We start from the raw sequence: 55,059 nt of genomic DNA, 5'->3' as shown, positions 1-55,059 counted from the left end.
CGCCCTGAGCGCGTGCGTCGGACGGTGCACAGCCCTGCCGTCGGAAAGCACTCGTGTGTAGGCTCGGCGCCGTGACTGATCAGACGCATGACGATGCCCAGCTCGACGCCGTCCGCTCCGGCTACGCCTTCTCCGGACCAGCCCTGAACCTGGGGGCCGCGGTCTCCGGCGGCACCCCGGTCCCGGACGCGCAGGTCGGCCTGCCCCTGGGTTCCATGAACCGCCACGGGCTGATCGCGGGAGCCACCGGCACCGGCAAGACCAAGACCCTGCAGGCCATGGCGGAGCAGCTCTCGGAAGCCGGGGTCCCCGTCTTCCTCTCGGACATGAAGGGCGATCTCTCCGGGCTGGCGGCGGAGGGCCAGCCCAGCGACAAGATCACGGAGCGCGCCCGCAGCATCGGCCAGGAGTGGATTCCCACGGCCTCCCCGGTCGAGTTCCTGGCCCTTGGCGGCGAGGGCAGGGGCGTTCCGATCCGCACCACGGTGACGTCGTTCGGCCCGGTCCTGCTGTCCAAGGTCCTGGGTCTCAACGACACCCAGGAGTCCGCCCTGGGGCTGATCTTCCACTACGCCGACCAGGCCGGTCTGGCGCTGCTGGACCTCAAGGACCTGCGCGAGGTCATCATGTTCCTCACCTCGGAGGAGGGGAAGGACGAGCTGGACGGCATCGGCGGCGTCTCCAAGCAGACCGCCGGTGTGATCCTGCGCCAGCTGACCACGTTCGCCAACGGAGGCGCAGAGGTCTTCTTCGGCGAGCCCGAGTTCGACACCCGCGACCTGCTGCGCAGGGCAGAGGACGGCCGCGGCGTCATCTCCTGCCTCGAGCTGCCGGGGGTGGCCAGCCGCCCCGAGCTGTTCTCCACGTTCCTGATGTGGCTGCTGGCGGACCTCTTCCAGGACCTGCCGGAGCTCGGCGATCCCGAGAAGCCGGAGCTGGTGTTCTTCCTCGACGAGGCCCACCTGCTCTTCGACAACGCCTCCAAGGCATTCCTGAGCGCGATCGAGCAGACGGTGCGCCTGATCCGCTCCAAGGGCGTGGGCATCTTCTTCGTGACCCAGACCCCCAAGGACGTGCCCGGCGACGTCCTGGGGCAGCTCGGCAACCGCGTCCAGCACGCGCTGCGCGCGTTCACCCCGGACGACGCCAAGGCCCTCAAGGCCACGGCTCGCACCTACCCCAAGTCCGAGTACGACCTCGAGGAGCTGCTGACCCAGCTGGGCACCGGCGAAGCGATCGTGACCGTGCTCTCCGAGACCGGCGCGCCCACCCCCGTGGCCTGGACCCGGATCCGCACGCCTCGCAGCCTCATGGCCACCGCCCCGGAGCAGGTCTTCGACTCGGTGATCTCGTCCTCACAGCTGGCGCCGAAGTACTCGGAGGCCGTGGACCGCGAGTCCGCCTACGAGATCCTCACGGCCCGCCTGCAGAAGGGCCAGGACCAGGAGGCGCCTTCGTCTGTGGACGACGACCGTCCCGCCCGCGAGGCGAGGCCGCAGACGGAGCGCCGCGACGACGACCGTCACGACCGCGGCGACGGCGGCGGCTTCCTGGACAACCCCGCCGTCCGCTCGATGATGCGCTCGGCCGGCACCGTCCTGGGCCGGGAGATCACGCGCACGCTGTTCGGCACCGCGCGGCGGCGCCGCTGATCAGGGGGAGCCGTCGGCCTGCCCGGGCGTCGTGAGCTCTCCGTCGCTCACGCCGAACCGGCAGCTGGCGGCTCGCTGGGCGATGCCCGGGGCGTCCGCATCCTCCTCGAGCAGGATCAGCGTGTGAGTGCCATCGGCGACCTCGCCCAGGCGGGCTCTGCCGTCGTCGTCGACCCGTCCGCTGCCCTGCTGCCCCGGGCCTTCGAGCCACCACTGCGCCGGGCCCGGTGCACCCTCCTGCTCGGCGAGCACTGCCACCGCGCTGCCCTCATCGATCTCGAGCTCCTCGAGTGACAGCCCTCTCGACTGATCGAGCGCCGGATCGCTGATCACGCCGCCGCTCTCGCCGACGACGACCCGCGAGCTCGCCAGCCCGGAGATGCGGCCGGAGGAGTCCACGGACACCAGTCCGACCGCGTACTCGCCCTCCTCGAGAGCCTCGGTGTGCGCGATCCCGCCGGTGAGCACCTCGGTGCGCACGATCTCACCGTCGTCCAGATCGGCGATGCGCACATGCACGCCAGGCGGCAGCTCGCGGAGAGGGATGTCGCCGTCGGGCGCGTCCTGCGCCTCGTCGGAGGGTTCGGTGCGCAGCACCGAGCCCCCGATGCCAGCGGTCGTGATCGTGAGCTGATCGCTGCCCGAATCGGCCGTGACCTGGACGTCCATGGCTGCGGGCGACGAGCACTGCGCGCCCTGCCCGCCCGACGGCGAGCTGCTGACCGCCGAGCATCCGCTCAGCATCATCGCGGCCGCCCCCGTGAGCGCCAGCACCGCTTGCCGCCCCGACCTTGTCACCGGACTGCCCCCCGCTGCTCCTGCCATGTCCCCCTACCGTCCTGCCGCGAAGTCCCGCAGTCTCTGTGAGCTGCTCAGCTGCAGCACGTGCTCGGACTCCTGGCCCTCGTAGAAGATGATGTCCATCTTCGCGACCCCCGGAGCAGCGATGGCAGCCACCAGGTCCCGCCGGGCCCTCTCGCCTTCGTCGCTGTAGATCCACTCCCAGACATCGGAGTACATCCGCGACGGCGCGGCGCCGGGCACGGAGAGCTCGATCCGCGATCTCGGCCCTCCTGGCCCGGGGATCGGCCGCACCAGCACCTGATCTGCCGGGGCATCGAGCTGCATGACCTGCCCCCGCAGAACCGCGATCAGCTCCTTCGACGCGCTGCCGAGCAGCGTGTCGACGGTCTCGACCCACACCGAGGCATGGGTGAGCAGGCGGGAGAACCGGCTGCGCTCGTCGAGGGCGTCGAACCACAGGCCGATGCTGCCGGGCCCCAGCTCCCTGTGCTCGACCTGCAGGCGCAGGCCCCTGACCGTGCGCTCGGCCTGCTGTGCATGGACCACGGCGTCGAAGGCTGCGGCGAAGATCCGGGCGATCCCGGCCCGGGAGCGCTCGATCGTGGCGGGCTCCACGTGCGCCGGCTGCCCCTGCTGATCGAGCACGCGGATGCGCACTCGCCAGGCGGTGGGACTGTCGGTGAGGTAGGGGTCATCTGCACGCTGACCGGGAGTCATGGGCCGGGCCCTCCGGGTCTGGGACGACGGGGCCGCCGTCTGCGGCAGCTCATGAAGGGGTCCAGTCAGGGTATCCACCGGCCGCTGCAACAGGCTGCCCGGAGCCCTCGAAGGCCGTCCCCGCTAATGGCGACAGACGATCTCTGCCTTCTGTGTCCGCCCAATGGAGCCCAGATGAGAAGAGAGCCGCTCGGCGCCAGGCTCTGGCGTCGAACGGCTCTCTGTCTGTCCCCCTCCCGCACCGATTCGCTCCAGTTGGACGACGCACCACCACCGTCCTCCCGGTGCAGGAAGCTCCAGCGGCGCGAACCCTCCAGTCGACGCCGCTGCCCTCGTTGCCGAGGTGATGACTACTCAACACCGCGCACCTGAAGCAGTCCTGGACTCGACTTGCACCCCGGCGGGGGAAGCACTGGGGATTGCCTGAACACCGCATTCGGCTCCGATGTGATCGGCGGCACGGCCTCATCGCCGAATCGGAGGTGAATTCTTGCCCTCGGCCCTCCGCACCGTGTCCGACTCGTGTACCGTCGATACTAGTTGTCGTACGACCCCCGCTTTTGACGGGACCACTGCCGCGCACCCAGCGGTCGACGTAGTCCACTCGGATGTAGTCATGTGGAGCACGACGGCACGCGAGCACCGAGAGTCGGTGCTTCGCCACCGTTCCGGAAGGATCGACCAGAACAATGCAGACCGGCACCGTCAAGTGGTTCAACGCCGACAAGGGCTTCGGCTTCATCAGCCCCGATGACTCCCAGCAGGACGTCTTCGCTCACTTCTCCGCCATCAACGGCAACGGCTACCGTTCGCTCGAGGAGAACCAGCGCGTGGAGTTCGAGGTCCAGGAGGGCCCCAAGGGCCTCCAGGCCGCGAACATCACCGTGATCAACTGATCACCTGATACTTCGCTGAAGGCGCCCGGTGCGATCGCACCGGGCGCCTTCAGCATTCCCGGATCGCGCAGTGCGCGCTCGACGGCCGCGTCCCGCGACCGGACCAGCCGCAAGCCGGGTGACGCGGGATACGCTGGGACCAGAAGCCGGGCGGCGACGCCCCGGCCCACACGTCAGCCCCACGAGCACAGAGGAGTCCCACGTGCCGCACAACTCCATCCCCGGACACGGCGAGTTCCACGAGACCCCCGCAGCCGGCACCCCCACGGCCATCGCCGCTCAGCACGCCGGCACCACCCCCGACGCCTTCGCGGCCGAGCACGGCCAGCCCGCGATCTCGGATCCGAATGCCGCAGCCCGCGGCCCCCTGGGTGATGACCGCTCCGACGCAGGCTCCGCCGACCGCCGCCGCGGGCGCCGCCGTGCCGGCCGCAGCCCCTGGTACGACGACGACCGCTTCGGCCTGGCCGTCTCGGGCCTCGTGATCATCGGCGGGCTCGTGGCTGCCTGGTACGTCCACCGCGCCGACGAGGACTGAGGCCGCAGACGCGCTGCTCGCAGCAGCGCACGAAGGGGGCGCCGGCAGATGCCGGCGCCCCCTTCGTCGTCCCCGCCCCCCCCTCCAGCCCGCAGGCTCAGGCAGATCTCAGAGCAGCGGTCGCAGGGGAGCCAGCGCCCACTCCCCCATCCAGGCCAGCGGATGACGCTCGTCCCACTCCTGCTTGGTGATCCGCCAGCAGTTCTCGCTGTCGAACTCGAAGATCCGCTCCATCACGGCCGCGAGGTCGTGGTCGACGATCTCGATGTTGACCTCGTAGTTGAAGCTCAGGGACAGGCGGTCGATGTTCGCGGTGCCGATCGTGGACCAGACGCCGTCGATGGTGGCGGTCTTGGCGTGGATCATGGCGTCCTTGTAGAGCAGGACGGTGATGCCCTCGCGCAGCAGCTGCGCGTAGAACCCGCGCGAGGCCCAGTCGGCCAGGACGTGGTTCGAGTCCATGGGGAACATCAGACGGACGTCCACGCCGCGGTTCCGGGCGCGGATCAGGGCATCGAGGATCTGCTGGTCCGGGATGAAGTAGGCCGTGGAGATGTAGATGGACTTGGCCGCCTGGTCGATGGCCTGCAGGTACATGTTGCGGATGGGGTAGACGCGGCGCACGGGCATGTTGGTCAGCACCCGGATCCGGGACTCCCACTCCACCGGATCCAGACGGGCGATGGGCTCGCAGCCCCCGCGCCGCACCGCGATCGAGTTCCAGGAGGACACGAACGCCTGACGCAGCAGCCACGAGTCCGCGCCGCTGATCTTGAGGTGGGTGTCCCGCCACTCGGTGGCGTACGTGGAGCCCAGGTTGTAGCCGCCGACGTACGAGTACTCGTCGTCCACGATGAGCAGCTTGCGGTGGGTGAGGCCGCTGGAGCGCAGGGGGGTCACGAGCAGCTGAGGGCGCACCACGGGGAAGCGGTAGTGCTCGACTCCCGGTCCGAACCGGTAGAACCGCGGGTCCACGACCATGTTGCCGACGCCGTCGTACATCACCTTCACGTCCACACCGCGAGCGCCTGCTCGGTTGAGGGCATCCAGGAAACGCTTGCCGTAGTCATCGCTCTTCCAGAGGTAGGTCTCCAGGTACACCGTGCGCTCGGCGGCATCGATCGCGGCGATCATGTCGTCGTAGAGCTCCGCGCCGAAGGTGAAGACGTCCATGTCCGAGCCGGCGACGTCGGCGGCGTAGTGCCCAGGCTTGGGGAAGCCAGAGCGAGTCTTGCGGCCGCGCTTCTTCACCGCGTCGTAGCCGACCAGGGTCGCGATGGTGGCGAACTGGACGCCCACCACCCCGACAGCGGCTCGCGTGGCAGTCGTGGTGATGGCCCGTCGCAGCGGCTGGGGGATTCGTCGGAGCATGCCTCAGAGCCTACGCGAGCCGCAATGGGAGGATCGTGGGAGGATGGCCCCCGTCCTCCCCGCCCCTTGTGAGCGGGCACTCGAGCCCTAGGGAACCGCCAGCGTGACCCGTTCCGTGACCCTCCAGCAGCCCCGCCTCACGGTGCTGCACGTCATCCGGCGAGCGGTCATGAAGCTCATCTACATCCAGGTGTGGGACCAGGCGGCGTCCATGACGTTCTTCCTGCTGCTGTCGATCGCCCCGCTGCTGATCTCGCTGGTCTCGATCATCAATCTGCTGGGACTCGAGGAGTCCGTGCTGCGCGGGATCGTCGACCTGGTGAGCGTGCTCTTCCCGCCCGTGGACCCCGGCGCCCTGACCGACGCGCTGCACTCCCTGAACCCCGACGGCGGCACCGTGGCCGGAGCCGTCCTGGGATTCATCGGCACGCTGATCGCGGCGTCGAACTCCGTGGCGGCCTTCCACCGCTCCATGCACCGCATCTACGACACCCGCGAAGGCCGGCAGTTCCTGCCGTTCCGTACGATCGTGTTCTTCGAGACCATCGCGCTGCTGGTGGCCGTGGCGGCCGCGGCTCTGCTGATCACGGTCGGCGGGGACATGGCGGCGGCGCTCGGCGAGGCGCTGGGCTTCGACGAGACCGTGGTGGCCGCCTGGAACCTCCTGCGCTGGCCGCTGCTGCTGTTCGTGCTCGTGGTCTACGTCAACGTCGCCTACCACATGGGCCCCAACGTGGAGCTGCCGCGGTTCGGGATCATGAGCGCCGGGTCGCTGGTGAGCGTGGGCGCCCTGTTCGCGATGGCCGTGCTGCTGGGCTGGCTGAGCTCGCTGGCCGGAACCGTGGACGCGCTGCTGGGCACCCTCAACGGCGTGACGATCCTGCTCGTGCTCGCCTGGTTCGCAAGCATCGTGCTGATCGCCGGGGCCGCCCTGGATGCAGAGCTGCTGCGCGCCCGCCAGCTGGCGATCGGGCTGCGCGCCTGGGATCGCATCGACCTGCGCCCCCGCAACCGCTGGACCCTGGACTTCCTGCGCGAGGACCGCCGGATGGCCGGCAAGCTCGGGCGAATCGTGGCCGACAGCGCCCTGGACGATCTGCCGCGGCGGCTGCCCCGCTCGCTGTGGCTCACCGAGGCCGACAGCCCCTTCGCCGTCACCGGCACCCCGGCCATGCAGGAGAGGCTCCGGGAAGCCGCCGACGAGGAGCGGGCCCGGGAGGAGTCTCCCGAGGCCGACGAGAGCTCAGCCCAGGCCTTCCGCGTGGCGCTCGTGCACAGCTGGGACGAGCTGCGCGGGGCCACATCCCGCGCCGTGCACCGCGGCGGGTCCACGGCCGTAGGGGCGCTGCAACACCAGCTCGATCGACGCCGTCGCGGCGCAGAGGCCGGCTCCGCTGCGGAGGCTTCGCCCCGGGAGCAGCCGTCCGGGGGCTCGTCGTCGGCCGCGGAGCCGGAAGACGACGACGCCCCGGCCGCTGCCGAGGGGCAGGGACCGGGGCGTCGGGGCTGATCGCTCAGCCTGCGGGGATCAGCGTGCGGCCGGCTTGGCCTTGATCGCCTGGATGATCCACATGACGTTCACGGCGATGAACGCGATGCCCACGAGGATCACCAGGATGGCGACCCAGCCGTAGTTGAAGGCGCTGATGAACGCGCCCAGTGCCCCCAGGGAGCCCAGGATCGCCAGGATGATGCCCACGATCCGTCCGGCACCCGGCTTGCTGTTGAGCAGGAACAGCACCAAGGCGTAGAGCCCCAGGGTGATGATCCAGCTGATGATGTTGAACACGCCGATCGCGAGTCCGCCGGCGGTCTGACCGCCCAGGTCGATCCCGAACTGCTCGGCCGCGTCTGCAGCCTCCTGCAGGGAGAGCGCATAGGCCATGGTGGTGCGGCCGAGCACCTGCACGATGCCCAGCAGCAGGAACAGCCCCGCCGAGGCGAAGAGCAGGGTGCGCAGGCGACCCGCGTTGGCGAACGCCGCGCCCGAGGCCGCTCCGCCCGCTGCAGCGCCACCGGCCCACTGGTTCCCGCCGCTCGGCTGGTACTGCGGCGCCTGGCTGCCGCCGCCTGCTGGCTGATACTGCGGGGCCTGGCTGCCGGGCTGCCCGCCGTACTGCTGGCCGCCGTACTGAGGCGCCGAGGGCTGCTGGGCGCCGCCGTACTGCGGAGCCGACGGCTGCTGGCCGTAGGGGCTGGACGGCTGAGCGGAGCCGTAGGACGGCTGCTCCCCATAGGGCGAGGGCTGCTGCTGGTCACCGTAGGCGGGCTGCTGCGAGCTGTAGGAGGGCGTCTGCTGGCCGTACGACGGCTGCTCAGCCGACTGGCCGTAGGACGGCGCCTGCTGCGTGCCGGACTGGTCGTAGCCCTGCTGCCCCTGGGCGGAATAGGAGGACTGCTGCTGAGCGGAGGCGTCGTAGGTCGGCTGGGAGTACGAAGGCGCTGCGCCCTCGCCCGCGGCCGGGACGGCCGTGGAGCCGGAGCGCTGCGCGTCTGCGGCCCCGGCCTGGCCCTCAGCCGGCTGCTGCGAGCCGTAGGCGGGAGCGCTGTAGGCGCCCTGCGGGGCGGAGGTCTCGGCGGAGTCTGCGGTCTGCGCGGAATCCGCGGCGGCCTCCCGGTTCACGGCCTCGGGCTCGGACGGGGTCTGCTCCGCCGGGGCGCCGTACTGCGGCGCCTGGTAGCTGGGGGCCTCGTACCGGGGCTGCTCGCCCTCGGGGCGGGCGTCGTCGTGGGGGTTCTGCGACACGTCGTGCTCCTTCTCTGGAATGCTGGATGGACCGGCGAGGCATCGCGCCGTTCCCGAGTTCTGGCGCCAGCCTACTGAGATGAGCGGTCCCCCGCGCCCAAGACGACGACGTGGCCGTCATGAGCGCGAGGGACCGCGACTCGGGAGCCCGCTGAGCTCAGCGGGCGGCCTTGAACCAGTCGGCCACGCGGCCGTTGAAGGCCAGCACGAGCCAGTAGATGTTCACGACGAGGAACAGGACGTTGAGGATCAGCCCGACGATGGACATGGCCCCGCCGATCTGCAGGCTCATCCCGGAGGTCGCCAGGCCGTAGATCGTGAAGAGCACGGCGATGATGGCGAAGACGATGCCCAGGATGCGAGCCCAGTTCTTGCCCTTGGGCACGCCGACGAGCACCAGGATGTAGGGAACCAGCGCCACGACGGCCATCACGACGGTCGTGATGACGCCGATGGTCCCGGCGGAAGCCGCTGTCTGAGACGCCATCTCCTCGCCCATGCCGCCGTCGATATAGGCCTGCCGCATCTGCTCCTCGAACTCGGGCGACAGCGACATGATGATGCCCGGGATGATGGAGAGCAGCCAGATCACCAGCGAGGCGATCGTCATCTTGTGCAGGGTGGCGACCTTGGCGGGCCGGCCCTGCTCGAAGGACTGCTGGGGGTTGTAGGCGGCGGTGCCGTACTTGCTGCCCTGGCCGTAGTCGGGGCCCGGAGCGTTCTGAGGGGTGTTCGTCATGACATCTCTCCTTGTGGTGCGGACTTCTCGGATGGGAACCAGGAGCCGGCGGCCGAGCGGGGAGCCCGGCCGCCGGCGTCATCACTCGTAGCGCAGCGCCTCGATCGGGTCCTTCTTGGCGGCGCGAGCCGCCGGGAGGGTGCCCGCCAGGAAGGCGATCAGCATGATCACCAGGACGATGACCAGCAGCTGCAGCGGGGCGATCGCGTAGAGCGACAGCCCGGAGACCTCGGCCAGAGCGCCGCCCTCGCCGGTGAGCAGCGCGTTGGCGATCGAGCCGACGGCCACGCCGCCGATCACGCCGGCCACGGAGCCGAAGACGCCGATCAGCACGGCCTCGGCGGAGAACAGGCCGAAGATCTTGCCGCCGGACATGCCCATGGCCTTCATCAGGCCGATCTCCCGGGTGCGCTCCTGCACGGACATCAGCAGCGTGTTCACGATGCCGAAGCTGGCGGCCAGCAGCGCGATCAGCGCGAAGCCGTTGAGCACCCAGGTCACCGCGTTGATGATGCCCTTGAGCGCGCCGATCTGGTCCTCGACCGTCATGCCGATCATGTTCTCGTCCATCAGGGCGGACTTCACGGCCCCCTGCTGCTCGGTGTCCGGGACGCTGGCCACGGCCTGGATGTAGCCCTCAGGCTGCTCCTCGACCATGCCGGAGGTCTGGTAGTCGTACAGCTTCTGGTTCAGCTCATCCGACGGGGTCGGGGATCCGCCCTGGCCGGAGGCGAGCTCCTCGGTCACGCCGGTGATCTCGGCCTCGAAGGTCTTCTCCTCGCCCACCGCGTTCGACAGCCCGATCTGGACGGTTCCGCCCACGGCGTCGTCGTCCGAGTCGTAGCCCAGGGGCTCGACCCACGACTGCGGGATCGTGATCTCGTCGGCGTCGGAGGCGGGAGCCTCACCGGCCATGTACGAGTAGGCCTCCACATCCGTGGGGAAGCCCATGGTGAGCTGGTACTGGGAGCCGTCCTCGGCCTCCAGGAACGACGGCTGCACGAAGACCACCGGCTCCACGGACTCCACGCCGTCGATGCCCTCGACCTTCTCGATGTCCTTCTCGGTGAGCATCTCCGAGCCGCCGAACATGCTCGAGGCCTGCGCCGCCTCGGGGTCGTACTCCTGCGGGCCCTCCTGCGAGGTGCCGGAGGCCTGATCCGCCGTCTTCATGACGTAGATCTGGTCCTCGCTGCCGAATCCCTGCAGCAGGGTGTCGATGTACTTGTTGATGCCCACGCCCAGACCGGAGGTCAGGGTGAGGGTGAAGGCGCCGATGAAGATCGCGACGACGGTCAGCAGCGTCCTGGCCTTGGAGCGCAGCGTGTTGCCCGCTGCGGTGGCGACGATGTCGGTGGACTTCATCGACGGTCTCCCTTCGAGAAGAGACGGCGCAGGCCGCCCTTGTCAGCGTGCTTGGTCTGCTCGGCCTGGGCCTTGGCCGCATCGGCCTGCGGCTGCGGCTCCCCGCGGTGGGCTCCGTCTCCGTCGGGGATCTGCGCCCACGGTCCGGCCGCCGCTGTGTCCTGAGCTGCGGCCGACGGGGCCGCGGCGGGCTGCTCGGCAGCTGCGCCCCGGCCCGGAGCGGCCGGCTGCGCCGGGGAATCCGTGCTCACGGAGTCGTCGTGGTCCTGGACGGAGGTGATCTCGCCGTCGACCAGGTTGATCCGGCGGTCGCAGCGGGCGGCGAGGTCGTCGTCGTGGGTGACGATGACCAGCGTGATGCCCTGCTCGCGCTGCAGGCCGAAGAGGATGTCCTCGACGACCTCGGAGGTGCGGCTGTCCAGGTTGCCGGTGGGCTCGTCGGCGAAGATCACCGACGGCTCCGTGACCAGCGCTCGGGCGATGCACGCGCGCTGCTTCTGCCCGCCGGAGAGGTTCGTGGCCTTGTTCGCGGCCTTGTCGGCCATGCCCAGGCGCTCGAGGGCCTCCATGCCCTTGCGGTTGCGCTCGGATTTGCCCACACCGGCGATCTTCAGCGGCAGGACGACGTTCTCGAGCACCGTCTGGTTCGCGTTGAGGAAGAACTGCTGGAAGACGAAGCCGAAGCGCTCGTTGCGCAGTCGGTTGATCTCCTTGGTGCTCAGCTCGGAGACGGGGCTGCCGTCCAGCGCCACGACCCCCTGGCTGGGCCGATCGAGCAGCGCCATGAGGTGCATGAGGGTGGACTTGCCGGAGCCGGACTTGCCGACCACGGCCACGGACTCGCCGCGGTGGATCTCCAGCGTGAGTCCCTTCAGCGCGTCGAAGCGCGTCTCGCCCTTGCCGTAGACCTTGACCAGGTTCTCGGTCTCCAGGACCGGGGGTTCCATCGTGGTGCCTCCTGTGTAGGGGGTTGGGCGTCGCGGCAGCCGGACTCGAATCCGGTGGTGCCTTCCGCATCAGCTGTGCACCATCCTCCCAAACATGCGCACCTGACGGCATCAGACCAGAGAGTGAACTCTCGGGGCCCAGCTGGGCCCGGCTCATCCTTTCTGGGGAGGCCCGCGCGTCCTGCGGGGCGCGCGGTGCCCGGCGCGGACGCCTACCCTGGGCCGCGTGGCATCCCGCGACCCCCGTCTGAGTCCTCCGCCGGCGCACGAGCGGCCCTCGGACGCGCAGCGGCTCGAGGTGCCGGTGGCCGCCTCTGCCGCCGAGGCGGCCCCCGTCCCGCCGTCCCAGCTCGAATCCGTCGTCCGCCTGACCCGCGACGGCCCCCGCACGGTGCGCCTGCACGAGCTCGCTCGGTCGATGGGCCGGGCGCGCAATCACGTCGCCCGCGAGCTCGGGGCCGTCCCCGAGCACGACCTCGGCCGGATGCTCGCCGCCCCGCGCACCCTGCTGGTCGAGGGCACCACGGATCAGGCCGTGCTGGAGCAGGTGCTGCGGCGCAGCGGCGACCGCCTGTCCCTGGTGCAGCCGGCCGGCAGCAAGACCCGCCTGGCCGTCCTGCACCACCTCCACCTGGCCCTGGGGATCCCGCACCACGTGCTCTTCGACGGCGACGGCGGCCCCGTCTCGGGGTCCTCGACCGCTCGGCACCGGATCCTGCGCAGTCGGCGCCAGGCCACGGAGGCGCTCGTGGCGTCGCTGCGGTCGTCGTCCGCCGCAGCACCGGGCTCGACGGCGGCGGCCGCGATCGACCCGACGGCCGCCGACCGAGCCGCGGATCCCCGCTGGCGCGGCGAGGACCCCGCCGTCGCCGGATGGGGATTCGGCGGGCCGACCGTCGTGGGGCCGTCCTGGTCCGCGCTCGAGGTGGATCTGGAGGACGAGCTGTCCCGGTGGCCGTCGTTCGTGTCCGCCCTGCAGGCCCGCGGCGGCACACTGGCCGCCAAGCGTCCGGAGCGGTTCGCGGAGGCCGCGGCCGCAGCGCAGGCGGAGGATCTGCCGCCGTCGTTCCGCCGGATCTGCGCCGCGGTCGCCGCCCTGGAGGCGGACGGCCCGCCGCGGCCCGGCATCCCACCATCGGAGCGCGGAGCGAGCTCGCAGGACGCGTAGGGTTGCCCGCATGACGACGCCTGAGGAGATCGCAGACTGGATGCTCGAGACGATCCGCACGGAGGGACGGCTCGACCAGGACGATGCCGTCCGCCTGGTGCCGGAGAAGTTCGGGCAGGAGTGGGTGCGCACCAGCCCCCACGGACACCCCGCCCTGGACCAGTCGGTCGTGAAGGCCTTCCGCAAGGCCCACGACGGCACCGTGCAGTGGGATCGCGACCGCCGCTTCTGGTCACCCAAGAAGTGAGCGCGCGCTGAGCGCGACCCGCGCCGAGGTGATGCAGCCGATCTCGGCGGGAGTCGTCTCGGCTCTGGTGGCCTTCACCTCCACGTTCGCGGTGGTCCTGGCCGGGCTGTCCGCGGTGGGGGCCGATCCCGCGCAGGCGGCCGGTGGCCTCATGGTCGTGACCGTGCTGATGGGCCTGGGCTCGATCCTGCTGGCCGTCTGGTCCCGGCAGCCGATCACGATCGCCTGGTCCACGCCCGGAGCCGCCCTGCTGGCCTCCACGGGGGCCGTCGAGGGCGGATGGCCGGCCGCTGTCGGAGCGTTCCTGGTGGTCGGCCTGCTCGTGGTCGCCACCGGCCTGATCCCGGCGCTCGGGGATCTCATCGCCCGCATCCCGCCGGCGGTGGCCCAGGCCATGCTCGCCGGCGTGCTGCTCCAGCTGTGCCTGGGCCCCATCGAGGCAGCGGTGGCCCAGCCCGCCGGCGTCCTGCCCGTGATCCTCGTGTGGCTCGTGGGCCTCCGACTGTTCCCGCGCTGGGCCGTGCCCTCGGCCTTCGCCGCGGCCGCGGTCGTGGTGGCCGTGCACGTGCTGCGCACCGGGCAGAGCATCGACCCGGCCGGGTTCGTGCCGCACCTTCACCTCACGGCCCCTCAGCTCAGCGCGCCTGCGGTGCTCGGGCTGGCCGTCCCGCTGTTCCTGGTCACGATGGCCTCGCAGAACGTGCCGGGTGCCGCGGTCATGCAGGGGCTCGGGTATCGCATCCCGTGGCGCCGCAGCATGACCGTGACCGGTCTGGGCTCGCTGCTGGGCGCCACCGGCGGGGCCCCGGGCGTGAACCTGGCCGCCATCAGCGCCGCCCTGGCCGCCGGGCCCGAGGCCGGAGAGGACCGCTCCAGGCGCTGGATCGCCAGCGTGGCCTCCGGCTGCCTGCTCGTGCTGATCGGATGGGGAGCAGGCGCCTTCGGGGCGCTGGTGAGCCTGGCTCCGGAGGGCGTCATCCCGGCGGTGGCCGGACTCGCCCTGCTCAGCACCTTCGCCTCCTCCCTGAGGGCCGCGCTCGAGCGCACCGAGGATCTCGTGCCCGCCGCGGTGACCTTCGCCGTCGTCGCCTCCGGGGTCAGCGTGGCCGGGATGTCCGCGGCCTTCTGGGCCCTGGTCGCCGGGCTGAGCGTGCGATGGGTGCTGCGGTGGGGTCGCACCGTGCCGACGCCCGGCTCCGACCGAGCCGGCTGAGCGGTCGTCGGGGTCCTGCCGACGAGTCCGCATCGACCCGTCCGCTCTTGATTCTGCAAGGGCTCCGAAAGCCTGTTCTGCGACCGATCCAGGGGCTTTCGCGCCCTACGCTCGTGGCCATGAGTGCCCTTCCCCACGCCGTCATCGACGTCTTCGCGACCGAGCCCTTCGAGGGCAGCCCCATCGCCGTCGTGCTCGAGGCCGACGGCCTCTCCGAGGAGCGGATCCACGGCCTGGCCGAGTGGCTGCCGCACGAGGAGACCGTCTTCGTGCTCTCCCCCACCGACAGCGGAGCAGACTTCCGCACACGAGCGTTCCGCTCCAAGACCGAGGTGCGCTTCGCGGGCATGTCCACCCTCGCGGCCGCCCGGGCCTGGCTCGACCGCGAAGGCTCCTCGGCGAGCGACGGCACCCTCGTCCAGCAGAGCGAGATCGGGCTGACCCCGGTCCAGGTGCAGGATGACGAGACCCTGAGCTTCACGGCCCCGCCGCTGTTCGACCGCGGAGAACCCGATGAGCTCACCGTCGAGATCATCTGCGAGGTCCTCGGCCTGGAGCCCGATCAGGTGCAGGGGTCGGCCTGGCTGGACTCCGGGACCGGGTTCCTGGGGCTGCTCGCGGACAGCGCCGAGACCGTGCTGGCCATGGAGCCGGACATCGACCAGCTCGGCCAGCACATGGTCGGCGTCCTGGGCCCGCACGCCGATGGCAGCCCCGCCGACTTCGAGCTGCGCTCCTTCGCCCCGTCCCGCGGCATCGACGAGCAGCGGGCCACCGCGACCCTCGTGGCTGCCTTCGCCTCTTGGCTCGTGCCGCGCGGACTCGCCCCGGCGTCGTTCACGGTGGCCCAGGGCCGCGCCGTCGGCCACAGCGCCCTGATGCGCGTGAGCACCGGAGACGACGGCACCTGGGTCGGCGGCGCCGTGGTGGCCCGCAGCGGGGGGACGCTCGAGGCCTGAGACCTCCGGGAGCACGGTGCCCTGTCGATGACCGTCGGCGGGGCACCGTGCTGAAGTGGGGTCAGAACGGGTGCTGGATCTCGTCCGGGGAGACCGTCACCCACTGGATCTCGGTGAAGGCCTCGAGATTGGCCTCAGCACCTCCGAAGCGGCTGCCGTTGCCCGAATCGCCCACGCCGCCGAAGGGCGCATTGGCCTCATCGGCCACGGTCATCTCATTGATGTGCACCTTGCCAGAGCGAATGCGATCGGCGACCTTCATGGCCTCGCCCACGGGGCCCATGATCGAGACCGACAGTCCGTACTCGGAGGCATTGGCCAGTTCGACGGCCTCGTCCACGGAGGCCACCCGGTGCACCGGGGCGACCGGGCCGAAGATCTCCTGCGACCAGGCCGGCATGTCCGGCGTGACGTCGGTGAGGACGGTCGGGCGGTAGAACAGGCCGTCGTGATCCGCGCCGGTGCGCGCCACGGCGCCGGCCGTCAGGGAGTCCTGGACGACCGAGTCGATGTTCTTCAGCTGCTTCTCGTCGATGATCGGGCCGAGGTGGACCTGCCCGGTCGAGGGATCGCCGACCGCCAGGGCCTCGGCCCGGGCGACCAGCCGGTCGACGTACTCGTCGTGGACGTCCTGATGGACGATGTGCCGGCCGGTGCTCATGCAGATCTGGCCCTGGTGGAAGAACGAGCCGGTGGCCCCGGCAGAGGCGGCCAGGTCCACATCAGCCCCCGGCAGCACGATCGCCACGTTGTTGCCGCCGAGCTCCAGGTGCACGCGCTTGAGCTTCTCCGAGGCGACGGCGCCGATCTTCCGGCCCGCGGCGGTGGAGCCCGTGAAGGAGATGACGCGGACCCCCTCGGCCTCCACGCATGCGGCGCCGATGTCTCCGCCGCCGGGCAGCACCTGCAGGACGCCCTCGGGCAGCCCGGCCTCCTCGAAGATCCGGGCCAGGGCGAAGCCGCCGATGACCGAGGTGCGCGGATCCGGCTTGAGCAGCACGGCATTGCCCGCGGCCAGGGCCGGGGCGACGGAGCGCATGGCCAGCAGCAGCGGGAAGTTGAACGGCGCGATGACCGTGACCACGCCGCAGGGGCGGCGGCGAGAGAAGGACCAGTGGGCGCCGTCGGAGGGCAGCCACTGGCCGTGCGGGTGGCTCGGCAGGGCGGCGGCCTCGAAGCACTCGGCGGCCGTATTGCCGACCTCCAGCCCGGTCTTGGCAGGGATGCCGCCGGTCTCGCGGATGACCCAGCCGGCGAGCTCGTCGTGGTTCTCCTGGATGATCTGGCCGGCGCGGCGCAGCACCGAGGCGCGCTCGGAGGGCTTCAACGCGATCCACTTCTCCTGCGCCGAGACGGCGCGTGCGGCGGCCTGATGGACCTGCTCCGCCGAGGCCGAGCCGATCGTGGCCAGCTCGGCGTTGTCGGCAGGGTTGCGCACGACGATCGGCTCGCCTTCGCCCTGCTCCCACGTGCCGGTGAAGATGCGGCCGTCGAAGGCCGAGGTGTCCAGAAGAGTCACAGGGCTGTCCTCCTTCTGCGCGCCCGCAGCGGGCGTCGCGGGGATGCGCGCGGAACAGGTGTGATCCGCGTCGCTCGATGCCCTCGAGCCTAACGAGACAGCGCCCCGCCGACCATGGTCGGCGGGGCGCTGTGGGAGCGGCTGAGCTGCGCAGGTCAGCGGCGGGGCTGCTCCTGGGCGTCGAGCACCGGCAGGGGCTCGGGCGCCGGGTCGCGGCGCTCGTCGTCGGCGGTGCGATCGGCAGCGGACCGGTCGACGTCGGCCCCCTCAGCGGCGGGGCGCGCAGCGGAGCCGGAGACCTCGCCGCGGGCGTCGTCGGCGCCGCCGCCCTCGGACCGGACGTCGCGCTTCATGGAGGTGGCCAGCGGCGTCTCCGGGATGAAGGCCATCAGGATCAGCGCGAGCACCACGAGCGGGATCATCACCATGAAGATCGGCGTGAGGGCGTCGTTGTAGGACGAGGTGATCACGTCCTGGATCGGCGCCGGCAGCGAGTCCACCAGCTCGGGCGTCAGCCCGGAGGAGGCGTCCGAGCCGCTTCCCTGCATGGCCGCCTGGGCCTGGGCGGGCATCCGCTCGGCGATCAGGTCGGTCAGGCGACCGGCGAAGATCACGCCGACCACTCCCGAGCCGATCGTGGCCCCGACCTGGCGGAAGAAGTTGTTGCCCGACGTGGCCGTGCCGACCATCGAGCCGGGGAACACGTTCTGCACCGCGAGCACCAGGATCTGGATGATCAGGCCCAGGCCCACGCCCATGACCCCCAGCGCCAGGCACACGTGCCACACGGCGGCCTCAGCGGTGAGCTGGGAGAGCAGGTGCAGGGCGATGACCACGAGCACCGCACCGACCAGCGGGTAGGCCTTGTAGCGGCCGTAGCGCGAGACCAGGGCTCCCGATCCGGTCGAGGCGATCAGCACGCCCGCCATCATGGGCGTCATCAGCAGGCCCGAGCTGGTCGCGCTGGCGCCGTGGACCATCTGCAGGTAGGTCGGCATGTAGCCGATCGCGCCGAACATGGCCACGGAGATCATCATTCCGGAGGCCGTGGCCAGCAGGAACGTGCGGCTGCGGAACATGCCCAGGGGCATGACCGGCTCGGCCACGCGGGACTCGATGACGATGAAGATCCCGGTGAACACCACGGCGATCGCGATCAGCCCGAAGATCTGCGCCGAGGCCCAGTCGTAGGTGCTGCCGCCCCAGGTGATCGTCAGGATCACGGCCACGGTCGCCACACCCAGGGTCAGCATGCCCCACACGTCCACGGAGACGCGGCCGTTGTGCTTGGGCAGCTTGAGGAAGAAGACGACGCCGGCCAGGGCGATCACGCCGAGCGCGACGCTCATCCAGAAGGCGTAGCGCCAGCCCGGACCCTCGGTGATCCAGCCGCCGATCAGCGGCCCCACCACCGACGACAGCGCGAAGACGCCGCCCATGACGCCCATGTACTTGCCGCGCTCGCGCACCGGGACGATGTCGGCGATCACGGTCTGGGAGAGGATGATCAGGCCGCCGCCGCCCAGGCCCTGGACCACGCGGGCGGCGATCAGCCACCAGATGGTGGGGGCCAGCCCGCCCACGACGGAGCCGGCCATGAACACCAGGATCGCGCCCACGAGCAGGGGCTTGCGCCCGATCTGGTCGCCGATCTTGCCGTAGAAGGGCATGGTCACGGTCGAGGCCAGGATGTAGCCGGTGATGACCCACTGCATCTGGTGCACGCCGTCGAGCTCGCCCACGATGGTGGGCAGCGCGGTGGAGAGCACGGTCTGGTTCAGCGAGGCAAGCAGCATCGCGAGCATCAGCGCGATGAAGATCGGGATCAGGCGAGGGCGCGGCTGGTCGGCCTGCTCAACCTCCTGATTGCGCTCTGCCGCCTCCGCCCGGCGCCCGTCGGAGGCGCCGCGGACGGCGGTCAGCTGGCCGGTCATCGGCGAGGAGCTGGGGAGCCCCAGGCTGGCCGAGTCCACGGCCGTGAGCGAGCCCGTGGACTGGTGCTCGTCGGAGGGGCGCCCCTGCGCGGGGTCGCCCCAGGGAGGTGTCTTGGTCATACGTGGTCCGTTCTGATGAGGCTGACGAGGACGTCGACCGCGTGGTCGAGGTCCTCCGGGGAAGGTTCGGAGCCAGGAACACGGTCCGGGCGGGAGAACACGAAGCGCAGCGCGGCACCGGCGGTGAGCACGAGCATGCTGATGCGCTCGTCGAGGTCAGGACCGGGACCCAGCATCCGGGGCTCCAGGCCCTGCTCGGCCCAGCCGCGGAGCAGATCGCGCACGATGTGCTCGCAGCCGTGCATCGTGTCCTTGAGCAGACGCCCGAGGTCCGGGTGGGTCTGCATGAGGCGGACCCGGAAGTTCGCGGAGTTCGCGGGCATGGCGGAGGCCACCAGCTGCATGTAGAGCTCGACGACGCCGCGCAGGGTGCTCGCACCCTCCGGCGGGCGCTCAGCGACGCCCTCCGGGATGATCGGCTCGCGCACCCCCATGACCGCGTGATCCTTGGTGGGGAAGTAGTTGAAGAACGTGCGCTGGGAGATCCCCACGGACGCGGCGATGTCCTCCACCGTCACGGCCTGCAGACCCCGCTCCAGCACGGCTTCAGCGGCGACGACGTGGATGTCGTGCCACGTCTGGGCCTTCTTGCGCTCCCTCAGACTCACTTCTTGCACTCATGCATTTTTGCACTCGCGTTATTTCTGCACAACTGCACTTTGCGTGACGATCGCCACGGGCGCCGAGATCCGGCCTCCGTGCACCGCCGCCGTCGAGATCATTCTCCCCTGCGCAGATTCGCCGAATCCGCGCATTCTGACGTGATCTCGGCACGCCGGGCGCACGGAAGCAGGATTTCGGCAGGCAGGGCGCGCAGAAGCCTCAGTGGCCGGCGCCCAGACCACCCGTGAGGCGGGCGTGGAACGCGGTGGTGACCTCGTCCATGCCGACGAACTCCACGGTCTTGCCGTGCTGCTCGTACTTCGTCTCGATCGCGTCCAGGGCCGCCACCGTCGAGGCGTCCCAGACGTGGGAGCGCGCGAAATCGATGACCACATGCTCAGGGTCGGCCGCGTAGTCGAACATGGTGGTCAGATCGTTGCTGGAGGCGAAGAGCAGCTGGCCCTCGACCGTGTAGTGGGCGACCTGGGTGCCCTCCCGCTCGACGATCTCGCGCCTGACCTCGACCAGGTGGGCGACCCGTCGCACGAACATCACGGAGGCCACGAGCACGCCCACGATGACGCCGATGGCCAGGTTGTGCGTGGCGACGACGACCGCGACGGTGATCGCCATGACGGCCGTCTCGCTCTTGGGCATCCGCCGCAGGGTGGAGGGCCTGATCGAGTGCCAGTCGAAGGTGCCGACCGAGACCATGATCATCACCGCCACCAGCGCGGCCATGGGGATGATCGCCACCAGGTCGCCGAGCACCACGATGAGGATCAGCAGGAAGACGCCGGCGAGGAAGGTCGAGATGCGCGTGCGCGCGCCCGAGGCCTTCACGTTGATCATGGTCTGCCCGATCATGGCGCAGCCGCCCATGCCGCCGAAGAGGCCCGAGGCCACGTTCGCCACGCCCTGCCCCCAGGACTCGCGGGTCTTGTTCGAGCGCGTCTCGGTGATGTCATCGACGAGCTTGGCGGTCATGAGCGACTCCATCAGGCCCACGAGCGCCATCGCCAGCGCGAAGGGACCGATGATCGTCAGCGTCTCCCAGGTCAGGGGGACGTTCGGGATGAACAGCTCGGGAAGGCTGCGGGGCAGCTCGCCCTTGTCGCCCACGGCCGGCACGTCGATGGCCAGGGCCACCACGACGGCGGTGATCAGCACGATCGACACCAGCGGCGCCGGAACGACCCTGGTGAGCCGCGGCATGAAGACCAGGATCACGAGTCCGATCGCCACCAGCGGGTAGACCGCCCACGGGACGTCGATGAGCTCGGGGACCTGGGCCATGAAGATCAGGATCGCCAGCGCGTTCACGAATCCGACCATCACGCTGCGCGGCAGGAACCGCATCAGCCTGGCCACACCGAGCACCGCGAGCAGGATCTGCAACAAGCCCGCCAGCAGCACCGTCGCGATGAAGTACGCCGTGCCGTAGTCGCGGACCACGGGCGCGACTACCAGGGCGACCGCTCCCGTGGCGGCGCTGATCATGGCGGGACGGCCACCGACGAAGGCGATGGTCACCGCCATGATGAACGACGAGAACAGGCCCACCTTGGGGTCGACCCCGGCGATGATCGAGAACGAGATCGCCTAGGGGATCAGGGCCAGAGCCACGACCAGCCCGGCGAGCACCTCGCGCGTGAGGATCCGCGGGTTCCGCAGCGCGGTGAGCACCGAGGGCGCGGAGTGCTGTCCGCTGCGCTGGGCGGCGGAGGTGGTCGCAGTCGTCATGAAGTCATGTCTCCAGGGTCAGGTGCTCGGATGCGGCCTCCCGAGGGCGAGGGGATCTAGCGCGCCCGACGATGCCCCTCGTGGAGGCTGCGGAGACGGGGCGATGCCCGCCGGGCCATGCGGGCACAAGCGTCGCACCCTAGCCTGGCGCGGGAATCGCTGTCGAGCCGATCTCAGCGCATCACACCTGCCGAGATCAGGCCTCCGTGCGCGATCGGGCTTCCGTGCGCAGATTCCGCGATTCCGCGCATTCTGGCGGGATCTCGGCTTGTCGGCCGCACGGAAGCGTCAGTTGGGCGGAAGCGGGTGCACCAGCGTGAACCGCTCGCAGACCACCGGCATCTGATCGTCGAAGCCTCGGCCGCCCGGGGAGTGCTGACGCCAGAACTGCTCATGGACAGCGCGCCAGTGCGCCAGGGACCGGTCGCCCTCCCCTTCGGCGTGCGCGTGCACTGCGCCGACCTCGCAGAAGGGGGCCACGTGCACGTCGGTCGTGCGGATCACAGCGCGCGGCTCACCGCGACCGTCCAGGATGATGCTCAGACCTCCCGCTATCGGCAGCGGCTCGCCTTCGGCCTCGTAGTCCCACAGCGATGACGCAGTTGCCGTCTTGATTCCAGCGAGCACCAGAGCCAGAAGCTCGTCGGCCTGCGCGGGTTCGGCACCGAAGGCCCATGCCTCCGGCACTTGCTCAGGCAACCCGGCGACCTCAGCCCGGACGCCCCTCCAATAGGGCATCAGGTCCATGCTGTTCACTCTCCTGCCGAGATCCCGCTTCCGTGCGCAGATCCGGCGATTCCGCGCATTCTGGCGGGATCTCGGCTGGTCGGCCGCACGGAAGCGGGATCTCGACGAGCGCACGCGCGCTCAGTGGCGGCGAATCACCACTCCAGGGCCATCTTGCCCAGGTGAGACTGCCCGCCCATGAGCTCGCAGGCCCTCGCCAGGTCGGTCATGGGCAAGGTCTGGTCCAGCACCGGCCGGATGCCCAGGCCGTCCATGGCGGTCACGAACTCCTGCTGCGTGGCCCGCGAGCCCACCAGCACGCCGTGCAGGCGCACCTGCTTGGTCATCAGCAGCGCAGTGGGGATCTCGCCGTTGCCGCCGGCGACCACGCCGATCAGCGAGATCACCCCGCCCGGCTTCACGGCGCGCAGCGACTGCGGCAGGGTCTGCGCACCGGCCGATTCCAGGACGATGTCCGCCCCGCCGGTCTGCTTCTTGATCGTGCGGCCCCACTCGGGGTCGTCGTTGTAGTTCACGGTGATGTCTGCGCCGAGCTCGCGAGCGCGAGCGAGCTTCTCATCCGAGGAGGACGTGATCGCCACCGTGGCACCCATGGCCTTGGCGATCTGCAGCGCCAGGATCGAGACGCCCCCGGTGCCCAGCAGGGCCACGGTCTGCCCGGGCTTCAGCCCGCCCTCGGTCACCAGGCAGCGCCACGCGGTGGCGCCTGCGGTGGTGATGGTCGCGGCCTCCGGGTGGGTCCACCCCTCGGGCGCTGCAGTGAACCAGCTCGCCGGACGCACCACGGACTCACGGGCATAGCCGTCCACCCCGTCGCCCGGGGAGCTCGAGAAGGAGGACTCGACGTCATCGCCGGACTGCCAGAACGGGAAGAACACGGAGACCACGTGGTCGCCGACCGCGAACTCGTCGACACCCTCGCCGACCTCCGCGACCACGCCGGAGGCATCCGCCAGGGGCACGCGATCCTCGTTCGGGGGCATCTCGCCGGAGATCACCATGTAGTCGTGGAAGTTCAGGCTAGAGGCCTTGACCTGCACGCGGATCTCGCCGGGGCCGGGAGCGCCGGGCTCTGCGACGTCGTCGACCCGGAGATTCTCCAGGCCGCCGCCGGCGGGGACGATGAACTGCTTCATGGTCGGGCTCCTCTCGAACGGACCGCACGCGGGTCCGCGGTTGACTGTGCCTCCAGCCTGCCACCTACGGCTGACGTCGCAGAAGAGCCGATCCGCCCTCAGCACGACGATCGCCATGACCGCGCGGGGCCGTTGTGCCGTCCGAGCCCGCTGCCAGACTCACGACCATGGTCGATTTCCGCTTCTCCCAGGTCGATGTCTTCTCCGCGGTGCCGCACGGGGGCAATCCGCTGGCCGTCGTGCACGACGCCGCCGAGCTCACCGATGAGCAGATGGCCCAGTTCGCGAGCTGGACCAACCTCTCCGAGACTGCCTTCCTGCTGCCGCCGGAGGACGAGCGGGCCGATTACCGCGTGCGGATCTTCACCCCGCAGGAGGAGCTGCTGTTCGCCGGGCACCCCACCCTGGGCTCGGCACGCGCCTGGCTCGCCGCCGGAGGTGCCCTGCGCCGCGACGGCACCGTGATCCAGGAGTGCGGTGCGGGTCTGATCACCGTCCTGTCCGACGACGACGGCCTGTCCTTCTCGGCCCCTCCCCTGCGCCGCAACGGCGAGGTCGAGTCCTCGACGCTCGCCGTGGCCGCCGAGGCGCTCGGGCTGAAGCCCGGCGATGTCCAGGGCGCCAACTGGGTGGACAACGGGCCCGGGTGGCTGGGGATCGTGGTGGCGGATGCCAAGACCGTCCTGGCCCTAAAGCCGGACGCCGCCCTGATCGCGGAGCACGATCTGCGCTTGGGCGTCTTCGGCCCGCATGAGCCGGGACGGGATGCCGACGTGGAGGTCCGCGCCTTCGTGCCCACGGAGCACGGCATGCGCGAGGACCCTGTGACGGGCAGCCTCCAGGCGGGCTTCGGGACGTGGCTGATCCGCGCCGGGGTGGCACCGGAGGAGTACACGGCGGCGCAGGGCACGGCGATCGGTCGCAGCGGACGGGTGCGCGTGCGCTCGGACGGTCAGGACGTGTGGGTCGGCGGGCCCGCCGAAGTCACGATCACCGGCATCGTGAGCTTCTGAGACCTCAGCCGCGCAGGATCTTCTCGAGCGCCTTGCCCTTGGCGAGCTCGTCGACCAGCTTGTCCATCCAGCGGACCTGCTGCATGAGCGGCTCCTCGATCTCCTCCACGCGGACACCGCACACCACGCCGGTGATCAGCTCGGCGCTCTCATTCAGCCGCGCCTGAGCGAAGAACTCCTCGAACGGCGTCTCGGCGTCCAGGTGGTGCTGGATCTCGGCGTCGTCGTAGCCGGTCAGCCAGGTGATGATCGCGTGCAGCTCCTCGCGGGTGCGGCCCTTCTTCTCGACCTTGGTCACGTAGTGCGGATACACCGAGGCGAACGGCATGGCGGCGACCCGCTGGAGGGTCTTCTCATCGGTCGTCATGCGCAGAACCCTATCGACCTGCATCGGCTCGCCGCCGCACGCGTTGAGGCCGCAGAAGGGCCACCCATCAGCGCGGATGGCATGCGACTGTGCGGCCTCAACGGTGGGGGCATGCGGTGCTACGGCCTCGACGGGGCAGCGCTCACGCCCAGGGGGATGGGTCGCCGGTCAGGACCGCGCGCTCGTGGTCGATCAGCATGCGGCGCACGGCATGGCGGGGGTCGGGCTCGCCGGTGCTGCCGTCGGCGCGGGTCACGCGGTGCACCGGGAGGAACAGGGGCACCTGGACCTCCGAGCACAGCGTCCCCGCCGCACGTGCGGCTCGGGGACGGCCCGCCTCGGCGGCCAGCTGCCCGTAGGCCAGGGTCTGCCCGTACGGGATCTGCGCGATCCGCTCCCACGCCGCCCGTCTGAAGCCGTCAGCCGGAGCGAGGTCGACGGGCACGTCGAGGTCCTGCACGGAGCCGTCGAACCAGGCCTCGATCCGCTCCAGGATCTCGGCCAGCGCGGCAGGGTCGTGCGCAGGCGCAGCTCCGAGCTGAGCGCCTGCCTCGATCAGAACGGACTCCTCGCTGGGCATGCCCGTGCCGTCGGGGCGGGAGAACGCCGCCCGGATCGCACCCTGCGGCCCGATCACGATCAGGCCGTCGCCGATCGGCGTCTCGACCCAGCTCCAGACGGGCTCAGAGGGCATGTGCATGCCCCGATCCTGGCACGACGACGCTCAGCTCGACCCGCAACAGGGCATCCGCTCTTGACGGCGCACCTCAAGATCAGGTTAGGCTCACCTTATCGAGGGTGCGACGGGCCCCGCCGCACCACCGCAGCCGACACCCTCTGGAGCGATCATGACCCCCAGCGAGAACGCCGAGACAGCCGCTCCGGCACAGGGCACCCCCTGCCACCTGGACGTCGCCGCCGCAGATGCCGCGGCACGCCTGCTCAACGGCGCCGGCCGGATGACGATCTCCTGCCATGACGGCGTCCGCGGGCACCTCCAGGACACGTCCTTCCACGGGGCCGCACAGGACGGCACCCGCTACATGGTGGTGTCCCCGCAGGAGGGGCAGTGGCCGCCCATGCCGATCGAGCGCCCGCAGCACGTCTCCATGACGATCGCAGCGGAGGCCCCCGTGGCCGAGATCCGCATGACGGTCGCCGAGCTCAGCGGCCATGCCGTGGTCACCCGCTGCACGGAGGACGAGGAGACCGCACTGCTCTCCGAGGGGCCCCTGCCCAGCGAGATCGCCCGGACCTTCACCTGCTGGCCGGGCTCGCAGCTGTGGCGCGTGGAGCCCCTGCGCATGACGATCCACCACATCCCCGGGTGCCACATGCTGGATCGCGAGGCCCTGGCCCCGCGGCCGTCGTGGCCCGGACCGGCAGAGGAGCTCGAGACCGTCGAGCTGCTGCGCTCCGAATGGGGCACGCACCTGACGGGCCTTCTCACCGAGCTTCGCCCGGCGTCGACGCCGATCGCCGAGCACTCAGACGCGCCGGGTGGCGTGCGCTGCGCCACGGGGCGCGCCTACCCGGTGTCCCTCTCCGACCGCGAGCTCACGCTCCTGCTGGTCGACGGTCCCCACCGCGACACCGTCGCGGTGCCCCTGCCGCACGCGGTGAGCTCCCCGGAGGGGTTTGTCGAGGCGCTGCGCGAGGCGATCGGCTCGCCGGCCGAGACCCGCTGAGGCGCCTCAGCCCCGCGAGCGCAGCCGGGTGTTCGGCAGCGGCGGGGCAGGCAACGGATCGGGCTCGCCGTCGGGGTAGGGCCCGAAGCGCGGCGGATCGTCCGGGCTCAGGCCCGCGGCGGCCAGGATCTCCTCGGACGGGGCATCCTCGAAGCCGAGCTCGTTCTGGTAGATCGCCCGGTAGGCCACGACCTCCTCGTGCGTGCGGCCGATGAAGTTCCACCACATGACGATCTCCTCACCCAGCGGCTCGCCGCCCAGCAGGATGAGGCGCACGGGCTCGGCGTCGTCGTCGACCTCCAGCCGGAGGCTCTCCCGACCCGGGCCGATGTACGCCAGGTGCTCGGCCTCCACGGCGACACCGTCCACGCTCAGGGAGCCGGAGTCCAAGTAGACGCCGTGCTCGAAGCCGGCCTGGACGTCGAGCTCCAGCACGGCACCGGGCTCGAGCAGGATCTCCGCGCCCAGCAGCGGAGGCGTGGAGGTCTCGACCTGGGCGTCGTCGCCGGCCAGCTGCCCGATGAAGACGCGGATCTGCGAGCCCTCCCCGCGCACGAGCTGCGGGACGTGATGGATGAAGCGGTGCTCCATGTGGCGCGTGGCCTCAGGCAGCGCGTACCAGAGCTGCACGCCGTGCAGGACCGTCGTGTCCGCAGTGGAGATCTCCTGGTGGGTGATCCCGCGCCCGGCCACCATGAGGTTCATCTCGCCGGGACGCACGACGGCGCGGTTGCCGGCCGAGTCCAGGTGGTCGATCTGACCGGTGAACAGCCACGAGACCGTCGCCAGACCGGTGTGCGGGTGGCGTGGGACGTCCATGCCGCCGGTCTGCGCCACATCGTCCGGGCCGTAGCTGTCCAGGAAGCACCAGGCGCCGACCAGCGAGCGCTTGCGCTGCGGCAGCACCCGTCGAACGTCCATGGCGCGCGGCCCGCCCAACGGGACGATGCGCGGCGGCAGGATCTGGATCTCGTGCCCCGGCTCGGCGGTGCAGATGGTCTCCAGCGGGACGGGCTCCACGTTGCTCACGGGGTCATTCCAGCACAGGCCCCGTGACATGTCACGAACTCCCGGGTCGACGACGGCGGCGCCGACTCAACCGGCCAGTGCCTCCGGGTGCTCGCGCAGCCAGCCCTGCACGTACCAGCAGGTGGCCTGCGGCTCGATGCCCTCGGCCACGGTCTCGGCGATCGCCCAGGAGACCAGCCGATCGGCCACGCCGCGGCCGCGATGGCTGAGCTGGGTGAGGGTGTGGTCGAAGATCCGCTGGGAGCGGCCGTCGGTCTCGTACGGGGTGTAGTGGGCCTCGCCGACGACGCGACCGCCGTCGAGCGCCTGGAAGGCGTGCGCGGCGGTGTCGTGGCGCAGCTCGAGATCGGCGGTGGGCGAGGGCGGCAGTGCATCGGTCATGCCCGTGCAACTCGCGGCGACCCTGGTTTGTGCCGCCGAGGCGGCCACCGGAGACTGGAGGTTCGTAAAGCTCGGGAGCGGAGGGGTCATGGTCGCGTGGCTGGAGCGGCATCAGGTGCCTCTGTACCTGGCCACCATGGTCCTCGGCGCGGCCCTGGGTCTGGCGTTCCCCGCCGTGACGTCCACGTGGGAGCCGGCCGTGCCGCCGCTGATCGCGGTGCTGCTGTGGAGCACGTTCCTGGGGATCCCGCTGACGCAGCTGGGCGACGGACTGCGCGACCGCCGCTTCCTGCTGGTGCTGCTGGGGCTGAACTTCCTGGTGGTCCCGGTGGTCGCGTGGCTGCTGACCCGCCCGCTGAGCGGTCATCCCGAGCTCGTGCTGGGGGTCCTGGTGGTGCTGCTGGTGCCGTGCATCGACTGGGTCATCGTGTTCGCCGGGCTGGCCGGAGGTGACCGCGCCCGCCTCACCGCCGCGGCCCCGCTGCTGATGCTGGCGCAGATGCTCCTGCTGGGCCCGCTGCTGTGGCTGCTGGCCGGGCCCGACGTCCCCCTGCGGATCGAGCCCGGGCCGTTCCTCAGCGCCCTGGTGTGGATGCTGCTGGTGCCGCTGGGCGCGGCCGTCGTCGTGCAGCTCGCGGTAGGCCGCGGCGGCGAACCGGACGACGACGCGGCGGCAGTCTCCGCAGAACCCCGAGGCTCACAGGTCTGCCTGACCGCCCGACGCATCGAGGCCCTCGGCCAGGCCCTCATGGTCCCGGCACTGATGCTGGTGCTGCTCACCGTGATCGCCTCGCAGGTCGCTGCGGTGCGCGGCCAGCTGGCCGAGGTCGCGCTGTCCGTTCCGGTCTACGTGGCCTTCCTGGTGCTCATGACGGCCCTGACCGTGCTGGTCGTCCGCGCCGCTCGACTGCCGGTGGCCTCGGCGCGCGCCGCAGTCTTCAGCGCGACGGCGCGCAACTCCCTAGTGGTGCTGCCCCTGGCGGTGGCCGTCGCGGACCAGGCCCCGCTGATCCCGCTGGCCGTGGTCATGCAGACCATGGTCGAACTCGTGGGCATGGTGATGCTCGTGCGGCTGGTTCCCCGCCTGCTGCCCTCGAGTCAGCCCGCGACCTCCTCGATCGCCGACGACGCCGCCGCGTCCCGGTAGTGCTGCGGATCGGCGGGGGCGTCGATCTCTCCCTGCTGGTCCAGGAAGTCCCCGGTGTCGATCAGGGCATCAGCCAGGGGCCCGGAGAAGAACTGCTCCTGCTGCTCGCCGGCGCGCAGGTAGCCGGTGCCGTCGATCTGGCGGCGGACGGTCTCGGTATCCGAGCCCATCTGCAGCGCCAGGATCTCGGCGGCGCGATCGGGATCGTCCTGCAGCATCTGCACCGCCCAGTCCTGCGCCCGGGTCCACTGCTCCATAGCCTCGGGATTCTCCTCGGCGAACCCGGAATCGGCTGCCGACAGGTCGAAGGTCGGCGCCCCGATCTCTGCGGCCTGGGTGCTGGAGACGAGCCGGGTGCCGCCGTCGGCCTCGAGCTCCCCGAGCGTGGGGTCCCAGATGTACGCGGCGTCGATCTCCCCCGACTGCCAGGCCCCGAGCAGGGCATCCGGGGACAGGTTGATCACGGTGACCTCGTCGGACAGGCCCTCCTGCTCCAGCAGCGCCAGGAGGCTGAAGTGGGCGGTGGAACCGAAGGGCACGCCCACGCTGCCGCCGCGCAGGTCCTCGAGGTCGGTGATGCCCTCCGCGCCGATCAGGGCCTCGGACTCGCCGATCACGTCCTGGATCCACACGACCTCCACGGGCAAGTCCAGCGGCGCGGACAGCGCCTTCACCGCCGGGGACGAGCCCACCGTCGCGATGTCCAGGGAGTCGCCGCCGAAGCCCTGCACGACTTCGGCACCCGAGGCGTACTGGGTCCAGCGGATGTCGGCGTTGGGCATGCAGGTCTCCAGCACCTGCTGATCGCGCACGATCAGGTCGCCGCTGGGCAGCAGCTGATAGCCCAGGTCGATCGTGCCGGTGACGGACTCATCGGCCTCCCAGGGGCACTCGGCGACCGCGCCGCCGTGCTCGGCATTGAGACGACGCTCGGTCTGGGCTGCGGTGCAGCCGCTGAGCAGCAGGGCAGCGACGGCGGCCAGGGACACGACGACGGAGCCCCTGCGGATGCTGGTGGTCATGGGGCGCTCCTCGTGGCTGATCATCATTCGCCGACCGTCGTGCTGCGGGACGTGCCTGCGGCGTCCCCGTAGATCGCCCCGGCGATCCGCTCCCGCAGGGCGGTGAACTCGGGGCTGGTGCGCACGGAGACGTCGTCGTGGTCCCGGCCGATCTCGACCGGCAGGTCCAGGGCGATCCGGCCCGGGCGCGGGCTCATCACGAGCACGCGGGTGCCGAGGTAGACGGCCTCGTCGATCGAGTGCGTGATGAACACGATCGTCTTGCGGTCCTGGCGCCAGATCCCGCGCAGCTCGACCTGCAGCCGCTCGCGGCTCAGGGCATCGAGTGCGCCGAACGGCTCGTCCATGAGGATGACGTCCGGGTCGTTGGCGAGCACACGGGCGATCTGGGCGCGCTGCTGCATGCCTCCCGAGAGCTCGTAGGGCTTGCGGTCCGCGAAGGACTCCAGGCCCACGAGCCGCAGCTGACGCTCGCCGATCTCCCGGCGCTCCTGCGCCGGCGCGCCGCGCAGCAGCGGGCCGAGCTCCACGTTGGCCCGCACCGATTTCCAGGGCAGGAGATTGGCCTGCTGGAAGACCACGCCGCGCGCCGCCGACGGGCCCGTGACCGGGTCGCCGTCGACCGCCACGACTCCGCTCGAGGGCGAGTGGAACCCGGCGATCATGTCCATCAGCGTCGACTTGCCGCAGCCGGACGGGCCCACGATGCACACGAACTCGCCCTCGCGGATCTCCAGGTCCGTGGGGGCCAGGGCGTGCACGGTGTCCCCCGAGTCGGTCGTGTAGTCCTTGGCGGCGGCCGCAAGGCGGATCTTGGCGGAGATGCTCCGGTCGTCCATCGGGAAGGGCTCCTGGGGGTCGTCGTGCCCGTTGTGGCTGGGCTGTCCGGGGGCGCTCATGCGCGGCCCTGCCACGGCGTCGCCACGCGACCCACGGCCGCGATCAGAGCATCCAGCCCCACCGCCGCCAGGCCGATCACGATGATGCAGGCGATGGTCAGCGGCGTCTGCAGCTGCGTTCCGGAGACATAGGCCAGGCCGCCGATGCCGGGGATGCCGTTGTTCAGCTCGGCGGCGACCACCGTGGTCCAGGTGAAGCCGGTGGCGATGCGGATGCCGCCGATGACCTCCGGCAGCGCCGACGGGATGGTCACATGGCGCATCACCTGCCAGCGGGTGGCCCCCAGCGAGCGCGCCGCGTTCACGCGCGCGACCTGCACGCCCTGGACCCCCTGCATGGTGGCCACGGCGATCGGCGGGAACGCGGCCAGGAACAGCAGCCAGATCTTGGAGGTGTCCCCGATGCCGAACCACACGATCAGCAGGCCGATGTAGCCCAGCGGGGGCAGAGCGCGCAGGAAGTGCAGGAACGGCTCCACGATCTCGCGCACCGGGCGGAACGCCCCGAGCACCACGCCCAGAGCCACGCCGACGACCGCGCCGACGCCCACACCGATCGCGATCCGGCGCAGGCTGTGCGCCAGGTGCTCCCACAGGAAGTAGCCCTGCTCACCGCAGGCCCACCGGGTGGCGTCGTCATCGACCGGACGGCACGAGCTGGCCTGCACGAAGGCCGACCACACCGCACCCGGCGAAGGCAGGAACAGCGGCTGGACCAGGCCGACGGCCGTGACGAGCCACCACAGCAGGACGAGCACGATCAGGCTCAGCGCCGTGGTGCGGATCCGCTGGAGACGCCCGCGCCGTCGTCGTCCCTGCGGGCGACGGGCCCTGTCCGTGTCGTCGGTCGTCTCCGACGACGGCGGGGCCGTCTCGGTGGCCTGAGAGGACATGGGGGCATCCGATCTGGGGAGGGGCGAAGCTGTCGGAGTCCGAAACCTACCGAACATGTAGGAATTCTCCGCAGTCCGGCGTCATCTCGTCACATGCGCTCGACCGGGATCCGTGCCCTTCGGTCAACTATTCCTACGGATCGAGTCGCATTTCCCGGACGCGCGCCTCAGGGGACGTAGATTCGAGCCGACGGCAAGCATCCCACGGCTCGAGAGAAGGCTTCCTGCGCGATGAGCGTGACCCTGAACTGGTTCCTCCCCACCAACGGCGACGGCCGCTCCGTGGTCGACCGACCGCACTCGAACGACCGCGCAGTGACGACGCCCCGCGAGCCGAGCCTCGACTACCTGGCACAGGTGGCTCGCGCGGCGGAGGCCAACGGCTTCCATGCGGTGCTCACCCCCACCGGCTCGTGGTGCGAGGACGCCTGGATCGCCACGGCCGCGCTGATCGGGGCCACCTCCAAGCTGAAGTTCCTGGTGGCCTTCCGCCCCGGCACGATCACCCCCACGCTGGCCGCCCAGATGGCCGTGACCTACCAGAAGATCTCGGGTGGGCGGCTGATGTTCAACATCGTCACCGGCGGGGAGTCGGCCGAGCAGCAGCGCTTCGGCGACTGGCTCGATCACGATCAGCGCTACGAGCGCACCGATGAGTTCATGGAGATCGTCTCGTCGATCTGGGCCGAGGGTGGTGTCGACTTCGACGGCACCCACTACAAGACGCGCGACGCCCGGGCCTTCGAGCAGCCTGCTGTTGTGCCGCCGCTGTACTTCGGCGGGAACTCGGAGGCCGCGCTGCCCGTGGCCGCGCGCCGGGCGGATGTGCATCTGACCTGGGGCGAGGTCCCGGAGAAGGTCGGTGCACGGATCGAGCGGCTGCGCGAGCTGGCGGCCGCAGAGGGCCGGACCCTGGAGTTCGGCGTGCGCGCCCACGTGATCACCCGGGACCGCTCCGAGGACGCTTGGGCCGTGGCGCAGCGCTTCCTGGAGCAGATGGATCCGGAGGAGGTGAAGGCCTCGCAGAAGCATCTGGCCGCGTCCGAGTCCACGGCGCAGAAGGGGATGACCGAGCTGCACGGCGACACCGTCCCGGACAGCGCCCGCGACTTGGAGGTCCACCCCGGGCTCTGGGCGGGCGTCGGCCTGCTGCGCGGCGGTGCGGGCACGGCGTTTGTGGGCAGCCACGAGGAGGTCGCCGATCTGATCGAGCAGTACCACGCGGTGGGCGTGGAGCACTTCATCCTCTCGGGCTACCCGCATCTGGAGGAGGCCTACTGGGTGGGCGAGGGCCTGCGCCCGGAGCTGGCGCGCCGCGGCGTCCTGGCCCCGGACCCCTCCTGACCCTCCCCTCCCTCCGCCGAGTGGATACCCAGTTGCGCTGTTCGCCCATTCTGCGCAACTGGGCATCCACTCGGCCCAGGAAGGTCAGGGGGAGAAGAAGAAGCGCACCAGGTGGAAGAAGACCGGAGCGGCGAAGACCAGCGAGTCGAAGCGATCCATGATCCCGCCGTGGCCCGGGATCACCGCGCCGAAGTCCTTCACGCCGCGATCCCGCTTGATCGACGACATCACCAGACCTCCCGCGAAGCCCATCACGCAGCTGACCAGCGCCAGCAGCGCCGCCTGCCACGGCGCGAACGGGGTCGCCCGCCACAGCGCAGCTCCCAGCGCCGTGGCGGAGAGGACTCCACCGATCAGCCCCTCCCACGTCTTGTTCGGGCTCACCGACGGCGCCACCGGGTGCTTGCCCAGCGTCTTGCCCCAGACGTACTGCAGGACGTCGGAGCCCTGGACCACGATCACCAGGAACAGCATCAGTGCCGCCCCCTGCCAGCCGCCCGAGCCGGGTGCCGAGCCCTCGGCAGCCGTCTTCCCCTCCGCGAGCGCCACCGGCAGCTGCAGCAGCGCCGGGACGTAGGAGACCGCGTACACGCAGACCATCAGGGCCCACTGCAGCGAGGCGGCGCGGGACAGGAAGTGCTCCGTGCGCCCCTGCAGCGCCGCGACCGCGGGCAGGAACAGGAACGCGTAGACCGGGATGAAGATCGCCGCCATCCCATACCAGTGCTCCCACAGGAACCAGTAGTGCAGCGGGGTGATGATGCCCAGCCAGATCAGCGCCGTGCGGTCATGGCGTCGATCCGGCAGCAGGGCGGCGAACTCGCGCAGCGCCAGCAGGGACAGCACCGCGAACAGCAGCAGCGTCACGGTCTCCCCGAGCAGCAGCGCAGCCCCCAGGACGCCGATCATGTACCACCAGGCCCAGGTCCGCTGCCGCAGCTCCGTGCTGAAGCCCTCCTTGGGCGCCGGCAGCCGGGCGGAGATCGCCAGCACGGCGATCGAGGCCAGGACCAGGACGACGACGGCGCCCAGCAGCAGCCACGCAGCCGCCCCGCCGATCATGCCGACCCGCTCGGGCAGCCAGCCCGCACCGAGCATCCCCGCAGGCATCATGGCGATCCCCATGCCGCTCAGCACTCCTGTCCACCGGGCGCGGCGCCGGGCACGCCCTCGGCCCCGGCGGCCCTTGTCCGCAGATCACTGCCGATCAGCTGCAGCCGGATCACGACGGTGGCCAGCGAGCCGAGTGCGATCACACCCAGCACGACGCCCAGCACCGAGCCCCGCGGAAGGCCCATAGGGACGAGCAGCGCCGGCTCCAGCAGCGAGAGCAGGCAGCCGAGCATCAGCAGCCACATGCGCCGCGGCTTGGCCATGGGCCCGTCGAAGTGATTCGACAGCCCCTGCGCGGCTCCGAGCGAGCGGACGTAGGCGGTCAGCACCGCCAGCGAGGCGGCGACCCAGCCGATCGTGATCCCTCCGTGGATCGAAGCGGCCGCATAGCCGGCCCCCGCCAGGAAGAGCAGATCGGCAAGCCGATCAGGGACCTCGTTGTAGAGATCGCCGACCGGGGACTGCTTGCCGCCCTCGACGGCGACCATGCCGTCGAGCATGTTGAGCAGCAGACGCAGCGGGGCCATGAGCGCGGCGATAATCAGCAGCGCCGCCCGCACCCCGTCGTCGTGGAGGTACACCGCCCACCCCGAGCCCACGAGGGCCGCGCACCCGATCGCGGCCACGACGACGGAGGCCGAGGAGATCATGTTCGGCGTGATCCCCGTGCGCCCGACGGCCGCTGCCGCCGCCCGCGCCCAGGACGTGCTGCGCTGCGGGATCTCGCGGCGCATGGTCCGCTCCCCGGTGGCGGCTGCCCCGTCGGACTCGGTATGGGCACTCGGGTCATCGCGCGGTTCCTGCGAGGACATGCTCACTGCGCCTCCTGGGCCAGGATTCCGCGGGCCCGCCGCGGAGTGTTTGCCATCATGAATATATGGCGGATCATGCAATCTGACCACCCATGACGCTGGAAGTCCAGCCTTTCCTCCCCGACGCGTGCTGCAGCTGGCAGGATGCGGACATGAGCGAGCAGCGCCGCGGGATCGGATGGGCCCTGTTCCAGCACGGGGTCGCGTTCACCTGGGGCTTCGCGGAGGCCACCGTGTTCTTCGTGGTCCCCGACGCCTGGACCTCCGCCGTGGGGCTGCGCCGCCCGGCACGAGCTCAGGCGCTGACCCTCACCGCAACGGCGGGAGCCGCCCTCGGCGGGGCAGTGGTCCACCGCTGGGCCGCAGGAACCGACCCCGGGCGATCGGCCGCCCTGGCGGCACGCATCCCAGCGATCAGCCCCGCGATGGTCGCCAAAGTGGACGCGCAGATGCGCGATCGCGGATTCCCCGCCATGATGATCGGCCCGTTCACCGGCACCCCGTACAAGCTCTACGCCCGCTCAGCCGGGGCGCAGACGATGCCGCTGAGCGGCCTCGCGGCCTGGACCGCCCCCGCTCGGCTGGCTCGCTTCATGCCGGTCACCGGAGCGATCTCGGGCATCGCCGCACTCGCGCGGCGCAGCGGGCTCAGCGCTCACGGTCGCGGTCTGCCGCGCCTGCTGGGCGTCTCCCCGCGCGCGGTCGAGCTGGCGATCTTCCTCCTGGGCTGGACCGCGTTCTACACGTGGTTCTTCCGCTCGGTGGGCCGCGAATCCTCTGCTTCCTCCCCCCAGCGGCTCGACGGCGGGGCCGCCTGATGCTGCCGCAGTCACGTCTCACCGGTCTGACGGTCCGGCCGCTCGAAGCCGACGAGGCGCCGGCCATCCTCCGTGAGGCGACGCTCGGCAACGTCAACTGGCAGGGTCCGCGCTTCGAGCCCACAGAGATCGATCGTCGCCCCGAGTTCGCGCACTACACGCGCCTGGTGCTCGAGCGCGGGGACTTCGGTGTGGTCGCCATGCCGATCGCGACCCTGCCGACCTACGAATGGGCCGGTGCCGCATGGGCGCTGCACCTGCCGGAACAGGACCCGGGGTACGGCTTCGTGGCGGAGGGCATCCCGGAGGTCTCGACGGCCGCCGAGGGCACCATGCTGCTCGAGCTCTGAGCCCCGGGTGCGTGGTTAAGCCGGTCCGCCCCACCTCCCCCGCCGAGTGGATACCCAGTTGCGCTATCGGGGCGAACAGCGCAATTGAGCATCCACTCGGCGCGGGGTCAGGGGGTCAGCGTGGCGTAGACGACGTAGTTGTCGTCCCACAGCCCGGTCTCGGGGTCGTAGCCGTCGCAGGTGATCAGGCGCAGCTGGGAGTCGTCGGTGTTGCCGTAGACCTTGTCCGTGGCGAAGTCGTCCTTGGGGTAGGCCTCGCCGTAGTCGACCGCGAAGGTGGCCGTGGAGCCGTCCTCGCGCTCGATCTGGATCTCATCGCCGGGCTGCAGATCGCGCAGGCCCGCGAACACGCCGTCGCTGCCGTCTTCCTCGTTGACGTGGCCCAGCAGGATCGACGGCCCGAGCTCACCGGGAGTCGGCGACTTGTCGTACCAGGAGGCCGGGGAGTCAGGACCCGTGGGCGGGACCTCGAGCGAGCCGTTGTCCCGCAGTCCCAGGTGCAGCAGCTCGGAGTCGGCGCCGATCGCCGGGATCCGCACGGCCGTGGGGGCGGATTCGGGCATGACGGCGGGGTCCTGGCCCGACGACGACGCTGATGTTGCCGCGGAGGGCGTCGTCGAGGCGGCGGAGGCCGTCGAGGCAGAAGGCCCCGGAGACCGATCGTCCTGAACCTCGCCGCCCGAACAGCCGCTCAGGACCACGACGAGACCGAGTGCCGCGGCCAGGCGAGCGGGCGGGACGATCCTCATGGTCGTGATCCTCTCTGCGATCAAAATCCCTTCCGACAGGCTCGGCGGGGGCGGCCCGGTGGCCGCGATGCCTCACGGCATCGCGGCCACCGGAAGCGGACCGAGGCGTTGACCCCGGTCCGAGATCAGCGCCAGTCAGGCCTTGACGGCGCGGCGCACCAGCAGGCCGGAGCCTGCCAGGGCGCCCAGCGCCAGCACCGACAGGCCGACAGTGCCAGCAGGGTTCGAGTCAGCCTTGACCGGCACACCGGTCTCGGCGGCGCCCGTCGGGACCTCGGTGACCTGCGAGGCCTCTGCAGTCGTGCTGGCGGCCTGATCGGCGGCGCTGCCGTCGACCGGAGTCGGGAAGGCGGCGGCGTCGCTGCCGTCGAGCTCGCAGCCGATGCCGTCCAGATCGCTGTCCAGGTGGGTTCCGTAGCCGGGGGTGCCGGCCGGGATGTTGGAGACGCCGTTGGCGAAGGCCTCCGAGCAGTTGTCCCAGGTCCACGGCTCCACCGCGGCCGGATCGGCTGCGGCGGGGGCCTGCGGGCTGGTCACGCTCGGGTTCTGGGGCGTGCTGGTCGCCGGAGTCTGCTGCGCAGGGCGGTATTTCGGGTTGTCACACCCGAAGCCATCACCGTCTCCGTCGAGGCCCGGGGTGAACCTGGGGTCCGCGCTGGAGATGCGCCACTCCCCGGCCGCGTAGACCTCAGCGCAGTTGTCGAAAGTGCCAGGGGCAGCGACGGCCGGGGCGATGCTCAGACCCGACAGGCCGGCGAGGGCGACGACGGTGGCGCCGGCGCCGGCTGCGAACTTCTTCATGGGGGGCTCCTCTGGAGTGAGATGAATGATCATGCCGTCGCGAACGCGAACAACATGCCGAGTCATCTGACCACTGACCAGCAGTGCATTTCCAATGCCCCGTCATGGTTTCTTTCTGTGACGCAGCCCACCCGCAGGAAGGAGGAGCTCGGTGCTGAGCGGCGATCCCCGGACACCGAGCCCCCCGACCTGCCAGCGGGTCAGTGCCGGCGCGCGCGGCGCAGCAGGAGCCCGCCGCCAACCAGCGCGGCGATCGCTCCGCCGGCGAGCAGACCCGTGCGGTTCGGCGACTCGGAGACGCCGGTGTCGGCACCGCCCACCGGAACCTCCTCGACCTGGGAGCCCTCCGCGGCCGAAGCGGCAGCGGCAGGGGCCTCGGCGGCCGGAGCCTCACCCGTGGGCGTCTCAGGCGCCGGAGCCGGAGCGACCGGCTCGGTCACCAGCGGGGCCTCGTGGATCACGCCGGTGAAGGCCGCGTCGTCGTCGCCATTAGTCTCACAGGCCATGCCGTCGCCGTCGATGTCCAGGTGAGGGCCCGTGAACTGCATGAACATCGGGAACGGGTAGGGCCGGCCGCTGACGGCGAAGGCGGTGTCGCAGTTCGGGTACACGTACCCGACCGGGAGGGGCGGGCCAGCGCCCTCCCACGGATCGAGCGAAGGCGCCCGTGCGGCGTCGTCGTCGCCATTGGACTCGCACATGATGCCGTCGCCGTCGGCATCGAGGATCGACGGCCAGCCCGGCTTGAGGACGTTGTCCTGGTACGGAGTGCCCACGGCATCGGCGCAGGAGACGTTGTTCTCCAGGTCGCGGGCCCAGTCGGGGATGACGATCTCCTCCGCGGCGGGTGCCGTGGCACCCGACTCGTCGACGATGCCGTCTTCGAGGGGCGCCTGGACATCCTCGGGGGAAGCCTCAGCAGGCGCGGCCACAGGGGCAGGATCGGCAGGCGCAGGTGCGGGCGCGACGGCGAATGCAGCGGTCATGGTCCAAGCGGAGAGGCCGATGGTGGCGGCCAGGGCAGTGGTGGCGGTGGTCTTCTTCATGGCAGAGCTCCCGGTGTCTGGGTGGTGAACGGAAGTTCTGAGGCCCTGTCGCGGGTGCGGCGGCCCCAGTAGCTGAAGCAAACCACTGTGCGACCGCACATTCGATCACGTTTGCAAAACGATCGCTATGTGACGCTCACGATTCGATAACATACGCAAACGCATGGAACCACCCCGCGTCGCGGACGAAGAACGGGCGGCCCTGTGCGCTGTGCAGCGCACGGGACCGCCCGTCCTCACCCCTGTCGAGTGGTCAGCCAGTTGCGCTGTTCGCATGGTCAGCGCAACTGAGTATCCACTCGGCAATGGGGAAGAGGGTCAGACCAGCACGACCTGCGCGATCAGGTTGTCGAGCGCGCGGACGTCGATCCCGCCGCGCAGGTTGAGCTTGAAGATCCCGGCGCGGGTGTTCAGCGTCAGCTCCGAGTCCATGTCGAAGGAGCTGGCGTTCTCCGAGGCCCACGAGACGATCTGCGAGTACGGCAGCGACATGACCTGGACCTTGTTGCCCGTCATCCCCTGGACATCGCGCAGGATCAGCCGCTTGTTGGTGAACACGGAGCCGTCGCGGAACGTGGCGAAGGCGCAGACGGGCTGCTCCCCCTGGATCAGGAGGGGAAAGATGTCCTGAGGGATCTGGATCTCCCGCATGAACGTGAACTCGGGCACCGAACATCTCCTCGCGCGTCTGAGCCGGCCCCGGCAGTGGGACTCTGGGCGTCCTCATCGTCTCATGCAAGGGTGACCTATGCTCCGGATGTTTCGGATGCATCCCCGCATCGAGATCCGCCTCTCAGCCCCGCCAGCGCTGCAGCGCCCGCCCGAGCCGCTCGACGCCCTCGTCGATGACCTCCGGCGGGTTCGTCACGTAGGACAGCCGCATGGTCGTGCGGTCCGGGTCGTGGGCGAAGAACGACGCCCCGGGCACGAACGCGACGCCCTCCTGCACGGCCATGGGCAGCAGCGCGGTGGTGTCGATCCCGTTGCCGAGGGTGGCCCACAGGAACATGCCGCCCTCCGGACGGGTGATGGTGGCGCCCTCCGGGAGGATCGACGGCAGCGTTGCGGCCATCGCGTCGCGGCGCCCCCGGTACAGCGCAGCGACCTCGGCCACGTGGGCGTCGACGTCGTAGTGCTCCAGGTAGCGGGCCACGGCCAGCTGATCCACGACCGAGGAGTGCAGGCCCATGGCCTCCTTGGCGATCGACAGCGTGTTCATGATGGGGCCCTCGCCGCGGATCCAGCCCACGCGGATGCCCGGGGACATGATCTTGGACATCGAGTTCAGCAGCAGCGTCTGCCGCGCCATCCCGGGCAACGCGGCGATCTGCGGGGCCGTCTCGCCCTCGAAGCGCAGCTCGCCGTACGGGTCGTCCTCGACCAGCGGGGCCCCGGTGCGCAGCAGGACCTCGGCGATCTCACGACGGCGCTGAGCTGGCATGGACACGCCCGACGGGTTCTGGAACGTGGGGATCAGGTACACGAAGCGCGGGTCGTGCTCGCGGATCAGCTCCTCGAGCGCCTCTGGCTGGGCGCCGTCGTCGTCTGAGGGGATCCCGATCAGCCGCGCGCCGGAGGATGCGAAGGCCTGGACCGCGGCCAGGTAGGTGGGCCGCTCGACGAGCACGACGTCCCCGGGGCGCAGCATCGCGTGGCCCACCAGGTAGATGGCCTCCTGCGAGCCCGTGGTGATCTGGATCTGATCCGCGGTCGTGGGCAGCGTGCGCGAGACGCGGCGGGCCGCCTGCTCGCGCAGCTCGGGCTCCCCCGGGGTCGACGAGTACTGCAGGGCCTTGGCGCCCCGGTTCGCGAAGACCCAGTCGAAGCACTCCCGGACGTCGTCGATCTCGAAGGACTCGGCGGCCGGAGCTCCCCCGGCGAACGAGATGACGCCGGAGACGGAGAGCACGTCGAGCAGATCGCGCACGGCGGTCGAGGTCATGCCGTCATAGACGGGCGAGACGGGGAATCCGGTGAAGGGGGAGGACTGATCGGTCATGACTCCGATCATCCCACTGCCGCCCCCCGTGCCCGTGACCTCAGAGATCGACGCCTCCGCGGATCACCCGCTCGACCGTCCTGTCGTCGCCCAGTACGACCAGATCGGCCCGGGCGCCGGCCTGGATACGGCCCAGGTCGGGCCGTCCCAGCAGGTCCGCGGGCGTCTGAGAGGCCGCCCGGACGGCGTCGGCCGGGTCGATCCCCACCTCCTGGATCGCGAAGCGGACGGCGCGATCCAGGGTCAGGGTCGAGCCGGCGATCGCTCCCGTGGAGCGAATGCGAGCCACGGAGTCCACCACGTCGACGTCGAGCGGCCCCAGGCGGTAGGCACCGTCCGGAGCGGCGGCAGCGGCCATGGCATCGGTGATCAGCAGCCAGGGACCGGCACTGGCCTCGATCGCCAGACGCAGCACGGACGGCTGGACGTGGACGCCGTCGGCGATCAGCTCGACGGTCGTACGCGAGTCGGTGAGCAGACGCGGAATGGGCCCTGGCGTGCGGTGATGGATCGAGGGCATGGCATTGAACAGGTGGGTCGCCACGCTCGCTCCGGCCTCGAGAGCCCGCCCGACGACCTCCTCATCGGCGTCGGTGTGCCCGATCGCGGCGATCACGCCCCGATCGGCGAGCAGCCGGACCGCGTCCAGGGCGCCCTTGCGCTCGGGGGCGAGGGTCACCATGCGGATCGTGCCCTTCCCCGCGGCCAGCAGGCGCTCGAGGTCCTCTCGGCGCGGGTCCCGCAGCAGCTCCGGGGTGTGGGCCCCGCAGCGGGACTCGGCCAGCCACGGCCCTTCCAGGTGGATCCCCGCGAGCTCCCCCGCCCGCGCCAACGGCACGAGCGCGCGAATCTGCTGCTCGAGGCTGTCGATCGTGTCGGTGACCAGGGATGCCATCGACGTCGTGGTGCCCGCCCTGCGGTGCGCGCTCAATGCGGCTGCCGCCCCCTCGGGACCATCGGAGAAGGCACCGCCCCCACCGCCGTGGACGTGCTGGTCCACGAAGCCGGGCGCCAGCATGCGGTCGCCGAGCTCCTCGACGGGCGCGCCCCCGAGATCGGCAGTCGATGCCCCCTCGAGAACGGAGGAGATCCGCTCCCCGTCGAGCCCGACCCAGGCCTCGCGGGCAGGACCACTGGGCAGGACGACGGTCGTGGAGTGGAAGATGCGCTCGGTCATGCCGAAGAGTCTGCCCGTTCCAGGAGGGAGGCCGCGGCCCGATCCACGACCACGGTCGCGTGCGGATGGCGCAGCAGCGCGGTGACCGGCCAGCGCTCGGTAACCGGGCCCTCGACCGCCTGGCGGATCGCCTCCGCCTTCGAGTCCCCGAAGGCCAGCAGGAGCAGCTCGCCCGCTTCCAGGATCGTGGCGATGCCCTGGGTCAGGCAGTGCGTGGGAACCTGCTCCGCATCGTCGCCGAAGAAGCGGGCGTTGTCCTGCCGCGTGCGCGGGGCCAGCTCCAAGGGGCGGGTGCGCGAATCCAGCGCAGAGCCCGGCTCGTTGAAGCCGATGTGCCCGTCGGTGCCGACCCCCAGCAGCTGCAGATCGATCCCGCCGGCGCCGCGGATGGTCCGCTCATAGGCGCTGCACTCGGCCTCGACGTCCTCGGCGGCACCGTCCAGGCCGCGCACTGCCGCACTCGGCAGGTCGGTTCGCTCGACCACCTCCCGCTCGATCTCCGCCCGGTAGGACCGAGGATCCTCGCTCGACAGGCCGAGGTACTCGTCGAGCAGGAAGGCCCGGGTGCGCGCCAGGCTGAGGCTGCCGTCGTGGACCCTGCGGGCCAGGTCGCGGTAGACGGGCCGCGGGCTGGAGCCTGTGGCCAGCCCCAGCACCGGACGCTCGGCCGCAGCGACGACGGCGGCCACAGCCTCTCCCGCCAGCTCGCCGGCGCGCTGCGGCGACTCGACCACGACGACCCGCAGCACGTCAGACCTTTCCCTGCATCTCGGCGTCCACGGACTCGTCCTCGCGCCCCGGGGTGCGCAGGTTCCACCTGCGGATCACGAAGCGGAAGAGGACGTAGTAGACCACCGCGTAGCCGATGCCGATCAGCGCCAGCAGCAGCGGCTTCTGCGCCCGGCCGAAGTTGATCAGGTAGTCGATCCCGCCGGCGGAGAAGCTGAACCCCATGTGGATGTCCAGGGCGTTGACCAGGGCCATCGACGTGCCGGTGAGCACGGCGTGGATCAGGTAGAGCGGCCAGGCCACGAACATGAATGAGAACTCGAGCGGCTCGGTGATGCCGGTGACGAACGCGGTCAGGGCCATCGAGAGCATGATGCCGCCGGTGACCTTCTTCTTCTTCGGCTTGGCCTCGTGGTAGATCGCCAGGGCCGCTGCGGGCAGGGCGAACATCATGATCGGGAAGAAGCCGGTGGTGAAGATGCCCGCCGAGGGATCACCGGCGAAGAAGCGGTAGATATCGCCGTGGGCGCCGTCGTACTCGCCGATCTGGAACCACAGGGGGAAGTTCAGAATGTGATGCAGGCCCAGAGGGATCAGCAGCCGGTTGATGACGCCGTAGATGCCGCCGCCGACGACCGCGTTCTGCGCCACGGCATCGCTGAGCCAGGTGAGGCCGGCGTCGAAGAACGGGTAGACCAGCGCCATGACCACGCCCAGGGGCACGCAGATGGCGGCCACGACGATCGGCACGAAGCGGCGCCCGCCGAAGAACCCGAGCCAGTCCGGCAGCTTGATGCGGTGATAGCGCTCCCACAGCTTGGCGGCGATCACGCCGACCAGGATGCCGCCGAGCACGCCGTAGTTGATGACAGGGTCTTCCGCCCCTTCCTCCGGCGCGCCGAGCACGATCGGGGCCATGGCATCGAACACGCCGAGCAGCACCAGGTAGCCGACCAGACCGGCCATCGCGGCGGAGCCGTCTCCCTTCTTGGCGAAGCCGAAGGCCAGCCCCACCGCGAAGAGGTAGCCGAGGTTCGCGAACAGCGCGTCGCCCGCCCCGGCCAGCACCGCAGCCACGCCCATCAGCAGCTCGCTGTTCTCGAACCGACCGATCATGTCGTCCTGGCCCAGGCGCAGCAGGATGCCCGCCGCCGGCAGCGCGGCAATGGGGAGCATGAGGCTGCGTCCGAAGCGCTGCAGCTGCTGCATGGCCCGCGAGGGCTTCTTCTCGGGCTGGCTCGCGCCTGCCCCGTCGCCGGCCGCGGCCGCCGGATTCGCCGTGGACATGGGGTTCCTCGCTCCGTATCGTTCTGCCCTACTGGTTATGACCAGTGATGGGTGACACTGTGCGCGACCTCATGCGAACCTGTCAATGACCTGGGAGCATCCGCTCCCCCGCGATCCCGATGCCCGACAGCCGGGCCCCGACGCCCGCCGGACGGGCAGAGACCAGGAGGACACCATGTCGAAGGCCGAGGACATCCTGCGAGCGCTCGGCGGCGCCCAGAACGTCGAGGACATCGAGGGCTGCATCACGCGCCTGCGCACCGAGGTCGCGGACTCCTCCGTGATCGACGAGCCCGCGCTGAAGGCGGCCGGCGCCCACGGCGTCATGGTCTCCGGCGGCATCGTCCAGGTCGTGGTGGGCCCCGAGGCCGAGAACCTGGCCGAGGACATCCAGGACCTGCTGTGAGCCTCCAGATCCGCGTCCCGTTCGCGGGGCGGATCATGGGGCTCGACGAAGTCCCGGATCCGGTCTTCGCCCAGGGCATGGTGGGCGCCGGCCTGGCGCTCATGCCCGCCGACGACGCCGCGACCGTCGAGGTGGTGGCCCCCGTGGCCGGCACGGTGCTCAAGGCCATGCCGCACGCGATCGCACTGATCGCCGAGGATGGCACCGGGATCCTGGTCCACGTCGGTCTGGACACCGTGGGCCTGAAGGGCCGGGGGTTCGAGGTGCTGGTCGAGAAGAAGCAGGCGGTCCAGCCCGGAGATCCGATGCTGCGCGTGGACGCCGCCGTGGTGCGCGAGGCCGGACTGAGCCTGTGCACTCCGGTCGTGGCCATGGACACTGCGCCCGAGCGCCTCGAGCTGGAAGCGGCTGCCGGCGCGCACGTCGAGGCTCTGGGTCCTCTGTTCGCACTGCAGCCCGCGCCGTGATGCCGTGACCGCTCCGGACGCGCAGTCGCTGCCGCAACGGCAGGCGTCGCCGCCTTCGTCGCAGGACCAGGCCCCGGCGGCCAAGCACGAGCGCCTGCGTGCGGAGCTGGCGCGCCTGATCACGCAGGAACTCTCCCCCGGCGATCAGCTGCCCGGGGAGCGGCGACTCGAGCAGGAGCACGGAGTCTCGCGCATCACCGTGCGGCACGCGATCGCCGAGCTCGTGCGCGACGGGCTGCTGGTGCGCGAGCACGGACGCGGCACCTTCGTGGCCCCGTCCCCTGCCCGCTCTCGGCTGCATCTGGCCTCCTTCCACGAGGACATGCGCACCGCAGGGCTCGCGCCCTCGACCGTGCCGGTCCTGCTCAGCCAAGAGGACGCTCCGCCGACCGCCGCCGCGCACCTCGGTGCCGCGCGGGCCCTGAGGATCCGGCGTCTGCGCCTGGGCAACGGCACCCCCGTCAGCGTCGACGACTGCTGGGTGCCCGAGGGTGTGCTGCCGATGGAGACGGACTGGTCCGCCTCGCTCTACGGCATGCTCGCCGAGACCGGAGTCGGGATCACCCGTGCAGAGCAGACGGTGCAGGCCGCCGGCGCGTCCCCGGAGGACGCCCAGCTGCTGGACATCGCCCCCGGGGCGCCCGTTCTGGTGTTCCACCGCCGCTCCTTCAGCCTGGGCGCGGACGGCGAGATCCCCATCGAGTACTCGATCTCCGTCTACCGCGGCGACCGCTACCAGCTGTCCATGGAGGTCACGGGTTGAGCATGCGCGTGCGGCCCCAACCTCATCCCGTCGTCGGCCGGTCGCCGCGCAGCGCGACGTAGGCCTGTTGGACGAGCGGATTGCGCACCGCCTCCTGGCGGCCGACCGCCCAGTAGGAAAGCCGCCACGAGAACTCGTCAGGCAGCACCCGCATGAGCCGCGGCTCATCGGCCACGGCGAAGTCCGGCAGCAGGCCGATGCCGGAGCCTGTCAGCGTGGCCGCCAAGTGCGAGTGGACGCTCGTGGAGGCGATTCCGCGAGGCATGGGCGGCAACCGTTCCGTGGCCCTGTCCAGGTCGTCGATCGCGAGCATGGACTCGACGTAGTAGTTCAGACGGTGCTCACCCAGATCCACCAGTGACCGTGGGGTACCCGAGCGCTGGAGGTAGGAGCGCGTGGCGTAGAGGTTCAGCGAGTAGTCCCGCAGCCACGAGGCTTCGGCGCGGTGCACGTGAGGCCGGCCCACCACCACTTCCAGGTCCAGGCCCGTGCGGTACTGCCGAGCCCGCTGCGTCGCGCTCACCAGCTCCACGCTGACGTCGGGATGGTCATTCTGCAGCTGCGCCAGTGCGGGGGTGGCCAGCCACGAGGCAAAGGCCTCCGGAGCACTCACGCGAACCATTCCTGTGAGGCGACCAGACGACGAATCCGCGGCCAGCTCCGCGAGCGCTTCCTCGATCCGCTCCGCGGCCCCCAGTGCCTGCCGCCCCTGCTCCGTGACTTCCCAGCCCCCTTGAGTGCGCACCAGCAAGCGCCCGCCCAGAGAGGTCTCAAGGGCCGCGATCCGACGGGAGATGGTCGAATGGTTCACCCCGATCGACTCGGCTGCGGCGGTCAACCGCCCCAGTCGCGCCACAGCCAGGAAGGCCACGATCCCGTCCAGATGCTGAGCCGCGCCATCCCACTTCATGACGACAGTGTGCATATACGCACACACCAAGTGCAATTCTGCCTGGCAGAACCTCATTGTCCGCACAGAAGTGGATCTTTAACGTGATCTGGGACACATCACGGCGAAGGAGTGGATCACGATGAGCATCTACGCATGGATCGGCCTCGGGAACATGGGCGGTCCCATGTCCAGCAATCTCGTCAAGGCAGGGCACACCGTGCGCGGCTTCGACCTGGACCAGAAGGTCCTGGCACGCGCCGAGGCCGAAGGGGTGCAGCCCGTCGGCAGCATCGCCGAGGCCGTCGATGGCGTCGACGCTGTCTTCACGATGCTCCCCAAAGGCGCGCACGTCCGCGAGGCCTATGACGGCGACGACGGAATCTGGGCTCACGCCAGCACCGACACCCTCCTGATCGACAGCTCGACCGTCGACATCGAGACCTCGCGCTTCACCCACGACGAGTCCGAGAAGCGCGGCTTCGCATTCGTGGACGCCCCGGTCTCAGGCGGCATCTCGGGCGCGGCCGCCGGCACCCTCGGCTTCATGCTCGGCGGCTCCCCCGAGAACGTCGAGCGGGCCACCGGGCACATCGAGCCCATGAGTGGCAAGACCATTGCCGCGGGTGGGCCCACCAATGGCACTGCGGCCAAGATCTGCAACAACATGATGCTGTTCATCAACGTCATCGCCGCAGCCGAGGGCTCCCAGTTGGCCGAACGCATGGGATTGGATCCGAAGGTCTTCTGGGACATCGTCTCGGCTTCCTCCGGATGCTCATGGGCACAGCAGACCTGGTATCCGGTGCCCGGTGTGGTGGACTCCGCAGCCGCGAACAACGACTACGCCGCGACCTTCCGCGCCGACCTGGCCCTGAAGGACATCACCCTGGCCCTGGACGCCGGCGAGCTCACGGAACTGAATCTGCCAGGCGCGAAGCTGGCCCAGAGCCAGTTCCAGCAGCTCATGGACGAGGGCCTGGGCGATATGGACTGCACCCTGATCACCAAGTTCGTCTCCCCAGACGGCTCTGCCCCGGGCTACTCCGGCTGACCCTGAACGACAACCACATCCGAGTCACCGCAGAGAGGCAGACACATGACTGAGACACAGACGCTCCCCGTGATCGGGCACTTCCTCGACGGCCGCGTGCTGGAGGACTCCGCTCGCCGCAGTCCCGTCTTCGATCCGGCCACAGGAGTGCATCAGAAGGACGTCGCGCTCGCCGATCCTGCCCTGGTGGATCAGGCCGTGCGCAGCGCAGCAGAAGCCCAGCGCGCATGGCGCCGGGTGGGCCTGGGCAAGCGCAGCCAGGTCATCTTCAAGGCCCGTCAGATCCTGCTGGCGCGCCAGGGGGAGTTGGCCGCAGCCATCACCTCCGAGCACGGCAAAGTGCTCTCGGACGCCGCCGGTGAGATCTCCCGCGGTCTCGAGAACGTCGACTTCTGCACCGGACTGATGCATCACCTGAAGGGCGAATACGCGGAGCAGGTGTCCACCGGGATCGATGTCCACCAGGTCCGCCAGCCTGTAGGGGTCGTCGCCTGCATCACCCCTTTCAACTTTCCCGCGATGATCCCGCTGTGGATGGCCACTACAGCCCTGGCCGCCGGCAACGCGGTGGTCCTCAAGCCCTCGGAGCGTGACCCCTCGGTCTCGCTGCTGATCGCCCAGGCCTTCAAGGACGCCGGTCTGCCCGACGGCCTGCTCAACGTCGTGCAGGGGGACCGCGTGGCCGTCGATGAGCTGATCACCCATCCGCAGATCGAAGCGATCTCATTCGTCGGCTCGACCCCGATCGCCCAGTCGATCTATGTGAAGGCCGCCGAGCAGGGCAAGCGCGTCCAGGCCCTGGGCGGGGCCAAGAACCACATGGTCGTCATGCCCGACGCCCACCTCGATTCCGCCGCTGATGCCGCGGTCTCGGCCGCCTACGGATCCGCTGGCGAGCGCTGCATGGCTGTGTCTGTGGTGGTCGCAGTCGGCAGCATCGCCGATGACCTGGTGCAGAAGATCCGCGAACGCGCCGAGAAGCTCACGATCGGCCCAGGCACAGACTCCTCTTCGGAGATGGGCCCGCTGGTCTCCGCCGAGGCCCTTGAGCGAGTGACGGGCTATGTGGCACGTGCCGCCGACGAGGGCGCGGAAGTCGTCCTCGACGGCCGCGACCAGCAGTTCGAAGGCGGCGGATACTTCACCGGCGTCTCGCTGCTGGACCACGTGCGCCCGGGCATGAAGGTCTATGACGACGAGATCTTCGGCCCGGTGCTGTGCGTCGTGCGGGTCGAGAACTACGACGAGGCCGTCGAATTGATCAATTCCAGCCGCTTCGCTAACGGCACTGCCTTGTTCACCCGCGACGGCAAGACCGCCCGCGAGTTCGAATTCGACATCGAGGTCGGAATGGTCGGGGTCAACGTCCCGATCCCGGTGCCGGTGGGCGCGTTCAGCTTCGGCGGGTGGAAGGACTCGCTGTTCGGCGACACCCACATGTACGGCCCGGAGGGCTTCAACTTCTACACGCGACGCAAGGTCGTCTCGACCAGGTGGCCGGAGCCCAGCGAGTCGCAGATCGACCTGGGATTCCCCACGAACTGACCGCGCGCGTCGGCGCGAGCCGCCGCCAGCGCCCCGAGCATGCACCTCATGCCCGGGGGCCCGGCGGCGGCTCGTCGTCCCGCCGCCGTAGCGAGCCTGAAGAAGCAGGAGAACACCATGGTCCTCGGGATTATCGGGATCCTCGTATCCCTAGCGCTGCTCATCACGCTGGCCTACCGGGGCGTGACGGTCGTGATCGCCGCGCCCACCGCCGCGATCGTGGCCATGCTGTTCTCGCAGGCCCCGCTGCTGGCCTCATACACCGAGATCTTCATGCCAGCGCTCGGCGGCTTCATCACCAGCTACTTCCCCATGTTCCTCACGGGGGCCATCTTCGGCAAGCTGATGACGATGTCGGGCTACGCCACCGACATCGCGCAGACCATGACCCGCCGTCTGGGCTCACGTCAGGCCATGCTGACGACCGTGCTCACCACGGGTCTGCTGACCTACGGCGGCATCAGCGTGTTCGTCGTGGTGTTCGTGATGTTCCCACTGGCCCGCGAGCTGTTCCGCGAGGCCGACATCCCCCGACGACTGCTGCCCGCCACGATCGCCCACGGCATGCTCACCTTCACCATGACGGCGCTGCCCGGCTCGCCCCAGGTGCAGAACATCATCCCTGCGCAGGCTTTCCAGACCACGTCGTTCGCTGCACCACTGATCGGCGTCATCGGCGGTACCGCGATCTTCGCGCTCGGCATGGTCTGGCTCGAGTACCGCAAGCGCCGCCTCATGGGCGCAGGGGAGAGCTTCGCGGATCTCACCGCTCTGGAGCGGCGCAGCGGGGCCGACGCAGACGTCAGCACACAGGCCCAGTCGGTCGTGATGTCCGGCAGCCCGTCGCGCGGCTCAGAGTCCCTGACGCCGCCGAACCACGTCGTCCCCTTCATCCCCGTGCTGCTGGTCTTCGCCGTGAACTTCGGCTGCACGATCCTGCTGTTCCCCGCCCTGGACTGGGGCTACCTGCAGGAGGAGCGCTTCGGCGGCGTCACCGTCGACGAGCGCGCCGGGGTCTGGGCCGTGCTCATCGCTCTGTTCCTGGCGGCTGTGAGCATCCTGGTGCTCAGTCTCAAGGACGCCAAGTGGCTGGTGGGTGGGGTCGCCGACGGCGCCCGCAACGCCCTGCTGCCCATCTTCAACACAGCCTCCGAAGTGGGCTACGGCGCCGTGATCGCTTCCCTGGGTGCGTTCGCGCTGGTGCGGGACGGCATCTTCGGGATCTCAGACAGCGCCCTGGTCTCCTCCGCAGTCTCCACCTCGGTGATCGCCGGCGTGACTGGGTCGGCATCTGGCGGCATGACGATCGCGCTGAACGCGTTCGGCGAAGACCTGGCGCAGCAGGCGGCCGAGCAGGGCATCAGCCTTGAGATCATGCACCGCATCACCGCCATGGCCTCTGGCGGGCTCGACTCCATGCCGCACAATGGCGCAGTGATCACCCTGCTGATGGTCTGCGGGATGACGCACCGCGAGTCCTACAAGGATGTCGGTGTGATCACCCTGGTCATTCCGGTGCTGGTCACCGCCGCCCTGATCGCCGCGTACCTCACGTTCGCCTGAATCCGGACTGCCGGCGGAGCTGACTAGGCTCTTGGCCATGGAAACGGAAGGCCAGGACACCGATCCGCAGGCCCAGACGAGGCCTGCGCCCCTGACCAGCAACGTCAAGGACGTCGCTCTCGTCTTCGAGGGCGGGGGCATGCGCGGCAGCTACACGGCCGGAGTGGTCACCACGCTGCTCAGCGCGGGCATCCACATCGACTACGTCTGCGGGATCTCCGCCGGGGCCAGCCACACCGCGCATTACCTGTCCCGGGACATCTGGCGGGCGCGCCGGTCCTTCGTGGAGTTCTCGCAGGAGCCGGACTTCGGGAACCTCTCCACCTTCGCCCGCGGCCACGGTCTGCTGAACTCCCAGTTCATCTACGAGGATGCGGCCGGACCGGGCGGTCCTCTGCCCTTCGACTACCAGACCTACCTGGCCAACCCGGCCTCGTTCCGGATCGGGACGTTCAACGCCTCGAAGGGCACCATGCACTACGTCGGACGGGAGGCGATCCACAGCGAGCTGGATCTGATGCGCCTGGCGCGAGCGTCGTCGTCCATGCCGCTGGTGATGCCGCCGGTCGAGCGCGACGGCGACCTCTACTACGACGGCGCGATCGGCCCCTCCGGCGGCATCCCGCTGGATGCCGCGCAGGTCGACGGCTACACCAAGTTCCTGATCGTGCTGAGCCAGGAGCGCGGCTTCACCAAGGCGGCCGAGCGCTTCAGCGCCGTGATTCGCCGTCGGTTCCGTGACCTGCCGGCCGTCGTGGAGGCGCTCGAGGCCCGCGCGGAGAACTACAACCGCATGCGCGAGCAGGTCTTCGACCTCGAGGCCTCGGGCGATGCCATGGTCTTCGTCCCGGACCACATGCCGGTCTCCAACGGCGAGCGCCGCCTGCCCCGGCTGCAGGCCTCCTACGCCGCCGGCTACCTGCAGGCGCAGCGCGAGCTGCCGTCCTGGCGGGATTTCCTGGGCGTGTGAGACCCGGGGCCCCGGAGGATCAGGCGCGCAGCATGCCCGCGATGTCCATGACGACCATCCGCCGACCGGGCCCCACACGCAGCAGGCCCTCGTCCGACAGCGCCCGCAGCCTCCGGGAGATGGTTTCGGGAGTGGTGCCCAGCAGCTGGGCGAGGTCCCGCTTGCTGATCGGGAGGTCGAACGGCACGCCCTCAACCCCGTCGGCGGCACCGGCCAGGTACTCGCCCAGACGGTGACCCACCGTGGTGCCCACGAGCTCGCTGAGCCGCGCCTCGGTGTCCTCGAGCCGAGCGGTCACGGCATCGAGCAGGCTCAGCGCGAGCTGCGGGGTCTCCTCGAGCCACTGCTGGACGTCCAGGCGCGAGAGCGTGCAGACCTGGGAGACCGTCATGGCCGTGGCCTCCCGCGGGGCGGGCCGTCCGGTGAGCACCGAGTGCTCGCCCATGAACTCCCCCGGCCCCAGGATCCGCAGCAGCCGCTGGGTGCCGTCCTCGGCCAGCAGGCACTGCTTGACCTGCCCGGAGTGGACGATCTGCAGCGCGGGCATGCCGCCCTGCTGCTGGACCACCTCGCCCTTGGGTACCAGGCGGGTCGTGGCGCGGGCGGCGATCCGACGCCGATCCTCCTCAGGCAGCCCCCGGAAGATGGGCACCCGGCTGACGCAGGCCAGACGGTGATCGGGATCCATCTGCACGCGCCCGGAGGCATCGACCCGGGCCTGTTCACCCTGGCAGCAGCGGCAGCTCGCGGACATCTCATCCTCTTTCGGCTCAGGACGGCGGGACTCCGATTCTCCCGTACGCTCGGGCCATGACCACTCCCCTGGACAGGATCGGCGGCCTCGTCGCGCCCGCTCGCCGCGCCCTGGAATCCGCGGGGCACACGAGCCTCGAGTCCCTGGACGGTGCGGATCACGACGACCTGCTGGCGCTGCACGGCGTGGGCGCCCGCGCTCTGGAGCGGCTGCAGGCCGCCCTCGAGGAGCGGGGGATGTCGCTGGGCGGGGACGTTCCCGAACCGCAGCCCCGCGACGCCGTGGTCACCGCAGGACACACCGGGGAGGGTGCTGCCGACCTCAAGACGCACCCCACCGACGTCAGCCCGGCGGAGTTCATCGACGGGCTGTCTCCGCAGCGCCGCGTCGACGACGGCCGCGCCCTGCTCGAGCTCTTCGACCGAGTCACAGAGCAGCCGGCGTTCATGTGGGGACCGTCGATGATCGGCTACGGAGAGATGCACTACCGCTATGCGAGCGGACGCGAGGGCGACACCTTCCGGGTGGGCTTCAGCCCGCGGAAGTCGGCCGTGAGCCTGTACGGTCTGCAGGGCCATCCCCGCTCCGAGGAGCTGCTGGGACAGCTCGGCAAGCACCGCACCGCCGTGTCCTGCGTATACGTGAACAAGCTCGCCGATATCGATCCGGGCGTCCTGGAGCAGCTGGTGCGCCACGCCTGGACCTCCGCACCCAGGAGCTGCTGAATGCCGTCGTCGACCCCTGAGATCCCGGAACTCAAGCGCCACGACGAGACGCCGTTCGAGGACGCTGCGACGGTCCAGCCGGCGGCGGGGCCGTCGCCGGCTGCGCTGTCCCTGACGCTGCTGGTGCTGGCCGCGGCCGCCGTCTCCCTGAACCTGCGCCCCATCGCGACATCGATCGGTCCCGTGCTGGAGGAGATCCAGAGCGGCCTGGGCGTCTCCGCGGCCGTCGCCGGCATCCTCACGGCGCTGCCCGGGCTGGTCTTCGGACTCGCCGGGCTCACCGCGGTGGGCATCGCACGGCGATTCGGTCTCGTGGGGACCACCTGCGGCGGCCTGGTGCTGGTGGGCCTCGCAGGGCTGGTGCGCTCCGTGACCGATTCCGCCGTGGTCTTCCTGCTGCTGAGCGCCCTCGCGCTGACGGGGATGGGCCTGGGCAACGTGCTCGTTCCGGCCGTCATCAAGCGATACTCGGGACAGCGCACGGCGGCCGTCACCTCCGTATACACCGTCGGGCTCGGCCTCGGCGCGGCGCTTCCGATGTTCGCCACCGCTCCGCTGCTGTCCCTGGGCGGCGAGGGCACCGGGTGGCACTATGCGCTGGGCACCTGGGCGGTGGTGGCGCTGCTCGCGGCGGCGATCTGGGCCGTCATGCTGCTGCGGGTGCGCGGCCGCGACCACGGCGTCGGCGAGCGCGCCACGGGTCTGCCGATCCACCGCTCCCGCACCGCGGTGGCGCTGTGCGCGTTCTTCGGCCTGCAGTCCATGAACGCCTACGTCCAGTTCGGCTGGCTCGCGCAGATCTACCGCGACGCCGGCGTCTCAGCGGGCACGGCGGCCCTGCTGGTGGGCACCATGTCCCTGTTCGGCATCCCCGGCGGATTGCTGATGCCGCAGATCGCCGCCCGCTCGCAGCGGATCACCGCCTGGACCACCGCCCTGGGCCTGTGCATGCTCAGCGGCTGGCTCGGCCTCCTGCTGGCGCCCGCTGCCGGGATGATCGCCTGGGTGCTGCTGCTGGGCATCGGCCAGTTCACGTTCCCGCTGGCGCTGTCGCTGATCGTGACGCGCTCGGGCACCCCGGAGACCACGGCTCGTCTCTCGGGCTTCGCCCAGCCGGTGGGCTACCTGTTCGCGGCGGCCGGCCCGTTCGTGGTGGGACTGCTGCGCGAGGCCACCGGCGGCTGGGCCGCACCCCTGGCCATGCTGATGGCAAGCGCCGTTCTGCTCATGGGAGCCGGGGTCATGCTGGGCGGCGGCCGCACGGTCGATCAGGACCTCGCCGAATCGTCGTCCTGACCCGCTGACGCGCCGCCGATGCCGCACATCCGCGCCCGATCAGCGCTGATCAGCTGCGTAGGTGCGGCCTCGACCGGGGCGGGCGGTGCCTCAGCGGGCGCGCACCCTCAGCCACAGGGTCTCCAGCGGGCCGACCTCCAGGCCCTGGGAGAGATCGAGCGCCGTGTCCTGCTCGGCCAGCAGCGAGGTCGCCTCCGGCTCGAAGCCCGACAGCGTCAGGGCCTCGACCCGCACCGACTCCTCGGAGACGTTGGCCAGGCAGAGGATCACCGACGGGCGCCCCTCCGGATCCAGACCCGGGCGCTGATACGCGACCAGGTGCTCGCTGCCGGCGTCGAAGCCGATCAGATCCGCGCCGTCGAGCTCCGAGGTCGCCGCACGCACGGCCAGCATGTGCCGCAGCCCCGCATAGACCTGCCCGGGGACGCTCGAGCGGTCCAGCCGTTGCTCGAACGCCGCCTCCGGGAAGCGCGGGCGGTGGGCCCACCGGGCGTCGCCGGCCTGATCGGGGTCCTGCGCCCAGTCCTCGTCGTTGGTCTGCGCCAGTTCGTCGCCCAGGTAGATCAGCGGCAGCCCGCCGGTCGAGAACGCGATGCCGTGGGCCAGCAGCACGCGGCGCACGCCGAGCTCGGGCTCGGTCCTCGTGCCGGCCAGCGAGGCCGTGGTGCCGCAGACGCGGGCGTCGCCGGTGCGGGGGTTGTACTGGAACGCGACGCCGTCGGCGAAGGAGCCCTCGAAGCGGCCCGTGTAGAAGTCGTTGAGGAAACGACGGTGCCCGTAGCCGTCGATCCCGTGGCGA

At 70.4% G+C, this 55,059-nt stretch carries 57 protein-coding genes (1 of these 57 cut by a window edge); 23 read left to right on the top strand and 34 right to left on the bottom strand.

The annotated features are described in order from the left end of the window. Positions 1 to 71: 71 nt before the first annotated feature. The gene (locus tag RF645_RS06795) at positions 72 to 1,652 is read left to right on the top strand and encodes a helicase HerA-like domain-containing protein (protein ID WP_368818838.1); all 1,581 of its coding nucleotides are present in this window, start codon (positions 72 to 74) and stop codon (positions 1,650 to 1,652) included. Here RF645_RS06795 and RF645_RS06790 read toward each other — a convergent pair whose 3' ends face one another. Further along, positions 1,653 to 2,426, bottom strand: coding sequence for a hypothetical protein (locus RF645_RS06790; RefSeq protein WP_368818837.1), 774 nt, complete (start codon positions 2,424 to 2,426; stop codon positions 1,653 to 1,655). Between the two features lie 57 nt (positions 2,427 to 2,483). After that, positions 2,484 to 3,173, bottom strand: a complete 690-nt coding sequence (locus tag RF645_RS06785) for a hypothetical protein (RefSeq protein WP_368818836.1) — start codon at positions 3,171 to 3,173, stop codon at positions 2,484 to 2,486. 689 nt (positions 3,174 to 3,862) lie between these two features. Between RF645_RS06785 and RF645_RS06780 the strand changes: the two genes are divergently transcribed. Further along, positions 3,863 to 4,069: a cold-shock protein gene (locus RF645_RS06780; protein ID WP_006214589.1), complete on the top strand. Its 207-nt coding sequence runs from the start codon at positions 3,863 to 3,865 to the stop codon at positions 4,067 to 4,069. A 202-nt stretch (positions 4,070 to 4,271) separates the two neighbouring features. After that, positions 4,272 to 4,607 (top strand): hypothetical protein, encoded by a 336-nt coding sequence (locus tag RF645_RS06775; RefSeq protein ID WP_368818835.1) that lies wholly within the window; start codon positions 4,272 to 4,274, stop codon positions 4,605 to 4,607. Between the two features lie 108 nt (positions 4,608 to 4,715). Here the strand turns inward: RF645_RS06775 and RF645_RS06770 are convergent, their stop codons facing one another. Continuing rightward, entirely contained in the window at positions 4,716 to 5,978 is a 1,263-nt protein-coding gene (locus RF645_RS06770; protein WP_368818833.1) for a phosphatidylserine/phosphatidylglycerophosphate/cardiolipin synthase family protein, read from the bottom strand. Positions 5,979 to 6,081: 103 nt separating this feature from the next. Between RF645_RS06770 and RF645_RS06765 the strand changes: the two genes are divergently transcribed. Beyond that, complete coding sequence (locus tag RF645_RS06765) at positions 6,082 to 7,488, top strand: YihY/virulence factor BrkB family protein (RefSeq protein ID WP_058871561.1); 1,407 nt, start codon at positions 6,082 to 6,084, stop codon at positions 7,486 to 7,488. 18 nt (positions 7,489 to 7,506) lie between these two features. Here RF645_RS06765 and RF645_RS06760 read toward each other — a convergent pair whose 3' ends face one another. The 4 genes from RF645_RS06760 to RF645_RS06745 form a co-directional block, all read right to left on the bottom strand. After that, positions 7,507 to 8,724 (bottom strand): hypothetical protein, encoded by a 1,218-nt coding sequence (locus RF645_RS06760; protein WP_368818832.1) that lies wholly within the window; start codon positions 8,722 to 8,724, stop codon positions 7,507 to 7,509. A gap of 157 nt (positions 8,725 to 8,881) precedes the next feature. Further along, positions 8,882 to 9,463 (bottom strand): hypothetical protein, encoded by a 582-nt coding sequence (locus RF645_RS06755; RefSeq protein WP_259904709.1) that lies wholly within the window; start codon positions 9,461 to 9,463, stop codon positions 8,882 to 8,884. Positions 9,464 to 9,544: 81 nt separating this feature from the next. Then, on the bottom strand, positions 9,545 to 10,828 hold the full coding sequence (locus RF645_RS06750; RefSeq protein ID WP_350869372.1) for an FtsX-like permease family protein: 1,284 nt from the start codon (positions 10,826 to 10,828) through the stop codon (positions 9,545 to 9,547). Then, entirely contained in the window at positions 10,825 to 11,775 is a 951-nt protein-coding gene (locus RF645_RS06745) for an ABC transporter ATP-binding protein (protein WP_368818831.1), read from the bottom strand. Before RF645_RS06745 ends, RF645_RS06750 begins: the two co-directional genes overlap by 4 nt. A 226-nt stretch (positions 11,776 to 12,001) precedes the next feature. Between RF645_RS06745 and RF645_RS06740 the strand changes: the two genes are divergently transcribed. The 4 genes from RF645_RS06740 to RF645_RS06725 all read left to right on the top strand — a co-directional run bounded on the left by RF645_RS06740 (position 12,002) and on the right by RF645_RS06725 (position 15,362). Next, positions 12,002 to 12,943 (top strand): TOPRIM nucleotidyl transferase/hydrolase domain-containing protein, encoded by a 942-nt coding sequence (locus RF645_RS06740; protein WP_368818830.1) that lies wholly within the window; start codon positions 12,002 to 12,004, stop codon positions 12,941 to 12,943. A gap of 10 nt (positions 12,944 to 12,953) precedes the next feature. Continuing rightward, positions 12,954 to 13,190 carry a hypothetical protein gene (locus RF645_RS06735; protein ID WP_024289393.1) on the top strand — a complete coding sequence of 79 codons (237 nt, stop codon included), beginning with the start codon at positions 12,954 to 12,956 and terminating at the stop codon, positions 13,188 to 13,190. A 31-nt stretch (positions 13,191 to 13,221) separates the two neighbouring features. After that, a complete protein-coding gene (locus tag RF645_RS06730; protein WP_368818859.1) occupies positions 13,222 to 14,403 on the top strand; it encodes a benzoate/H(+) symporter BenE family transporter in 1,182 nt (393 codons plus the stop codon). 119 nt (positions 14,404 to 14,522) lie between these two features. After that, positions 14,523 to 15,362, top strand: coding sequence for a PhzF family phenazine biosynthesis protein (locus tag RF645_RS06725; protein WP_368818829.1), 840 nt, complete (start codon positions 14,523 to 14,525; stop codon positions 15,360 to 15,362). A gap of 61 nt (positions 15,363 to 15,423) precedes the next feature. Here the strand turns inward: RF645_RS06725 and RF645_RS06720 are convergent, their stop codons facing one another. The 7 genes from RF645_RS06720 to RF645_RS06690 form a co-directional block, all read right to left on the bottom strand. Then, the gene (locus RF645_RS06720) at positions 15,424 to 16,881 is read right to left on the bottom strand and encodes a benzaldehyde dehydrogenase (protein ID WP_368818828.1); all 1,458 of its coding nucleotides are present in this window, start codon (positions 16,879 to 16,881) and stop codon (positions 15,424 to 15,426) included. Positions 16,882 to 17,036: 155 nt separating this feature from the next. Continuing rightward, entirely contained in the window at positions 17,037 to 18,935 is a 1,899-nt protein-coding gene (locus RF645_RS06715; protein WP_368818827.1) for a DHA2 family efflux MFS transporter permease subunit, read from the bottom strand. Further along, positions 18,932 to 19,543, bottom strand: coding sequence for a TetR/AcrR family transcriptional regulator (locus tag RF645_RS06710; RefSeq protein WP_368818826.1), 612 nt, complete (start codon positions 19,541 to 19,543; stop codon positions 18,932 to 18,934). The genes RF645_RS06715 and RF645_RS06710 overlap by 4 nt, the downstream gene beginning before the upstream one ends. 214 nt (positions 19,544 to 19,757) lie before the next feature. After that, positions 19,758 to 21,137 carry a SulP family inorganic anion transporter gene (locus tag RF645_RS06705; RefSeq protein ID WP_368818858.1) on the bottom strand — a complete coding sequence of 460 codons (1,380 nt, stop codon included), beginning with the start codon at positions 21,135 to 21,137 and terminating at the stop codon, positions 19,758 to 19,760. 3 nt (positions 21,138 to 21,140) lie between these two features. Continuing rightward, on the bottom strand, positions 21,141 to 21,281 hold the full coding sequence (locus RF645_RS06700) for a hypothetical protein (RefSeq protein WP_368818825.1): 141 nt from the start codon (positions 21,279 to 21,281) through the stop codon (positions 21,141 to 21,143). Positions 21,282 to 21,569: 288 nt separating this feature from the next. Beyond that, entirely contained in the window at positions 21,570 to 22,028 is a 459-nt protein-coding gene (locus tag RF645_RS06695) for an ASCH domain-containing protein (protein ID WP_368818824.1), read from the bottom strand. A gap of 134 nt (positions 22,029 to 22,162) precedes the next feature. After that, positions 22,163 to 23,164 (bottom strand): NAD(P)-dependent alcohol dehydrogenase, encoded by a 1,002-nt coding sequence (locus tag RF645_RS06690; protein ID WP_259903314.1) that lies wholly within the window; start codon positions 23,162 to 23,164, stop codon positions 22,163 to 22,165. 167 nt (positions 23,165 to 23,331) lie between these two features. Between RF645_RS06690 and RF645_RS06685 the strand changes: the two genes are divergently transcribed. Next, positions 23,332 to 24,177, top strand: a complete 846-nt coding sequence (locus RF645_RS06685) for a PhzF family phenazine biosynthesis protein (RefSeq protein WP_368818823.1) — start codon at positions 23,332 to 23,334, stop codon at positions 24,175 to 24,177. A 4-nt stretch (positions 24,178 to 24,181) separates the two neighbouring features. On the opposite strand, the gene RF645_RS06680 is transcribed toward RF645_RS06685, so the two are convergent. Together RF645_RS06680 and RF645_RS06675 are read right to left on the bottom strand one after the other, a co-directional pair. Then, the gene (locus tag RF645_RS06680) at positions 24,182 to 24,544 is read right to left on the bottom strand and encodes a DUF2200 domain-containing protein (RefSeq protein WP_368818822.1); all 363 of its coding nucleotides are present in this window, start codon (positions 24,542 to 24,544) and stop codon (positions 24,182 to 24,184) included. Between the two features lie 142 nt (positions 24,545 to 24,686). Next, positions 24,687 to 25,238 (bottom strand): methylated-DNA--[protein]-cysteine S-methyltransferase, encoded by a 552-nt coding sequence (locus tag RF645_RS06675; RefSeq protein ID WP_368818821.1) that lies wholly within the window; start codon positions 25,236 to 25,238, stop codon positions 24,687 to 24,689. 154 nt (positions 25,239 to 25,392) lie between these two features. Here RF645_RS06675 and RF645_RS06670 point away from each other — a divergent pair, with 154 nt between their 5' ends. Continuing rightward, complete coding sequence (locus RF645_RS06670) at positions 25,393 to 26,232, top strand: hypothetical protein (RefSeq protein ID WP_368818820.1); 840 nt, start codon at positions 25,393 to 25,395, stop codon at positions 26,230 to 26,232. A 6-nt stretch (positions 26,233 to 26,238) separates the two neighbouring features. Here the strand turns inward: RF645_RS06670 and RF645_RS06665 are convergent, their stop codons facing one another. Continuing rightward, entirely contained in the window at positions 26,239 to 27,261 is a 1,023-nt protein-coding gene (locus RF645_RS06665) for a pirin family protein (protein ID WP_368818819.1), read from the bottom strand. Positions 27,262 to 27,327: 66 nt separating this feature from the next. Further along, a complete protein-coding gene (locus tag RF645_RS06660; protein ID WP_368818818.1) occupies positions 27,328 to 27,642 on the bottom strand; it encodes a GNAT family N-acetyltransferase in 315 nt (104 codons plus the stop codon). An 88-nt stretch (positions 27,643 to 27,730) separates the two neighbouring features. Between RF645_RS06660 and RF645_RS06655 the strand changes: the two genes are divergently transcribed. Continuing rightward, entirely contained in the window at positions 27,731 to 28,789 is a 1,059-nt protein-coding gene (locus RF645_RS06655; protein ID WP_368818817.1) for an arsenic resistance protein, read from the top strand. Here RF645_RS06655 and RF645_RS06650 read toward each other — a convergent pair. From RF645_RS06650 to RF645_RS06640, 3 genes are read right to left on the bottom strand one after another with little or no spacing between them, the layout of a single operon-like run. Continuing rightward, entirely contained in the window at positions 28,741 to 29,811 is a 1,071-nt protein-coding gene (locus tag RF645_RS06650) for an ABC transporter substrate-binding protein (protein ID WP_171004140.1), read from the bottom strand. The genes RF645_RS06655 and RF645_RS06650 overlap by 49 nt on opposite strands. Positions 29,812 to 29,834: 23 nt before the next feature. Beyond that, positions 29,835 to 30,710 carry an ABC transporter ATP-binding protein gene (locus RF645_RS06645; protein ID WP_368818816.1) on the bottom strand — a complete coding sequence of 292 codons (876 nt, stop codon included), beginning with the start codon at positions 30,708 to 30,710 and terminating at the stop codon, positions 29,835 to 29,837. Continuing rightward, positions 30,707 to 31,603 carry an ABC transporter permease gene (locus RF645_RS06640; protein ID WP_061712519.1) on the bottom strand — a complete coding sequence of 299 codons (897 nt, stop codon included), beginning with the start codon at positions 31,601 to 31,603 and terminating at the stop codon, positions 30,707 to 30,709. Before RF645_RS06640 ends, RF645_RS06645 begins: the two co-directional genes overlap by 4 nt. Positions 31,604 to 31,834: 231 nt before the next feature. Here RF645_RS06640 and RF645_RS06635 point away from each other — a divergent pair, with 231 nt between their 5' ends. After that, positions 31,835 to 32,947 carry an LLM class flavin-dependent oxidoreductase gene (locus RF645_RS06635; RefSeq protein WP_368818815.1) on the top strand — a complete coding sequence of 371 codons (1,113 nt, stop codon included), beginning with the start codon at positions 31,835 to 31,837 and terminating at the stop codon, positions 32,945 to 32,947. An 84-nt stretch (positions 32,948 to 33,031) separates the two neighbouring features. On the opposite strand, the gene RF645_RS06630 is transcribed toward RF645_RS06635, so the two are convergent. After that, the gene (locus RF645_RS06630; protein WP_368818814.1) at positions 33,032 to 34,072 is read right to left on the bottom strand and encodes a phosphatidate cytidylyltransferase; all 1,041 of its coding nucleotides are present in this window, start codon (positions 34,070 to 34,072) and stop codon (positions 33,032 to 33,034) included. A 5-nt stretch (positions 34,073 to 34,077) separates the two neighbouring features. Continuing rightward, complete coding sequence (locus RF645_RS06625; protein ID WP_235444548.1) at positions 34,078 to 34,872, bottom strand: CDP-alcohol phosphatidyltransferase family protein; 795 nt, start codon at positions 34,870 to 34,872, stop codon at positions 34,078 to 34,080. Between the two features lie 152 nt (positions 34,873 to 35,024). Between RF645_RS06625 and RF645_RS06620 the strand changes: the two genes are divergently transcribed. Together RF645_RS06620 and RF645_RS06615 are read left to right on the top strand one after the other, a co-directional pair. After that, entirely contained in the window at positions 35,025 to 35,690 is a 666-nt protein-coding gene (locus tag RF645_RS06620) for a hypothetical protein (RefSeq protein WP_368818813.1), read from the top strand. Further along, positions 35,690 to 36,040 carry a hypothetical protein gene (locus tag RF645_RS06615; RefSeq protein WP_259871792.1) on the top strand — a complete coding sequence of 117 codons (351 nt, stop codon included), beginning with the start codon at positions 35,690 to 35,692 and terminating at the stop codon, positions 36,038 to 36,040. Before RF645_RS06620 ends, RF645_RS06615 begins: the two co-directional genes overlap by 1 nt. Before the next feature lie 107 nt (positions 36,041 to 36,147). On the opposite strand, the gene RF645_RS06610 is transcribed toward RF645_RS06615, so the two are convergent. From RF645_RS06610 to RF645_RS06575, 8 genes are all read right to left on the bottom strand, one after another. Next, on the bottom strand, positions 36,148 to 36,603 hold the full coding sequence (locus tag RF645_RS06610; protein WP_231861285.1) for a class F sortase: 456 nt from the start codon (positions 36,601 to 36,603) through the stop codon (positions 36,148 to 36,150). A 321-nt stretch (positions 36,604 to 36,924) separates the two neighbouring features. Further along, positions 36,925 to 37,590, bottom strand: a complete 666-nt coding sequence (locus RF645_RS06605) for an excalibur calcium-binding domain-containing protein (RefSeq protein WP_024289416.1) — start codon at positions 37,588 to 37,590, stop codon at positions 36,925 to 36,927. A 200-nt stretch (positions 37,591 to 37,790) separates the two neighbouring features. Continuing rightward, complete coding sequence (locus RF645_RS06600; protein WP_368818811.1) at positions 37,791 to 38,636, bottom strand: hypothetical protein; 846 nt, start codon at positions 38,634 to 38,636, stop codon at positions 37,791 to 37,793. A gap of 318 nt (positions 38,637 to 38,954) precedes the next feature. Further along, positions 38,955 to 39,305 (bottom strand): PH domain-containing protein, encoded by a 351-nt coding sequence (locus RF645_RS06595; RefSeq protein WP_231861284.1) that lies wholly within the window; start codon positions 39,303 to 39,305, stop codon positions 38,955 to 38,957. Between the two features lie 124 nt (positions 39,306 to 39,429). After that, positions 39,430 to 40,635, bottom strand: a complete 1,206-nt coding sequence (locus RF645_RS06590) for a PLP-dependent aminotransferase family protein (protein ID WP_368818810.1) — start codon at positions 40,633 to 40,635, stop codon at positions 39,430 to 39,432. Positions 40,636 to 40,675: 40 nt separating this feature from the next. Then, positions 40,676 to 41,812, bottom strand: a complete 1,137-nt coding sequence (gene nagA, locus RF645_RS06585) for an N-acetylglucosamine-6-phosphate deacetylase (protein ID WP_368818809.1) — start codon at positions 41,810 to 41,812, stop codon at positions 40,676 to 40,678. Beyond that, complete coding sequence (nagB, locus tag RF645_RS06580; protein WP_144421577.1) at positions 41,809 to 42,561, bottom strand: glucosamine-6-phosphate deaminase; 753 nt, start codon at positions 42,559 to 42,561, stop codon at positions 41,809 to 41,811. The genes nagA and nagB overlap by 4 nt, the downstream gene beginning before the upstream one ends. Before the next feature lies 1 nt (position 42,562). Further along, a complete protein-coding gene (locus RF645_RS06575; protein WP_058871583.1) occupies positions 42,563 to 43,828 on the bottom strand; it encodes a PTS transporter subunit EIIC in 1,266 nt (421 codons plus the stop codon). Between the two features lie 175 nt (positions 43,829 to 44,003). Here RF645_RS06575 and RF645_RS06570 point away from each other — a divergent pair, with 175 nt between their 5' ends. Genes RF645_RS06570 through RF645_RS06560 form a run of 3 tightly spaced genes read left to right on the top strand, consistent with a single transcriptional unit; the run spans position 44,004 to position 45,464 of the window. Next, the gene (locus RF645_RS06570; protein ID WP_006215397.1) at positions 44,004 to 44,234 is read left to right on the top strand and encodes a glucose PTS transporter subunit EIIB; all 231 of its coding nucleotides are present in this window, start codon (positions 44,004 to 44,006) and stop codon (positions 44,232 to 44,234) included. Further along, the gene (locus tag RF645_RS06565) at positions 44,231 to 44,701 is read left to right on the top strand and encodes a PTS glucose transporter subunit IIA (RefSeq protein ID WP_006215396.1); all 471 of its coding nucleotides are present in this window, start codon (positions 44,231 to 44,233) and stop codon (positions 44,699 to 44,701) included. The genes RF645_RS06570 and RF645_RS06565 overlap by 4 nt, the downstream gene beginning before the upstream one ends. Positions 44,702 to 44,705: 4 nt before the next feature. Then, positions 44,706 to 45,464 carry a GntR family transcriptional regulator gene (locus RF645_RS06560; RefSeq protein ID WP_235444547.1) on the top strand — a complete coding sequence of 253 codons (759 nt, stop codon included), beginning with the start codon at positions 44,706 to 44,708 and terminating at the stop codon, positions 45,462 to 45,464. 22 nt (positions 45,465 to 45,486) lie between these two features. Here the strand turns inward: RF645_RS06560 and RF645_RS06555 are convergent, their stop codons facing one another. Then, positions 45,487 to 46,374, bottom strand: a complete 888-nt coding sequence (locus RF645_RS06555; protein ID WP_239546515.1) for a LysR family transcriptional regulator — start codon at positions 46,372 to 46,374, stop codon at positions 45,487 to 45,489. A 121-nt stretch (positions 46,375 to 46,495) separates the two neighbouring features. Here RF645_RS06555 and mmsB point away from each other — a divergent pair, with 121 nt between their 5' ends. The 4 genes from mmsB (at position 46,496) to RF645_RS06535 (ending at position 51,485) form a co-directional block, all read left to right on the top strand. Continuing rightward, entirely contained in the window at positions 46,496 to 47,407 is a 912-nt protein-coding gene (gene mmsB / locus RF645_RS06550; protein ID WP_204782536.1) for a 3-hydroxyisobutyrate dehydrogenase, read from the top strand. Between the two features lie 45 nt (positions 47,408 to 47,452). Further along, entirely contained in the window at positions 47,453 to 48,952 is a 1,500-nt protein-coding gene (locus RF645_RS06545) for a CoA-acylating methylmalonate-semialdehyde dehydrogenase (RefSeq protein WP_278856024.1), read from the top strand. 117 nt (positions 48,953 to 49,069) lie between these two features. After that, a complete protein-coding gene (locus RF645_RS06540) occupies positions 49,070 to 50,515 on the top strand; it encodes a GntP family permease (protein ID WP_204783240.1) in 1,446 nt (481 codons plus the stop codon). A gap of 37 nt (positions 50,516 to 50,552) precedes the next feature. Continuing rightward, a complete protein-coding gene (locus RF645_RS06535; protein WP_368818808.1) occupies positions 50,553 to 51,485 on the top strand; it encodes a patatin family protein in 933 nt (310 codons plus the stop codon). A gap of 19 nt (positions 51,486 to 51,504) precedes the next feature. Here RF645_RS06535 and RF645_RS06530 read toward each other — a convergent pair whose 3' ends face one another. After that, a complete protein-coding gene (locus RF645_RS06530; protein WP_368818807.1) occupies positions 51,505 to 52,239 on the bottom strand; it encodes a Crp/Fnr family transcriptional regulator in 735 nt (244 codons plus the stop codon). 56 nt (positions 52,240 to 52,295) lie between these two features. On the opposite strand from RF645_RS06530, the gene RF645_RS06525 reads away from it, so the two are divergent. After that, a complete protein-coding gene (locus RF645_RS06525; RefSeq protein WP_368818806.1) occupies positions 52,296 to 52,964 on the top strand; it encodes a DUF1801 domain-containing protein in 669 nt (222 codons plus the stop codon). Continuing rightward, the gene (locus RF645_RS06520) at positions 52,965 to 54,260 is read left to right on the top strand and encodes an MFS transporter (RefSeq protein ID WP_368818805.1); all 1,296 of its coding nucleotides are present in this window, start codon (positions 52,965 to 52,967) and stop codon (positions 54,258 to 54,260) included. It begins immediately after the preceding gene. A gap of 90 nt (positions 54,261 to 54,350) precedes the next feature. On the opposite strand, the gene RF645_RS06515 is transcribed toward RF645_RS06520, so the two are convergent. Then, positions 54,351 to 55,059, bottom strand: the end of a protein-coding gene (locus RF645_RS06515; protein ID WP_368818804.1) for an alpha-amylase family protein. The gene runs 1,286 nt beyond the window's last position; 709 of the gene's 1,995 nt are visible here — the last part of the coding sequence; its start codon lies beyond the right edge, outside the window; the stop codon is at positions 54,351 to 54,353.

It is taken from the genome of Kocuria sp. CPCC 205260, assembly GCF_040981045.1.
Taxonomy (GTDB): Bacteria; Actinomycetota; Actinomycetes; order Actinomycetales; family Micrococcaceae; genus Kocuria; species Kocuria palustris.
Note: the sequence above shows the minus strand (reverse complement) of the source record. Positions and strands in the feature narration are given on the sequence as shown.

Coding starts and splice junctions, on each gene's coding strand:
- RF645_RS06785 (WP_368818836.1), bottom strand. CDS start 3,173: ATGACTCCCGGTCAGCGTGCAGATGACCCCTACCTCACCGACAGTCCC.
- RF645_RS06780 (WP_006214589.1), top strand. CDS start 3,863: ATGCAGACCGGCACCGTCAAGTGGTTCAACGCCGACAAGGGCTTCGGC.
- RF645_RS06770 (WP_368818833.1), bottom strand. CDS start 5,978: ATGCTCCGACGAATCCCCCAGCCGCTGCGACGGGCCATCACCACGACT.
- RF645_RS06755 (WP_259904709.1), bottom strand. CDS start 9,463: ATGACGAACACCCCTCAGAACGCTCCGGGCCCCGACTACGGCCAGGGC.
- RF645_RS06750 (WP_350869372.1), bottom strand. CDS start 10,828: ATGAAGTCCACCGACATCGTCGCCACCGCAGCGGGCAACACGCTGCGC.
- RF645_RS06745 (WP_368818831.1), bottom strand. CDS start 11,775: ATGGAACCCCCGGTCCTGGAGACCGAGAACCTGGTCAAGGTCTACGGC.
- RF645_RS06735 (WP_024289393.1), top strand. CDS start 12,954: ATGACGACGCCTGAGGAGATCGCAGACTGGATGCTCGAGACGATCCGC.
- RF645_RS06730 (WP_368818859.1), top strand. CDS start 13,222: ATGCAGCCGATCTCGGCGGGAGTCGTCTCGGCTCTGGTGGCCTTCACC.
- RF645_RS06725 (WP_368818829.1), top strand. CDS start 14,523: ATGAGTGCCCTTCCCCACGCCGTCATCGACGTCTTCGCGACCGAGCCC.
- RF645_RS06715 (WP_368818827.1), bottom strand. CDS start 18,935: ATGACCAAGACACCTCCCTGGGGCGACCCCGCGCAGGGGCGCCCCTCC.
- RF645_RS06700 (WP_368818825.1), bottom strand. CDS start 21,281: ATGACGACTGCGACCACCTCCGCCGCCCAGCGCAGCGGACAGCACTCC.
- RF645_RS06695 (WP_368818824.1), bottom strand. CDS start 22,028: ATGGACCTGATGCCCTATTGGAGGGGCGTCCGGGCTGAGGTCGCCGGG.
- RF645_RS06690 (WP_259903314.1), bottom strand. CDS start 23,164: ATGAAGCAGTTCATCGTCCCCGCCGGCGGCGGCCTGGAGAATCTCCGG.
- RF645_RS06685 (WP_368818823.1), top strand. CDS start 23,332: ATGGTCGATTTCCGCTTCTCCCAGGTCGATGTCTTCTCCGCGGTGCCG.
- RF645_RS06680 (WP_368818822.1), bottom strand. CDS start 24,544: ATGACGACCGATGAGAAGACCCTCCAGCGGGTCGCCGCCATGCCGTTC.
- RF645_RS06675 (WP_368818821.1), bottom strand. CDS start 25,238: ATGCCCTCTGAGCCCGTCTGGAGCTGGGTCGAGACGCCGATCGGCGAC.
- RF645_RS06670 (WP_368818820.1), top strand. CDS start 25,393: ATGACCCCCAGCGAGAACGCCGAGACAGCCGCTCCGGCACAGGGCACC.
- RF645_RS06660 (WP_368818818.1), bottom strand. CDS start 27,642: ATGACCGATGCACTGCCGCCCTCGCCCACCGCCGATCTCGAGCTGCGC.
- RF645_RS06655 (WP_368818817.1), top strand. CDS start 27,731: ATGGTCGCGTGGCTGGAGCGGCATCAGGTGCCTCTGTACCTGGCCACC.
- RF645_RS06650 (WP_171004140.1), bottom strand. CDS start 29,811: ATGACCACCAGCATCCGCAGGGGCTCCGTCGTCGTGTCCCTGGCCGCC.
- RF645_RS06645 (WP_368818816.1), bottom strand. CDS start 30,710: ATGAGCGCCCCCGGACAGCCCAGCCACAACGGGCACGACGACCCCCAG.
- RF645_RS06640 (WP_061712519.1), bottom strand. CDS start 31,603: ATGTCCTCTCAGGCCACCGAGACGGCCCCGCCGTCGTCGGAGACGACC.
- RF645_RS06635 (WP_368818815.1), top strand. CDS start 31,835: ATGAGCGTGACCCTGAACTGGTTCCTCCCCACCAACGGCGACGGCCGC.
- RF645_RS06630 (WP_368818814.1), bottom strand. CDS start 34,072: ATGGGGATCGCCATGATGCCTGCGGGGATGCTCGGTGCGGGCTGGCTG.
- RF645_RS06625 (WP_235444548.1), bottom strand. CDS start 34,872: ATGTCCTCGCAGGAACCGCGCGATGACCCGAGTGCCCATACCGAGTCC.
- RF645_RS06620 (WP_368818813.1), top strand. CDS start 35,025: ATGAGCGAGCAGCGCCGCGGGATCGGATGGGCCCTGTTCCAGCACGGG.
- RF645_RS06615 (WP_259871792.1), top strand. CDS start 35,690: ATGCTGCCGCAGTCACGTCTCACCGGTCTGACGGTCCGGCCGCTCGAA.
- RF645_RS06610 (WP_231861285.1), bottom strand. CDS start 36,603: ATGCCCGAATCCGCCCCCACGGCCGTGCGGATCCCGGCGATCGGCGCC.
- RF645_RS06605 (WP_024289416.1), bottom strand. CDS start 37,590: ATGAAGAAGTTCGCAGCCGGCGCCGGCGCCACCGTCGTCGCCCTCGCC.
- RF645_RS06600 (WP_368818811.1), bottom strand. CDS start 38,636: ATGAAGAAGACCACCGCCACCACTGCCCTGGCCGCCACCATCGGCCTC.
- RF645_RS06590 (WP_368818810.1), bottom strand. CDS start 40,635: ATGACCGATCAGTCCTCCCCCTTCACCGGATTCCCCGTCTCGCCCGTC.
- nagA (WP_368818809.1), bottom strand. CDS start 41,812: ATGACCGAGCGCATCTTCCACTCCACGACCGTCGTCCTGCCCAGTGGT.
- RF645_RS06575 (WP_058871583.1), bottom strand. CDS start 43,828: ATGTCCACGGCGAATCCGGCGGCCGCGGCCGGCGACGGGGCAGGCGCG.
- RF645_RS06570 (WP_006215397.1), top strand. CDS start 44,004: ATGTCGAAGGCCGAGGACATCCTGCGAGCGCTCGGCGGCGCCCAGAAC.
- RF645_RS06555 (WP_239546515.1), bottom strand. CDS start 46,374: ATGAAGTGGGATGGCGCGGCTCAGCATCTGGACGGGATCGTGGCCTTC.
- mmsB (WP_204782536.1), top strand. CDS start 46,496: ATGAGCATCTACGCATGGATCGGCCTCGGGAACATGGGCGGTCCCATG.
- RF645_RS06545 (WP_278856024.1), top strand. CDS start 47,453: ATGACTGAGACACAGACGCTCCCCGTGATCGGGCACTTCCTCGACGGC.
- RF645_RS06540 (WP_204783240.1), top strand. CDS start 49,070: ATGGTCCTCGGGATTATCGGGATCCTCGTATCCCTAGCGCTGCTCATC.
- RF645_RS06535 (WP_368818808.1), top strand. CDS start 50,553: ATGGAAACGGAAGGCCAGGACACCGATCCGCAGGCCCAGACGAGGCCT.
- RF645_RS06530 (WP_368818807.1), bottom strand. CDS start 52,239: ATGTCCGCGAGCTGCCGCTGCTGCCAGGGTGAACAGGCCCGGGTCGAT.
- RF645_RS06525 (WP_368818806.1), top strand. CDS start 52,296: ATGACCACTCCCCTGGACAGGATCGGCGGCCTCGTCGCGCCCGCTCGC.
- RF645_RS06520 (WP_368818805.1), top strand. CDS start 52,965: ATGCCGTCGTCGACCCCTGAGATCCCGGAACTCAAGCGCCACGACGAG.